49 protein-coding genes and 2 pseudogenes (1 of these 51 running past the window's edge) are annotated in these 57,671 nt (G+C 51.8%); 37 read left to right on the forward strand and 14 right to left on the reverse strand.

What is annotated here, in order from left to right; genetic code table 11:
• Nucleotides 1-655 precede the first annotated feature (655 nt).
• The 13 genes from DW661_RS02820 to DW661_RS02875 all read left to right on the forward strand — a co-directional run bounded on the left by DW661_RS02820 (nucleotide 656) and on the right by DW661_RS02875 (nucleotide 13,122).
• Nucleotides 656-1,246 (forward strand): hypothetical protein, encoded by a 591-nt coding sequence (locus DW661_RS02820; RefSeq protein ID WP_118934497.1) that lies wholly within the window; start codon nucleotides 656-658, stop codon nucleotides 1,244-1,246.
• Nucleotides 1,247-1,318: 72 nt separating this feature from the next.
• Nucleotides 1,319-2,032 carry a sugar transferase gene (locus tag DW661_RS02825; RefSeq protein ID WP_158568403.1) on the forward strand — a complete coding sequence of 238 codons (714 nt, stop codon included), beginning with the start codon at nucleotides 1,319-1,321 and terminating at the stop codon, nucleotides 2,030-2,032.
• Nucleotides 2,033-2,866 carry a glycosyltransferase gene (locus DW661_RS02830; protein ID WP_118934501.1) on the forward strand — a complete coding sequence of 278 codons (834 nt, stop codon included), beginning with the start codon at nucleotides 2,033-2,035 and terminating at the stop codon, nucleotides 2,864-2,866. It abuts the gene before it with no gap.
• An 8-nt stretch (nucleotides 2,867-2,874) separates the two neighbouring features.
• The gene (locus tag DW661_RS02835) at nucleotides 2,875-4,002 is read left to right on the forward strand and encodes a polysaccharide pyruvyl transferase family protein (RefSeq protein WP_118934503.1); all 1,128 of its coding nucleotides are present in this window, start codon (nucleotides 2,875-2,877) and stop codon (nucleotides 4,000-4,002) included.
• Nucleotides 4,003-4,010: 8 nt separating this feature from the next.
• Nucleotides 4,011-5,039 carry a nitroreductase family protein gene (locus DW661_RS02840; RefSeq protein WP_158568404.1) on the forward strand — a complete coding sequence of 343 codons (1,029 nt, stop codon included), beginning with the start codon at nucleotides 4,011-4,013 and terminating at the stop codon, nucleotides 5,037-5,039.
• A gap of 1 nt (nucleotide 5,040) precedes the next feature.
• The gene (locus DW661_RS02845; RefSeq protein ID WP_199584833.1) at nucleotides 5,041-6,180 is read left to right on the forward strand and encodes a glycosyltransferase; all 1,140 of its coding nucleotides are present in this window, start codon (nucleotides 5,041-5,043) and stop codon (nucleotides 6,178-6,180) included.
• A gap of 213 nt (nucleotides 6,181-6,393) precedes the next feature.
• Nucleotides 6,394-7,344 (forward strand): glycosyltransferase family 2 protein, encoded by a 951-nt coding sequence (locus tag DW661_RS02850; RefSeq protein WP_118934507.1) that lies wholly within the window; start codon nucleotides 6,394-6,396, stop codon nucleotides 7,342-7,344.
• Between the two features lie 209 nt (nucleotides 7,345-7,553).
• Complete coding sequence (locus DW661_RS10090) at nucleotides 7,554-8,576, forward strand: O-antigen ligase family protein (protein ID WP_370448138.1); 1,023 nt, start codon at nucleotides 7,554-7,556, stop codon at nucleotides 8,574-8,576.
• Nucleotides 8,566-10,029, forward strand: coding sequence for a lipopolysaccharide biosynthesis protein (locus DW661_RS02855; protein WP_158568405.1), 1,464 nt, complete (start codon nucleotides 8,566-8,568; stop codon nucleotides 10,027-10,029). Before DW661_RS10090 ends, DW661_RS02855 begins: the two co-directional genes overlap by 11 nt.
• On the forward strand, nucleotides 10,029-11,141 hold the full coding sequence (locus tag DW661_RS02860; RefSeq protein WP_118934511.1) for a polysaccharide pyruvyl transferase family protein: 1,113 nt from the start codon (nucleotides 10,029-10,031) through the stop codon (nucleotides 11,139-11,141). Before DW661_RS02855 ends, DW661_RS02860 begins: the two co-directional genes overlap by 1 nt.
• Nucleotides 11,138-12,133 (forward strand): Coenzyme F420 hydrogenase/dehydrogenase, beta subunit C-terminal domain, encoded by a 996-nt coding sequence (locus tag DW661_RS02865; RefSeq protein ID WP_118934513.1) that lies wholly within the window; start codon nucleotides 11,138-11,140, stop codon nucleotides 12,131-12,133. The genes DW661_RS02860 and DW661_RS02865 overlap by 4 nt, the downstream gene beginning before the upstream one ends.
• Nucleotides 12,133-12,351, forward strand: coding sequence for a 4Fe-4S binding protein (locus DW661_RS10485; RefSeq protein WP_370448139.1), 219 nt, complete (start codon nucleotides 12,133-12,135; stop codon nucleotides 12,349-12,351). Before DW661_RS02865 ends, DW661_RS10485 begins: the two co-directional genes overlap by 1 nt.
• A 36-nt stretch (nucleotides 12,352-12,387) precedes the next feature.
• Nucleotides 12,388-13,122 carry a DapH/DapD/GlmU-related protein gene (locus DW661_RS02875; protein WP_118934517.1) on the forward strand — a complete coding sequence of 245 codons (735 nt, stop codon included), beginning with the start codon at nucleotides 12,388-12,390 and terminating at the stop codon, nucleotides 13,120-13,122.
• 170 nt (nucleotides 13,123-13,292) lie between these two features.
• On the opposite strand, the pseudogene DW661_RS02880 reads toward DW661_RS02875, so the two are convergent.
• Nucleotides 13,293-13,505, reverse strand: a pseudogene (locus DW661_RS02880) (transposase); the annotation flags it as partial.
• A 402-nt stretch (nucleotides 13,506-13,907) separates the two neighbouring features.
• Here DW661_RS02880 and DW661_RS02885 point away from each other — a divergent pair.
• Complete coding sequence (locus tag DW661_RS02885) at nucleotides 13,908-16,247, forward strand: hypothetical protein (RefSeq protein WP_118934519.1); 2,340 nt, start codon at nucleotides 13,908-13,910, stop codon at nucleotides 16,245-16,247.
• A 182-nt stretch (nucleotides 16,248-16,429) separates the two neighbouring features.
• Nucleotides 16,430-19,093 carry a hypothetical protein gene (locus DW661_RS02890; protein ID WP_118934521.1) on the forward strand — a complete coding sequence of 888 codons (2,664 nt, stop codon included), beginning with the start codon at nucleotides 16,430-16,432 and terminating at the stop codon, nucleotides 19,091-19,093.
• A gap of 581 nt (nucleotides 19,094-19,674) precedes the next feature.
• Here the strand turns inward: DW661_RS02890 and DW661_RS02895 are convergent.
• Both DW661_RS02895 and DW661_RS02900 read right to left on the reverse strand, forming a co-directional pair.
• Complete coding sequence (locus tag DW661_RS02895) at nucleotides 19,675-21,507, reverse strand: DUF4435 domain-containing protein (RefSeq protein ID WP_118934523.1); 1,833 nt, start codon at nucleotides 21,505-21,507, stop codon at nucleotides 19,675-19,677.
• A 219-nt stretch (nucleotides 21,508-21,726) separates the two neighbouring features.
• On the reverse strand, nucleotides 21,727-21,906 hold the full coding sequence (locus DW661_RS02900; protein WP_118934525.1) for a hypothetical protein: 180 nt from the start codon (nucleotides 21,904-21,906) through the stop codon (nucleotides 21,727-21,729).
• Between the two features lie 316 nt (nucleotides 21,907-22,222).
• Here DW661_RS02900 and DW661_RS02905 point away from each other — a divergent pair, with 316 nt between their 5' ends.
• The 4 genes from DW661_RS02905 (at nucleotide 22,223) to DW661_RS02920 (ending at nucleotide 25,609) form a co-directional block, all read left to right on the forward strand.
• Entirely contained in the window at nucleotides 22,223-23,305 is a 1,083-nt protein-coding gene (locus DW661_RS02905) for a DUF262 domain-containing protein (protein WP_118934527.1), read from the forward strand.
• Nucleotides 23,286-23,981: a HEPN domain-containing protein gene (locus tag DW661_RS02910; RefSeq protein WP_118934529.1), complete on the forward strand. Its 696-nt coding sequence runs from the start codon at nucleotides 23,286-23,288 to the stop codon at nucleotides 23,979-23,981. Before DW661_RS02905 ends, DW661_RS02910 begins: the two co-directional genes overlap by 20 nt.
• 85 nt (nucleotides 23,982-24,066) lie before the next feature.
• Nucleotides 24,067-24,567 carry a hypothetical protein gene (locus DW661_RS02915; RefSeq protein WP_118934531.1) on the forward strand — a complete coding sequence of 167 codons (501 nt, stop codon included), beginning with the start codon at nucleotides 24,067-24,069 and terminating at the stop codon, nucleotides 24,565-24,567.
• A 121-nt stretch (nucleotides 24,568-24,688) separates the two neighbouring features.
• Entirely contained in the window at nucleotides 24,689-25,609 is a 921-nt protein-coding gene (locus DW661_RS02920) for an IS256 family transposase (RefSeq protein WP_233547441.1), read from the forward strand.
• On the opposite strand, the gene istB is transcribed toward DW661_RS02920, so the two are convergent.
• Both istB and istA read right to left on the reverse strand, forming a co-directional pair.
• Nucleotides 25,606-26,394 (reverse strand): IS21-like element helper ATPase IstB, encoded by a 789-nt coding sequence (gene istB, locus DW661_RS02925; RefSeq protein ID WP_118934533.1) that lies wholly within the window; start codon nucleotides 26,392-26,394, stop codon nucleotides 25,606-25,608. The two genes, DW661_RS02920 and istB, sit on opposite strands and share 4 nt — an antisense overlap.
• Nucleotides 26,391-27,629 (reverse strand): IS21 family transposase, encoded by a 1,239-nt coding sequence (istA, locus tag DW661_RS02930; RefSeq protein ID WP_118934534.1) that lies wholly within the window; start codon nucleotides 27,627-27,629, stop codon nucleotides 26,391-26,393. The genes istB and istA overlap by 4 nt, the downstream gene beginning before the upstream one ends.
• 134 nt (nucleotides 27,630-27,763) lie before the next feature.
• Between istA and DW661_RS02935 the strand changes: the two genes are divergently transcribed.
• The 3 genes from DW661_RS02935 (at nucleotide 27,764) to DW661_RS02955 (ending at nucleotide 30,944) form a co-directional block, all read left to right on the forward strand.
• Nucleotides 27,764-28,303, forward strand: a complete 540-nt coding sequence (locus DW661_RS02935; RefSeq protein WP_118934634.1) for a transposase — start codon at nucleotides 27,764-27,766, stop codon at nucleotides 28,301-28,303.
• Nucleotides 28,304-29,595: 1,292 nt separating this feature from the next.
• On the forward strand, nucleotides 29,596-29,868 hold the full coding sequence (locus DW661_RS02950; RefSeq protein WP_118934540.1) for a hypothetical protein: 273 nt from the start codon (nucleotides 29,596-29,598) through the stop codon (nucleotides 29,866-29,868).
• Nucleotides 29,869-30,002: 134 nt separating this feature from the next.
• A complete protein-coding gene (locus DW661_RS02955; protein ID WP_118256117.1) occupies nucleotides 30,003-30,944 on the forward strand; it encodes an Abi family protein in 942 nt (313 codons plus the stop codon).
• A 60-nt stretch (nucleotides 30,945-31,004) separates the two neighbouring features.
• On the opposite strand, the gene DW661_RS02960 is transcribed toward DW661_RS02955, so the two are convergent.
• Both DW661_RS02960 and DW661_RS10270 read right to left on the reverse strand, forming a co-directional pair.
• On the reverse strand, nucleotides 31,005-31,865 hold the full coding sequence (locus DW661_RS02960; protein ID WP_118934542.1) for a hypothetical protein: 861 nt from the start codon (nucleotides 31,863-31,865) through the stop codon (nucleotides 31,005-31,007).
• 207 nt (nucleotides 31,866-32,072) lie between these two features.
• Nucleotides 32,073-32,726, reverse strand: a complete 654-nt coding sequence (locus DW661_RS10270) for a UDP-galactopyranose mutase (protein ID WP_199584841.1) — start codon at nucleotides 32,724-32,726, stop codon at nucleotides 32,073-32,075.
• On the opposite strand from DW661_RS10270, the gene DW661_RS10095 reads away from it, so the two are divergent.
• A complete protein-coding gene (locus DW661_RS10095) occupies nucleotides 32,707-33,744 on the forward strand; it encodes a hypothetical protein (RefSeq protein WP_147356413.1) in 1,038 nt (345 codons plus the stop codon). The two genes, DW661_RS10270 and DW661_RS10095, sit on opposite strands and share 20 nt — an antisense overlap.
• A gap of 438 nt (nucleotides 33,745-34,182) precedes the next feature.
• Complete coding sequence (locus DW661_RS02970; protein WP_118934544.1) at nucleotides 34,183-35,121, forward strand: hypothetical protein; 939 nt, start codon at nucleotides 34,183-34,185, stop codon at nucleotides 35,119-35,121.
• A 12-nt stretch (nucleotides 35,122-35,133) separates the two neighbouring features.
• On the opposite strand, the gene DW661_RS02975 is transcribed toward DW661_RS02970, so the two are convergent.
• The 4 genes and pseudogenes from DW661_RS02975 to DW661_RS10495 all read right to left on the reverse strand — a co-directional run bounded on the left by DW661_RS02975 (nucleotide 35,134) and on the right by DW661_RS10495 (nucleotide 37,549).
• Nucleotides 35,134-35,823 (reverse strand): hypothetical protein, encoded by a 690-nt coding sequence (locus DW661_RS02975; RefSeq protein WP_118934545.1) that lies wholly within the window; start codon nucleotides 35,821-35,823, stop codon nucleotides 35,134-35,136.
• A gap of 158 nt (nucleotides 35,824-35,981) precedes the next feature.
• Entirely contained in the window at nucleotides 35,982-36,302 is a 321-nt protein-coding gene (locus DW661_RS10275) for a transposase (RefSeq protein WP_370448137.1), read from the reverse strand.
• A 241-nt stretch (nucleotides 36,303-36,543) separates the two neighbouring features.
• Nucleotides 36,544-36,699 (reverse strand): annotated as a pseudogene (locus DW661_RS10490) (IS256 family transposase); the annotation flags it as partial.
• A gap of 454 nt (nucleotides 36,700-37,153) precedes the next feature.
• Nucleotides 37,154-37,549 carry a transposase gene (locus tag DW661_RS10495; RefSeq protein ID WP_118934547.1) on the reverse strand — a complete coding sequence of 132 codons (396 nt, stop codon included), beginning with the start codon at nucleotides 37,547-37,549 and terminating at the stop codon, nucleotides 37,154-37,156.
• A gap of 223 nt (nucleotides 37,550-37,772) precedes the next feature.
• On the opposite strand from DW661_RS10495, the gene DW661_RS02990 reads away from it, so the two are divergent.
• The gene (locus tag DW661_RS02990; RefSeq protein WP_147356415.1) at nucleotides 37,773-39,047 is read left to right on the forward strand and encodes a hypothetical protein; all 1,275 of its coding nucleotides are present in this window, start codon (nucleotides 37,773-37,775) and stop codon (nucleotides 39,045-39,047) included.
• Here the strand turns inward: DW661_RS02990 and DW661_RS02995 are convergent.
• Nucleotides 39,044-39,343 carry a hypothetical protein gene (locus DW661_RS02995; protein WP_118934549.1) on the reverse strand — a complete coding sequence of 100 codons (300 nt, stop codon included), beginning with the start codon at nucleotides 39,341-39,343 and terminating at the stop codon, nucleotides 39,044-39,046. The genes DW661_RS02990 and DW661_RS02995 overlap by 4 nt on opposite strands.
• 160 nt (nucleotides 39,344-39,503) lie before the next feature.
• On the opposite strand from DW661_RS02995, the gene DW661_RS03000 reads away from it, so the two are divergent.
• Nucleotides 39,504-40,958 (forward strand): reverse transcriptase domain-containing protein, encoded by a 1,455-nt coding sequence (locus DW661_RS03000; protein ID WP_118934551.1) that lies wholly within the window; start codon nucleotides 39,504-39,506, stop codon nucleotides 40,956-40,958.
• A 224-nt stretch (nucleotides 40,959-41,182) separates the two neighbouring features.
• Here DW661_RS03000 and DW661_RS10430 read toward each other — a convergent pair whose 3' ends face one another.
• A complete protein-coding gene (locus DW661_RS10430; RefSeq protein ID WP_255413169.1) occupies nucleotides 41,183-41,314 on the reverse strand; it encodes a hypothetical protein in 132 nt (43 codons plus the stop codon).
• A gap of 208 nt (nucleotides 41,315-41,522) precedes the next feature.
• On the opposite strand from DW661_RS10430, the gene DW661_RS03005 reads away from it, so the two are divergent.
• The 6 genes from DW661_RS03005 (at nucleotide 41,523) to DW661_RS03035 (ending at nucleotide 49,830) form a co-directional block, all read left to right on the forward strand.
• Nucleotides 41,523-42,341: a hypothetical protein gene (locus DW661_RS03005; RefSeq protein ID WP_117635105.1), complete on the forward strand. Its 819-nt coding sequence runs from the start codon at nucleotides 41,523-41,525 to the stop codon at nucleotides 42,339-42,341.
• Nucleotides 42,342-42,824: 483 nt separating this feature from the next.
• Entirely contained in the window at nucleotides 42,825-44,234 is a 1,410-nt protein-coding gene (locus tag DW661_RS03015) for a hypothetical protein (RefSeq protein WP_117635106.1), read from the forward strand.
• Between the two features lie 507 nt (nucleotides 44,235-44,741).
• A complete protein-coding gene (locus tag DW661_RS03020) occupies nucleotides 44,742-46,337 on the forward strand; it encodes an SIR2 family protein (RefSeq protein WP_118259369.1) in 1,596 nt (531 codons plus the stop codon).
• Between the two features lie 1,126 nt (nucleotides 46,338-47,463).
• Nucleotides 47,464-47,850 (forward strand): helix-turn-helix transcriptional regulator, encoded by a 387-nt coding sequence (locus tag DW661_RS03025; protein WP_118934555.1) that lies wholly within the window; start codon nucleotides 47,464-47,466, stop codon nucleotides 47,848-47,850.
• A gap of 202 nt (nucleotides 47,851-48,052) precedes the next feature.
• Nucleotides 48,053-48,691, forward strand: a complete 639-nt coding sequence (locus DW661_RS03030; RefSeq protein ID WP_118934557.1) for a hypothetical protein — start codon at nucleotides 48,053-48,055, stop codon at nucleotides 48,689-48,691.
• A 146-nt stretch (nucleotides 48,692-48,837) separates the two neighbouring features.
• Nucleotides 48,838-49,830, forward strand: a complete 993-nt coding sequence (locus DW661_RS03035; protein WP_158568408.1) for a PLP-dependent transferase — start codon at nucleotides 48,838-48,840, stop codon at nucleotides 49,828-49,830.
• A 225-nt stretch (nucleotides 49,831-50,055) separates the two neighbouring features.
• Here the strand turns inward: DW661_RS03035 and DW661_RS03040 are convergent, their stop codons facing one another.
• A complete protein-coding gene (locus DW661_RS03040; protein ID WP_117635111.1) occupies nucleotides 50,056-50,403 on the reverse strand; it encodes a winged helix-turn-helix domain-containing protein in 348 nt (115 codons plus the stop codon).
• Nucleotides 50,404-50,596: 193 nt separating this feature from the next.
• Here DW661_RS03040 and DW661_RS03045 point away from each other — a divergent pair, with 193 nt between their 5' ends.
• From DW661_RS03045 to infB, 5 genes are all read left to right on the forward strand, one after another.
• The gene (locus DW661_RS03045) at nucleotides 50,597-52,108 is read left to right on the forward strand and encodes an IMP dehydrogenase (protein WP_118934561.1); all 1,512 of its coding nucleotides are present in this window, start codon (nucleotides 50,597-50,599) and stop codon (nucleotides 52,106-52,108) included.
• A 370-nt stretch (nucleotides 52,109-52,478) separates the two neighbouring features.
• On the forward strand, nucleotides 52,479-55,055 hold the full coding sequence (gene leuS, locus DW661_RS03050) for a leucine--tRNA ligase (RefSeq protein ID WP_118934563.1): 2,577 nt from the start codon (nucleotides 52,479-52,481) through the stop codon (nucleotides 55,053-55,055).
• A gap of 258 nt (nucleotides 55,056-55,313) precedes the next feature.
• Complete coding sequence (gene rimP / locus DW661_RS03055; protein ID WP_118934565.1) at nucleotides 55,314-55,808, forward strand: ribosome maturation factor RimP; 495 nt, start codon at nucleotides 55,314-55,316, stop codon at nucleotides 55,806-55,808.
• A gap of 1 nt (nucleotide 55,809) precedes the next feature.
• Nucleotides 55,810-57,057: a transcription termination factor NusA gene (gene nusA, locus DW661_RS03060; RefSeq protein ID WP_006234042.1), complete on the forward strand. Its 1,248-nt coding sequence runs from the start codon at nucleotides 55,810-55,812 to the stop codon at nucleotides 57,055-57,057.
• Between the two features lie 91 nt (nucleotides 57,058-57,148).
• Nucleotides 57,149-57,671, forward strand: the beginning of a protein-coding gene (gene infB / locus DW661_RS03065) for a translation initiation factor IF-2 (protein ID WP_117716036.1). It continues 2,192 nt past the right edge of the window; 523 of the gene's 2,715 nt are visible here — the first part of the coding sequence; its start codon is at nucleotides 57,149-57,151; the stop codon falls past the right edge of the window.

Genomic DNA, 57,671 nt, shown 5'->3' on the forward strand with positions numbered 1-57,671 from the left:
CGAGAGGCGGGAGGCGCTGCTCGCGCGCGGGGTCCACGGCAGCAAGGCGAACGTCGCCACGGCGCGCGAGCTCGCCTGCTGGGTGTGGGCGGTCGGCCTCATGGCCGAGGGGGCGTAGGGGGCGGTCCCCCGCACATAAGCCAGTCACCCCGGAAGCGGTTCGATCCGAAGCCGTTGAGGCGAACCTCAGGTCCCTTTTCTGCGAGCGCCCAGGGCGCCACACGCGTGCACAGACTGCCGGTTCGACGTAGAAGCCTCAGCCGTAGCAACGGATTGCCCAGCGAGAGATCGCCACGGGCGGATATTAAACTGCAAAGACGAGCGTCGGTAAGACACGCCGAGGTCGCCGCGGACGGGTTGATATAGGGAGAGGGCCTGACCCCATATCGTTGGGGCCAGGCCCGATTTTGCCTCTTGACAATGTCCTGCTCATATTAAAAAGGTACAGGTTTTTGTAGAGGGGTATGGAGATGTATCTACCGGCAGGACATTTTGCGTAATCTGGGCAATCGTTGATTAATTGCTCGTATAATTGCCTATGTCGAAAGATACAAAAACCTGTACTTTTGCGACTGCGCCTAGCTGCGAGCGAGAAGCCTGTTCTAAACGCCCCTGCATTTGCGTGCATCGCAAAGCCAAAAGAGGGGGCGAGAACATGGAACAGACGGCACGGCGCCAAGAGCAGCTGCCGGGCGCATTTAACGGCGCCACCACCAACAGCCAGCATGGCCGCGTCCGCTGGTATCTGGTTCACACCCCCAACGGCAAAGAGCGCGAGACCTGCGAAAAAGTCCGCCGCATTATCCCGCACGAGCTGATGCAGAACGCTTTTGTGATGCAAAAGGAGTTCTGGTTTAAGCGGGACGGCGCATGGTCGCTCCAAACCAAACCCATGTACAAGGAATATTTCTTCGTCGCCACGCACGATGCCGCTGCGCTCGATAGGGCTTTGGCCCAGCTGAGCTTTGGCTGCCGCATCGCCGGCAGTAGGGAGCGGGCGTACATGCCCATGCCGGACGATGCGCAGGATTGGTACCGCAGCGTGCTCGATGACGACGGCGTGGTGCGTAACAGCATTGCGCGTATAGAAGACGGCGTGCTGCATATAGAGCAGGGTCCCTTGGTGGGGCAAGAGGCCCGCGTTAAAAAGATCGACCGTCATAAACGCTGGTGCCTAGTGGACGTGGGCGAAGGCGACTCCGCATTTAGGGAGTTACTTCCGCTCGACGTGCCCAGCAAAACGTAAGGGAGACGTTGCACCGGCAAATCATTTGGTTTTTGGATTCATAGATGGGGGGGGGTTCCTGGGGACAGGAACGTGAGTTTTATTGTGGCTGCTAAAGAAGTAACAGAGAGCTGTGCATCTGTGGGGGACGCGCTGCTTTTCGATCAGATAAAGCCGAGCGGCACGCTTGGGTATCGCATTGTTAAGAGGCTGTTTGACCTTGTGTTCAGTCTTTTGATGAGTGTTCTGCTGCTAATTCCTGTTGCTGCGGTGTGTGCACTCATTAGGCTTGAATCGTCCGGTAGCCCTATGTATGCACAAGAGCGCATTGGCAAGGGCGGTAAGACTATCAAGATTCTTAAGCTTCGCAGCATGGTTGCGGATGCCGGCAACGTGCAGAAGTATTTGAGTCCTGAGCAGCTGCATCAGTGGGAAGTCGAGCGCAAGGTCGACGATGATCCCCGTATTACCAAAGTCGGTCAGTTCATCCGCAAGTGCTCCATTGATGAGATGCCGCAGTTCCTGAACGTGCTGAACGGCGACCTTTCCGTCATCGGTCCGCGTCCCATAACAAGAGACGAACTTGAACAGCACTTTTCCGATGAGGAAAAGGCTGAGCTGCTTTCTGTCCAGCCCGGCATTACGGGCCTGTGGCAGGCGACTGACCGCAACGCTGCGACTTTCGAGAGCGGCCTACGTCAGAAGATTGAACTTCATTACGTTCGCAATCGCAGCTTCCGCATGGATTGGAAATGCTTCACCGGAACTTTCGGTGCCATGTTCGGCAAGAAGAGGACGGGGCGATAGATGACCACTTCAGTCGCCACGACCGCTTATAGCGTATTAATGAGTATTTACAAAAAAGAAAACCCTACGTTTCTACGTCAGGCCCTCGACAGTATGCTCGCCCAGACCGTGTCTCCGACCGAGATTGTGATGGTTAAGGACGGTCCCTTGACCACTGAACTCGAGTCGGTACTTTTCGAATATAACTCGCAGTGGCCCAATCTGTTCAAATTTGTTTCCTACAGCGAGAACCATGGACTAGGATATGCTCTCCATAAGGGCGTGCTCTCCTGTTCTAATGAAATTGTTGCGCGTATGGACACCGATGACGTGGCGCGTCCTGACCGTATGGAGAAGCAGCTTGCCGCTATTGAAAGTGGGCTCGATATGGTTGGTAGCGATGTCGTCGAGTTTATTGACTCTCCTGAGACGCCAATCGCTTCAACGAATTTGCCCAAGGGACTAGACAATATTCTCGCTTGCTCCAAGCGTCGAAATCCTTTCCGCCACCCATCTATGACGTTTAAAAAAACTAAGGTGCTGGAGGCTGGGAATTACAGCTCTGAATATCTTTATTTCGAAGATTGGGATTTATTTAACAGGATGCTAGCCAGTGGCTGCCGTGCAGATAACCTACCTGAACCACTTGTGGCGATGCGCGTGAGCTCCGATTTCTATGCTCGCAGAGGCGGCCCTTCGTATCTACCGCATATTTGGAAATTCAAGTTTGCCCAATTGCGTACTGGCTGGTTTAGCCCTGTTGATTTTATTGCCTCATTTGTTCCGCATGCCGTTGTTTGCGCCATACCTAACGGACTTCGCTCATTTGTATATAAGAAATTACTCAGAAAGTAGGTTTGTGCATGTCTCGAAAAGTCGGAGTTATAACACTCCATAACTCGCCGAACTATGGTTCCTGCCTGCAGACCTATGCAACTCAGGTTGTTTTGGCTCGTGTGGGAGCAGATGCCGAAATAATTGATTACTACCGTAAGGATGCGATTCCCGAAAACGAAGTGGATCGTGCCCTTAACGGCCAGCTCGTAAAGAAGATGCCTATATTTAAGGTTCCTGGCGTCAAGCAGATTGCAAAAATACCGGTTTCTCGTATGGTTGCAAGGAGACGCGCCCCCCTTGATGAGTTTAGACATTCCAAGCTTGCGCTGACTGAGCGTTCGTACTATTCCGCAGATGAGTTGGACGCGAATCCTCCGGTAGCAGATATTTACTGCACTGGTAGCGATCAGGTTTGGAATAGCATTTGGAATAACGGTTTTGACCGTGCTTTCTATCTCTCCTTTGCTCCCGAGGGGAAAAAGAAGATTGCCTATGCTGCGAGTATCGGCAAGGCCACGCTCGAGGATTGGGAAGCTGAGCCGATGAGAAAGGCTCTCTCCTCTTACTCTTGTATCTCTGTACGCGAGCAAGAGGCGGCTGACCTTCTTGATTCTATCGGTGTCCATGGGGCTATGCCCGTTATCGATCCCACGCTCATGTTGAATCGTGATGATTGGGAAGCAATTGCAGATGGTTGGATTTCTCCGGAACCCTATGTTCTGGTCTATCAGCTCAACCGTAATGCCGAGTTCGATTCTTATGTACAAAGGGTCGCCAAGAAGACTGGTCTCAAGGTTATGCGAATTGCATACGGTGTGCATGAGAAGCGTTCTGGCGAGAATGCTGTTATCTGTCCTTCCGTGGGAAGGTTCCTTTCTCTGTTCCTTGGGGCCGAAATTGTCATTACGGACTCGTTCCATGGAACTGCCTATTCCGTAAATCTTGGAAAGAAGTTTGTCGCCATCAGCCCTGGTCGTTTTAACGGAAGAATTTCAAACCTATTAAATATGACTAATCTTGACAATCATTTGTTGGATGACTTTGGAAATCTGACTATTTCTGAACTTGATTACGACTCCAATTCGGTTCAGGCACAGCTTAATCTCAAACGAAATGAAGCCTTTTCTTTTATTGAAAAAGCCTTGGATATTTAGGAAATATGATGGGAAATATTTCGGTTTCTGCTTTAAAGGATCATTTGCCTGATCCTGTCATGGGGGTTGCGAGGGCCATTTTTAATGGCTATCCAAGTTTGCTCGCCGCTTCAATGCGGCAGGCGGCACGGTTCGGGAAGTCTTATTCTCGAAACAAGATCAAATATGCAGAGCAAGCAGAAGCTCATATAATTTATTGTACCCATCAGCTTGAAAAAGGGTTGAGCCACGAGGACTTTCGTGCTGGATTTGGAGTGAAGGTCCTCGCCGAACTCTCTCGCTACATGCATGTCTTTGAAGATATGGGTGGAAGTACGGATAGCCTGGTCTATCAATCCGCCTTGGGTGCACTAATCGAATATCGTGACAGACATAAGTATAGTTCTGAATACACGCATATGTTTATGCAAGCAATTGGCGACCAGCTGTTTTCTAAACTGGATTCAAAACCTTTATATCCCGGTGGAAGCTGCAAAATCGCTCATGATTTTGCTGGGGCAGGCATTATTCCAGGTTCTGTTGACGAGCTATTAAGTAACCGTCATTCTGTTAGGGAGTATTCTGATACACCTGTTTCGTTGACAAAGGTCATTAATGCTATCGAGACGGCCACCAAAGCTCCGTCTGCATGCAATCGACAACCAACAAGAGTTCGGATTATCAATAACCAGGAACTCATCAATAAGACATTAGGAATTACAAGTGGATTCAGAGGCTACGCGATGCCTCCAATGCTCGTCGTGTTGACGGTTGATAATCGGGTTTACTTTGGACCACAAGAACGCAACGAGGGTTTTGTTGATGGCGGCATTTTTGCAATGGCGTTATTGCTGGCTCTTGAAGAGCAAGGTTTGGCTTCTTGTCCGCTCAATACAATGCTAAGGCAAGGTCCTGAAAAAGCGATTCGAGGTCTATTGAAACTACCCTATTGGGAGGAATTGATCATGCTGATTTCCATAGGGAATTATTCAAAGAATGCCCAATCATGCGTTTCTACTCGTTTTCATGCCGACGCAATTGTTACGGTGGTTGACTAGCTTGATTACCTCATCTCCAATTCATGTTCTCCAAGTGGTTCCCTCATTAAGCCGTTCTGCCGGTGTTTCTCAATTTGTTCATAACATGTCTTTGGGCATTGATGAACATCGTGTTGTTTTTGATTATCTACACCATGCAACATTGAATGGTAAACCCTTGCGTGACTGCACTTATGATCAGGAACTTATTGCACACGGTTCTCGTGTCTATACGGTGTCTTATGCTTCTGCGGGGCTTGGCCGGTTCATTAAAGAAGTCGAAGAGTTTTTCGTTAAGCATGGACGCGAGTACGACATCGTGCATTGTCATATGCCCAACTCGGCTTTTTGCGTTCTCAGGGAGGCTAAGCGTGCCGGTATCGAACATCGTGTCCTACATAGTCATCTGAATAGTTCATCTGACAACGTTCTTCATCGTGTTCGAAATGCTCCGTTGATTGCGTGGGGCAAAAGGTATGCAACTGATGGGGTGGCGTGCTCTGATGAAGCTGGTAAATACCTGTTTGGAAACAAGCCGTTTACTGTAATGAAAAATGGAATCGTACTCAGCAATTTTGCATATGACGATAGATCCAATGCTTCATTGCGTGCTGAGTTCTGCATTGGCAATAGTGACCCCGTTATTGGAAGTGTCGGTCGTTTTGTTAAGCAAAAGAACTTTGAGTTCGGCGTCAGGGTTTTTGCCGAGCTGAAGCGTTGTTTGCCATCTGCAAAGTGGGTGATTTTGGGGACTGGTGACGGCACAGGTAGAGTCAGGGCCCTCGCGGATGAACTCGGCGTAGGGGATTCCATCATCATGCCGGGTGTACGCGTTGATGTCGCTCGTTTCTACTCGCTGTTCGATGCTTTCTTTATGCCTTCGCTGTACGAGGGGCTTCCTGTCTCTGCTGTTGAGGCGCAGGCTTCAGGGCTTCGGTGCGTATTTTCGACTGGCGTTCCTGAGGAAAGCGATATTACGGGCAGTGGCAGGTTCGTTGGACTTGATAGGCCTTCTGCTGAATGGGTATCCGCTCTTGTCGACACTCTTGCCCAGGGGCGTGATGACCGGGCGGCTAATAAATTGGCTTTGGCTGGGTACTCTGCAGAAACCAATGCAGAAAATTTAATGGATTTTTACGAGGGGCTTCTGTGCGGACTATGACCTAGCTTATCAAATCTTCTTTTGAAGTATCGCTAATAGTGCTCGACCCTGGGCGCTAATTGCGTTAACTATTCGAGCAGTTGATTTACGGTGATTTTTCGCTCCTATTTAACAATCGCTCAATCGCGCGACATCGTGATGTTTCTGCGTTTGTTGCCAGCTGTTTGCGTCTGCACATCATTTTCTCTGTTGGATAATTGAACGGAGCTCTATATGGATTCTAGGCCCTTAATTAGTGTTGTTGTCCCAGTTTATAACGTTGTTGAATATCTCGAAGAATGCGTTAGCAGCCTAACGAACCAATCATTTGGAGACATTGAAATCATTCTTGTCGATGATGGGTCAACCGATGGCTCTTCTACGATGTGTGATGACCTTGAAAAATCCGATGAGAGAATCCGAGTCATTCATAAGGAAAACGGCGGTCTTTCTGATGCCCGTAACACGGGCATTCGATTCGCGACAGGCGAGTACTTGTCGTTCATTGATAGCGATGATTGGCTGAGTTTGAATGCATTTGCATGTTGTGTTCCTTATTTGAATGATTCTGACATCGTCGTGTTTGGAATTGTGAAAGAGATCGGTGGCGTGGTCGTTAAAGAACTCAAGCCGAGAACTACCGCTTCTCTTTCAAATGTTCAAGCATTAGAGCAGTTGAATTGCTTTGGAGGTATAGATGTTAGTGCGTGCAATAAAATATATAGGAAAACCCTCTTTAACGATATTGTCTATCCAGTGGGCAAGTATTGTGAAGACTGCTATACAACCTTTCGCATTATTGATTTAGCTAGTTCCATAGTTACATTGCCACATTCCTTTTATCACTATCGCATGAGAAATGGAAGCATCACTCATGCTGTGCCTTTTCATGAGGAATTTATTGAGGCAGCTCTAATTCAACTTGATTACTTTAAACGTCATCATCCAGAGCTTGTTGATGTTGCTTTTGGCTACTGTGGTTTTGCATATCTTACTAAGTTGAATTGTCTAATTAAATATGATGCTGATTGCAATGAAATTAAAAAAGTGTGTTCAGAATTAAGAAAATTCAATTCATCCATTCAGCATTGCAAGTCCATTCCAACGATCAAAAGGCTGCAGTTCGCCATCGCTTCGATGTTTCCAAGTGCTTATTCGTTTGTATTTCGGAGGAAAGCGAAGTGAGTTTTCTAAATCGTAAATTAACGTTAGAGCCCGTGATTGCTGTCATTGTATTCCATGCGTGCATCCTCAGGGTTGTGTATATCGCTAACTATAATTCGTACGCGTTAGCAATGTGTCTTCCTGTTATCGCGTATCTATTGATTAACTATCGATCAATTCCCAATCGATTCTTTCGATTTAACTTGTTCGTAGTGGGTATGTGCTGCTTGATGCTGTTCTCTTCGTTGGTTAACTCTGGTTATAACTTTCGTGGTGCATTTTTGTTCGCATTAAAGGTGCTACTTCTGTTTTTATTTTTAGAATGTCAGTGCTCAAAGAACCGTCTCTTTGAGACGGCCCTGATTTTTTGCGCACTCTCTTATTTGTATTTGATTTTAGTGTACCTATCTGTCTGCCAAGACAGCCTGATTGCTTATAAAAACGGCCTAAATTATCTTGTTGGATCGAAGTTTTCTGTCAGCTATTTATCGATTTTTGCATGCGGAATGCTCATGTTTATTTGCCGACAAGAGTGTTTAAGCACGAGATTCCTTTCCAAGCTAATAATGCTTGCTGGATTCGCGTTCTCCCTTTTTATGACTAGCTTTGTTCACTGCAATACTGGTTCAATCGGATTGACGCTGTTTGGATTGTTTTGCTGTCTCAGGGCTTCAATTTCCAGGATTGTCTACAAGCCTTCGGTGGTTCTTACTGTCGCGTTGGTTTCAGCGCTTTCGCTTCTTCTATTTTCGGAAATTATTACTTCGAATGAAGCAGTTCGATCTTTTATTACCGACGCACTTAATAGGGACCCTTCTTTAAGCGGACGCACGTTGGTCTATAGTCGTGTTCTTCGATATGTTAGAGGGGGTTTCTTATTCGGCTACGGCTACAATTCCGTTTACGCTTTATTGGGCCAGTCTATTGCGATTAGTTCTGATTGGTTTGCCGCTGATGCGCAGGATGCATTACTCGAATATCTGCTGTATTTTGGCATTGTGGGCCTATTGTTTCTTCTGACATTGATTGCCTTAGTATTTTCGTCAGCCAAGCGATCGTCTGATTCGTGCCGCTATGGGAGCTTTCCTTTTGTAATAGCGATTTATGTATTTTTGATACTCGGATCTGCTGAAATAACAATTAATATGTATTTTTTTGCATTTCTTGCCTTCCTAAATTCGCTAACAGTCGATAACGAACGTGATGGAAATCCGGGTGAAGTAAATGGAGGTGGAATTCTTTATGGCATTTAATGGATGTATTGGTTTTAAGCAAATAGACCAATTCCGTAAGTCATATTCAACCCTTTCAAAGGCTAAACGCGCAACTTTTTGGATTACTTTCTGCAGCTTTCTGCAGAAAGGTATTTCCTTCATAACGTTACCTATCTTTACACGCCTTCTGTCTGTTGCTGACTATGGCACTGTCAGCATTTATTCGGGCTGGGAGTCCGTTGCGACGTATCTTGTAACGTTCGGCGTTACATACGGTGGTTTTAATAATGCAATGATCAAGTTTCGTGATGATAAGGAGGGCTATACCTCATCTCTGCTTGGTCTTATTTTGGTCATTGGTTTGATTTGGCTGCTTGTTTGTGTCACATTTTCAACATCAGTTGTAAACTTGGTTGGCTTGCCAGTCTATCTGATTGCTTTCCTTTTTATCGAAGTTATTTCGAGATCAGTTTATGACATCTGGGTATCTCGAATGAAATTTGATTACGAGTACAGGAAGATGGTCAAAGCTTCTCTTTTAATGGGGTTGTTATGTCCGATTGCTGCTGTCTCACTGCTTATTCTGGTGCCTAACAAAGTTGTGGGGCGTATCGGCGGCTTTATTCTTGTTGAGCTATTGTATGCAGTAATACTTGGAATTTCGCTTCTTAAAAAAGGCAAAGTCTTCTTTAACAAGGCTTATTGGAAATTCACGCTCATTTTCAATATTCCGCTACTCCCGCATTATTTATCACAAGTGGTATTAAGCGCTTCTGATCGGATGATGATTGGACAAATGTGCAGCGCGGGGGATGCGGGTATCTACAGCATTGCTTACTCAGCAGGAATGTTGATGACCATATTTACTAACTCTCTGATTGCAACCGTGGTTCCCTGGCTATATCGCAGATTGAATGAAAGCGATTTTAAACGGATCTCTTCGATGAGTTACAAGCTGCTGTTGATTATTGCTGCGGTTATCTTAGGAATCGATATTCTGGCTCCTGATATTGTCACCATTTTGGCCCCAAAAGAGTACTCTGATGCCATGGGTCTAGTCCCAGTTATTGCTGCAAGTGTCTTCTTTATGTTTATTTACAGTTATTGCTCAAATATTGAGTTCTTTTATGAACAAACCAGGCTTGCAACGATTGCCTCTGTCTCTGCGGCTGGTCTAAATCTACTTTTGAATTATCTATTGATACCGGTATTTGGATATCGTGCTGCCGGATACACAACGTTGATTTGCTACATTTCTTTGGCACTATTCCATTATTTCTTTGCGCAGAGAGTAGTGAAAAAGAATAACGACACATATGTTTTCAACGGAGTTCAGATTTGGTCGATCGCCGCTATCTTTTGCGTCTCATCACTTCTGATTTCTTATTTTTACCACTTGGCGTTTCTGAGATATGCAGTGGTTCTGGCGCTTCTGATAATCGCTGTTAAATATCGTGATCTCATCTTGGTAAGGTTGAAGGAGTTTTTCTGATGCGTCCTAAGATTATCGTTTCGACAATTATTGATTCTCACAATTATGGAACGGTTTTACAAGCGGTGGCAACAAATGATGCTTTGATGCCTTATGGTGACCCTTGCTTTGTAGATTACTGCCGTCCCCAGTGGACGAGAAAAGGATGGAGGAGGGGCCAGCTTCGAAATCCGAACTTTCTTAAAGGTCTTTGCATGCTGGTTGCTAAATATCCAGTATGGATTAAGTCTGAAGGGGTTTTTCGCTCCTTCGTGGAAAAGCACTTGAGATTGATTGATTCTGCACCGTTTATTAATGGTGGACACTTTGATATAAAGGCGGTGTATTGCGTCGGTAGTGATCAGACTTGGAATATTGAATGTAATAACGGCATTGATCCAGTATATTTCCTTCAGAACGTTCCGGATGATTGCAAAAAAATATCCTTTTCAGCAAGTTTTGGGCGCCCCGCTTTAGATGAAGCGGAGAGCGCTCTCACCAAGCCCCTACTTGAGCCATTTAGTGCAATTTCGGTTCGCGAAAGCTCAAGTGTTTCTATTCTTGAGAATATGGGACTTCGCGGTATTGCCCTAAAGGACCCTGTGTTGCTTTGTCGACCGGAACTGTGGCATGAGCTTGCTTCCCATGTCCCAGCCTCGACTGAGAGCTATGTGCTCGTCTATATGCTTAACCAGAATTCGGAGATGTGCTCTTTCGCCCGTAAGCTTGCTGAACGTGAGGGGATGCGGGCCCGTATTGTGACATTCAATCCTTTGAAGCGTGCTCCAGAGGGCTTGGAGGGTGTCTGTCTTCCTAAGCCGGAGGAATGGGTAGCTTTATTCCGCGATGCGTCGTATGTGGTGACAGACTCTTTCCATGGTACTTGTTTCTCACTCCTATTTGAGCATCCTATGATTGTGTTCGACCCGCCAAAATTCTCGGTCCGCCTTAAAGATGTGCTAGCTGACTTCGGCCTTGCCTACAGGCGCGTTTCCGAGGACTGCGATCCTATGCATATAGCCGCAGAGCCGATTAATTGGGATTCTGTCAGGACTAAAAAGGAAGAATTCTCCGGCGAGGCCAAGGCTTTCCTTGACGGTGTTTTCGGAGTTTCCGAGAGGGCTGATGTATGACTAATCTAGATAAGACCTGTCTTGCTGCGGTTGATGCGGACAAGGACGAACTCATGCTCTCTTCATCTGGTGGGGCTTTTTCCGTTCTGGCGAGAATGACGCTTTCCCACGGGGGCACCGTGTACGGACATGCTTTTGACGAGGGTATGCATGTTGGCTGCGTGCGCGTCGACAGCCTCGACGGTCTCGCAGTCCTTCGTGGATCAAAATACGTTCAGAGCGACATGGGCGATTCTATGTCGCTCGTTAGAGATGATCTGAAGGCTGGGCGCGAGGTTCTCTTTAGCGGAACGCCCTGCCAGGTGGATGGGCTGCTTGCGTTTTTAGGCGGGACACAGGATGGGCTACTTACGGTAGACATCGTCTGCCATGGAGTTCCGAGCCAATCGTTTTTTAGCGATTGTCTGAAGTGGGAGTTCGCTGGCAGTCGGTTGGATAGTGTCAGATTTCGCGACAAGCGAGAAGGTTGGGGTTGCGGAGGCGGTACTACTACTACTACCCCTGTTTTTCATAGGCTTGTTACGAGGGATAGGCCGTTTTCTCCCGAGATTTCGTTCTATTACAGACGTTTTCTTTCTGGCGACGTTTATCGCGAGAGCTGCTACCGGTGTCCTTATGCCGGTGGAGAACGTCCCGGAGACTTTACTATCGGTGACTTCTGGGGGATTGACGTTGACGCCTCGGGCCTTGATCCTAGGCACGGGATTTCCGTCATTATCGCCAATACTGAAAAGGCCGAAATGCTCATTCCTTATATAAAGGAAGAGACTGCTTGGGCGGAACGCCCACTCGAGGAGGCTATTCTAGGCAACGATCAGCTTATGCACCCTACGTCGCGACCGAAGGCGCGCGACATCATACTGGATCGTTGGCTAGAGGAGGGTGTCGACGTACTTGAGAGCGAGTATCAACGCTCAGTTAAATTTTCATCTAAAAAGTGGCTCGCAAAGAGATCTGTTAAGAAATTCTTGAAAGGAGTGCTCGGCAGATGATGGAAAAGAGTATTCCTGTTTTGTTCGCGGACGACTCCGAATGCTGTGGTTGTGGCGCTTGCGTTGCCGTGTGCCCAAAAGGGGCCATTAACATGGCTCCGAACCGTTACGGGTTTCTGTATCCCAAGATCGAAGAAGATGCTTGTGTGCGCTGTGGTAAATGCCTTAGTGTTTGCAGGTTCAAGAAGAGGTTGAGGAATACTTCGAATTGTAAGTAATCCATAGGGGCAATAGAGGTGGAAGGAGTTCCAACAATGGGGATTAAACAAGCGATAAAGAAAATTGTGATGGGACCAAAGGCTTCATCTCAGGATTATGTCAATTATCTCCGATCTAATGGTATGGTCATCGGCAACAACACCGTTATTTACTCACCGAATAATTGTGTTATTGATCAGACCCGACCTTGGATGATTGAGATTGGGGACAATGTTTCTATTACTACCGGAGTAACCATTCTGACGCATGGCTACGACTGGAGCGTTTTCAAAGGGATATATGGGGATGTTCTTGGTAGCGCTGGTCGCGTAAAGATTGGAAACAATGTTTTTATCGGCATGAACTCGACTATCCTAAAGGGTGTAACCATTGGCAATAACGTTGTGATCGGCGCGAACTCTCTTATTAATAAGAATGTTCCTGACAATTCTGTTGTCGTAGGCAATCCTCAACGTGTCGTTTGTGATATTGATTCTTACCTTGAAAAACGGCGTGCGGCACAGGTCGCTGAGGCGGCGGACCTTTATGGTTGTTGGAAAAGGAACTCATCAGATGGCAAACGGGGGGGGGTACCTCCGAAGGAGATTTTCTCCGAATTCTTTTGGCTTTTCGAGCCACGGACAGAGGGCAGTTTGAGCGACTCTTCGTTCGAGTCCGTAATGGAATTGCGTGGTACGCGCGAGCTTAGCTTTTCGAGGTTCATGCAACTTGAACCTGAATTCGATTCCTATGAAGACTTTATTGATTATCTCGAAGAGGCGCTTAGATGATTTACGCGTTCGCGTCGAAGACGTTGAGTAAGGACGGCCTCCTGGCGTCCGCTTATCGCGAAATAGCTTTCGTTCTAGGAGAAGTGCTGGTACCCAAGGTTCGGCGGCGAGGTCGGTACCGTCAAGATTCTTTCGCAAATTGATTTAGCCGTCCTCGGCCCCGTCCTCTTCTAGCCCTCCGTCTTTCCCCTCAGCTTGTCCATCTCCTCCAGTTTGAACATGTCCAGGTACCTCCTCTTGCCCCACTCGTGCTCCACTATGCACTTCGGTCTCGCCGTCACCAGCATGAGGGCCGAGTTGCCGTCCGGGAAGGTCCCGACGACCCTCGTCCTCCTCCTGATCTCGCGGTTGATCCGCTCGATCCTGTTGTTCGTCCTGATCCGGCCTAGCATACTCGCCCCCAGAGCTTGAGCACTACTTAGGTAGACCACAAGTTGTGCTCTGACTGCATGCTCACTAGGCTTCCGTTTGACGAAAAATCTTAGACTTCTGCGCTCCTCAAAAGTGTCGGGGAGTACTATTACCTCGGGCGTTCACTGCCTGGTGCATGACGTTAACATCCGCTTGTTGACCTTTCAATTTGGTCGATTGTTTATTGGGGGTTGCCATGCCGGTTAACCGATCTTTGGGTGCAAACGATAAATAACGTTCTTAAATTGTTGCTGAGTGAAGGACCAATGTCCCCAGTATTATTCACCTGTAGGGGCCGAGCATTTGGGCTCTTTTTGCTTTAGCACACCGTATTAGTACGAATGGGTTGTTCTTCTCTTATAAGGATGTTAATAATGAGTGATTCCATAGAAGACAGCAATCAGGAAGAGCTCGAATGGCTTCTATTTGAGCTTGATGAAGCCCGCGAAGACCAAAGAGTATCTTTGGATCATATTGTTCAGGTCCTTGTTGCCTGTATTGCTGCACTTGCCATTTTGTATTCTGTTGCGGCCGGATTTGGCGGTAATGAAAATACGATTCCCTGGAAGAATGAGGGAATCGCTACGATTGCAGCCTGTGTGATTCTTGTAGCGGGATTTTACGGCTCTAGCATTGGCCAGGAACGCATGTTTCGCTATCACTATATGGAAATGATTGAAGAGAGGATTTCTGAGATAGTGCCAACAGGCAATAGGACTATTGCGCTGGGCTGGAACCGGTTTTCCTCTCGCTTAATCACTGCCAACATTCATCACCTAACTAATAGGGGTGCGCGTAGGCACTATGTGCATTTTGCACTTGCGCTTGTATCGCTTGTCATCGGGTGCGTTTTGCTTTCTTTGCTATTGCTGCTTACCGTGCATAATAAATGGGTCAGGCTTCTACTGCCGCTGGTTGTTATGTCCGCTCTTATATATCTTTTGTACTGCTATTTCATAGCTACTGACTTTAGTCGGCTGACGTTTAATGAGATATTAAGCCTTAATGTAAATGGTGTCCCTAAGGAATATCGAGCGAGTAGTGGTGGGGTGTCTGAGGATAATAGGCCGGGTCACTATTTCTCGCAATTTAGAGGTAAATTCCTTCGTCTGTTGTACACGCGTCCTCGCGATTCAATGAAAGGCTTCTTTTATTTAGGTGGGGCTTTGTTGGGTACTTCCCTGGGAGGAGGCTATTCTCTTGGAGAGTGGTTCTTCCGGTTCTTCTTGCTTGTGTTTGTCGTTGACATCTGTGGCTACCAAGCGCGTTATCTCATCAATGATATTAGGGGCATTGCGGAGGATAAGACAAACCCGCAGAGTGCAGGCAGAAATAGGCTTCCATTGCTTGGCGGCGGTAATGAGCGACATACAATAATTGTTGCAATGCTTGTTGTCGTTGCCAAGGCAATTGCCGCTTTCTTGGTTTGTGCGACTATATGGGCAGACGGTGCCACGTTAAATGGCGAGCCGGTTCTCGGTGACCATTACCTTGCCTTTATTCTGGGCTTTGCATACGTTTTGGTCTTCATTATTGCCTGCTTTTATGAGAGCGCTAGGGCTAAAGCTGAGCGACATTGGAGTGAGTATGTCCGGCGCCATGATGGGTCGCCGGTTTTGCGTGGGATGAACCTATTCAAATCTGCGAAATACTTCGGATACATTGATTCTAGAGAGGAGTCGCGCTCGCATGACGTCTTTAAGATGTGTTTTGAGACTCTTAGGATTGTTCTTTATGGATATTCGCTACGTTTTTGTGTCGGTCTTCTTGCTTTTGATCCGTATTTATTCGGACTCGTGTCCGGTGGAATTTCGGAGTTTCCTTATAGGGTAGGCATGCTGCTTCTCTTGATTGTTGCCTGCGCCTTGTATGGTTGTGCCTTTGTTTATATTACCTGGAGCTATGAGGCGTCTGCGGCCAAGAGGGCTTCTGCTATGAGCTGGCTGCAATTAAAGAAAGATGCTAAGGGGGTTATTTCGCCATCTATCAAGCAACCTCATGTAGTTGAATTCAAAAAGCCCCATATCGCGTATCTGGGCTATCGGCTAGGTTTGAGAGCGTGTGACCTTTACCCGCTGCGGGTGCGGTGGAGCTTGATTGAGCCTTGGAACTGGACAGCATTGCTTGCGGTCCTTCTTTTGCACTGGTTCTCCATTTGGCTTCTTCCCTGCTATTATTCATTTTTCTCCTTGGGATTAAGTGTTGTATTGTTTGCTTTGGCTGATTGTGTGCCCAACAAGGGTGTTCTTAGCATGGTTTTCACTGTTTCAATTGTTTTGATTATTCTTGAGTGCGTTGCATTGGTCGCCTCGCTTGTCTGTTCTGATTTTTACCTATCTGTTATCGAATTCCTCATGCGCAACTATTTGCCCTATGGGTTTATCGAGACTGCCCAAGATGGATCGCTGTTCGTCGGAGAATGGTTTGCTCAACTATGCTTAAGGCCCTTGATCTGGATTTCCCAGTCTCCGTATAACGCTCTTGCAATGACTGTCGTAGCGGTCATTGCCCAAACGTTCCTCGCGATTTATGCACTGTTTAGGAACATGAACTACTACGACATGAACGCACCGTTTCTTGAGAACTTCTTCAACACCGTTAAGGCTGCGGCGCTGAAGCTGTGCACAGCAATCTTGGGCGAACACGCGATGCAGGTGCTGCGCAAGAAGAAGGGGAGTGGCGATGAGGTGCAACCCTCCGCGAGTAGCGACTGAGAATAGGTCGAGAATGGGCGACTTGCTGTTTCGCGCGCATCGAACGGTCCAGGCCAGTTCAGTTGTAAGACGTTGGCGATATAAACTATTGAATCGAGCGCTGTAGCGACCGATTTCTCGTCCGCACAATTGGTCCGCGCCGCTTGTTATTCTATGGATCTACTCAATCATTAGGAGGTTCTATGGATGCAAATGAGATGGACGCCGAGGTCATTGATCGTGACCGTATTGAGGTGTTTGTTAGCTCTTCGATGAGCGATGAAGGCGATTTTAGCTGGCAGCAGCTGAGGGATGAGCTTAATCGCGCTTTGTTGAAATCGGATATCTTTAAACCCTTCGCAATCGAGTCCCATGCGAGCATTGAGCCATCATCGTCTTATTATCTTAATCGCTTAGTACAGAGCGATATAGTGATTGGAATCATACGGTCAGAATTGAGGCCAGGAACTAGTAAAGAGCTATATCGGGCTATCCAGCTCAGAAAGCCACTCATTCTCGTTAAGCTTGAAGGCGAGACATCGTCGGATATCGAGTCTCTGTTTCGTTATGTTAGGGAAATGGATGCGTGCACATATGTCGAATTGCCGAGTGATTCAGGTCTCGTTTCTTATCTGATGGATCAGCTTAATAATGTGATGGTAGATTTGTTTCACAATCGACGATTTGAAATTGAAGATGGTAAGCCGGCAGTTTTTGCAGACATTGCTCCGATCTCTATTCCCGAAGATGTTCTTGATGCTTTTGGCGCTTCTGTCGCCTTGATTTCAAAAAAATTTAACTACCATGCTGAATGGCTTGAGAGAAAGTCTGACAATCCTCACCTGTTCTTTCTTGGTGAGAAGGCGGTTGAGTGGCTACTTTATGGCACCCCCTTTTCGGTCGGTGCATTCAAGGCTGGCATTCTAGAGATTATGAAAGACAGCGGCATTCCCAGAGACACTCTTTCACTAAGGCTTGACGCCCTCGATGCTTCTATTGAAGGTCGCTATTCCAGGTGCTATGAATTACTTCAACTTGCTTGTGATTCAATAGAATCGAAAGATTGTTGGGCTTATGGTAATTGTTTAATTGACAAGCGGACTGTCGCTGGCATGCTTTCCGAATATGGATTCGGCACCCAGTGGTCAATTCAGAAACAAATTGATTCGCTCTCCGCTCCAGCCTATATTCCCCTTGCGCTTAAGTTCGAAGAGGAGGTGGGGACTGCTGTCTTAAACGCTTCGAGAGAGGCGAGGGCGGTTAATCCTTACACAACGATTCGACATGACGCTAGCCTTGCTTCCGTCATGTCGAATATATCGTGTTTGTTATTTAGTTCAATATTGTGCGGGAGCATATCGAGCGCCTTATATTCTCGCAGCCTGCTTGCTAATTCGCTTATCGACTACTCCTCTATTTACAATCGGCCCGAACTTGAGCTCGAGGGAATTAAGCTGCTTGTTCTTCAGGGGGATGCTAAGGGCTTCGAGAATAGGTTTGCTTATAAGAGCGATGGTTTAAGGTCATATCTCCCCTCGTGTGCCGAGGAACTGTGGCATCTGACTACTTTAACGGCCCAGGCATATCGTCCGAGTATGATTTCCGTCGTCATTAAGGAGTGTGCGCCTTATTTTTCGGATGATACTATTTGCGATGCTTGGAACACGTTAAACGTTGCAGATGATTTTCGGCAATGTGAATCAAAATGGATTAAGGCGATCGGCATGATCAAGATGCGGGTTGATGAGAAGTCGCTTGTAAGCCTACTTTGTCAGGTTGTCGATCAACATTTATATACAGTCGCTTCTGATGTTTCGAACGTTATTGGCGGAATGGATTTAGACAAAATCGACAAAGAGCTCGTTGATCAACTGGGCAGTAGCCTTAAATCGAATTCTGATGAACTGCTTAAATACAATTTCTCTGCTGGCGTTTTCGGATGCGTTGAGAAGCGTTGTGGCTTTTCTATTTTGAGCGAAGAACAAGTGGGGCATCTTTCCACTGTTGAGCGGGGTTGTTATTTAGACAACAAATCTCCAGCATGCAATGCGGAAACGGCTTGTATCGATGAATTGCGCAGGCAATTCGACTCGAATAATCGTTCTGATTTTCACGCAGGGTTTTCCATTCGTCCCTCTTCTTTGCTATGTCGCTCACTCGATGATGTCCCTTCTGAGTCATTTAACGCATCCTTGGCTGGCGTGCTGGAGCATTGTCTTAAAGGGCTTCCGACATATCAAGGATCACCCTGCTCTGCAGAAGAGGCTATGTCCGTATTAAATAAGTTTGTATGTTGTTGCGTGCGCGATGGAAAGGCACTTCCCGTCGGTTGGACGGATTTAATTTCTGAACTTCCGGATGAGTGGCCCGAAGACCCGGTATTTAGAGAGCCTATATCAATGGACTCATGTGCATGGTCTGTAAGATGCTTAGCTCTAAAAGTTGCTACCGGCTTTGCAACAGACATAGAGTTCCTGACATTTGGTATTAAATTTGATGCCCTTACAGCCGCCGGTCAGCGTGCGTTTTTAGAAGTACTTGAGCAGCTGATTGTTTGTAATGCTATCTGCGATCAATACCGTGGCGTCGTTTCTGCAATCTGTTCGAGCGTTATGCTTAGTGAGGACTCTGCTGTGCGTGAACTATTGCTTGATAGCGTTGCTGCAGGCTATCGTAGATGGGAAGCGAGCTCTTTTAGCGATTTGGCGTTTCAATCGTTACACGATGTTTCCCCTAATGTTGCATTTAAGCTTGTGCGCTTATGCAAGGAGGGGAAATTCGATGATGCTACTCTCGAGCAGAAGTTACTTGGTGAGCTCTCGAGTGATTCCAACTGGTTTATTCGCTGGCATGTTGCGAATGACTAGGCGTAGGTTTGGCGTCGGGACAACGTGGGCTTCGGCGCCTTTTTGCCAACATCAGATTAACCCGGACCGATCTTGGTGCCAATTCCTTGCCAGCGGCTGACCTCAGGGTGCTGCCGCATATCGGTTTCGCTCATGTAGCTCAGAGCGTGTTGTTCAATACCGTTCGTCTAATAATCGCTGTGACTTGCGGAGTTAGTAAGAAAGTTGTCCGCGATCCTGGAGTGATTCGTTCTCGGTGCGAAAGTGCTGGTATATGCTCGCGTTCTGCGTATGGATGCCGGTTCGTGGATGCGAAGAAAATGCCAGACGGGCTTATTGAGGAAATGGGACTGCTGTACGTCGGTGTTACTCGCGCCCGCAAAGCGGTATACGCCTCCTCTTCTATGCGGCGCAGGACAAATTACGGGAACTATCAGGTTGCCTGCCCCTCTTGTCTAACGTCTCTTCCGGGCATTGAGCCCGTGAGCTGGAGGGTCATGGACGGGGAGGGGTGACTTCCCTGTATCATGAAATGGGCACGCTATCGGCGCGGGAGCCGTTCAACGGCTCTGGCAGGACCTCACTGTGCGTGAGGAGGCTGTTCAGCGCGAAATATAGCGCATTAGGGCTTCGGAAAGTTCATCTCTCAGGTCGCCTTCCAATAGGGAAATTGCTCTATCGACATAGATTTTGTTATCAATACCAAAGTAACGTCCAACGCTTACCACGAGGGACTTGTCGTTAAATAGCCCGAGAATCTCATTGTAATCATGGTTTTCAATGGCCCGTTGATATCTGTCATTAACGTTTTTTTCTATACTCGCAATATCAATTAAGGATGCGATGCCATCGGCAGTCAGCTGCTCATTATCCGAAATAGTTATTCCGGAAAGTGCTCCCTTTACGCCTGCTACGAGCGCTTCCGATGTCTGTTTGTTTGCTTGCTTGCTGAATCTGTCAATTACATATGACTTAATACCGGAAAAGGTCTTGTCCCCATCGGCACCGAAACGCTGAGATAGAACCCGCACCGCTTCTTCGGTGAGAAAGAGATTTTCAATTTCTGCGACCTTGAGGTGGAAAATGCCCTTTTCTTTAAGGATGTTGAGCTGTTCCTCGGTTTTAAAGTCTCTGTCTATGATGCCCCAGGCCTTTATGGCATGAAGGCTTTGGGTGCGATTGTATGCTTTCACATTATTGATGACCTGCTCGCACCCGCCGGAAGGGACTACATAGCAATTGGGAAAGAGTGCGGAGTAGATCCGCTTGTCGTAACTTCCTTCGGTTCCTTCAACGAATAGGACCTCTTTCCTGTTGCCAAGGAGCTCTATTAAGAGCTCCTTTGGAAGGTCGCTATCGGGAAGCGTTTCTAATTCCCATTTGGTGCCATCGAAATTCTTAACCCAGATGATATCCGAGCTTCGGTGTGTTGAGGCGAAATTAACATCGTGGGTTATGTAGATAAAGAGGCAGTCTGGGCGTGACTGCTCTAGGGAAGTCCAGAGTCGCGCCATAAGCGATGGATGCAAATGAACTTCAGGCTCATCCATGATGATTATTTTGTCGTTTGGGACACAAAGAACTTGTGCGGCAAGATATAGCACTGAACGCTCGCCGTCACTCATTTGCGTTGCGCTGTAGCGATTCGTTTTACTTTGGGAGTACGCGTAGAAGGCCGCGTCTTCCTGCTCGATCTTTCTTTGAGGAAAGACTTCATTCCATATAATTTTAAGTTTGTCCAGCGTGGTTACTGGAATAGCTGGCCTTTCAGCCGAAATGGACTCTGCATGCCTGCATTTATCAATAAACCGCTGGTTTTCAAGATTAACCTGGGCGATAAGGGCTGCTAAAACATCATCAAAGTCGTCAAGGAGCTTTGTCGTATAGCTCTTGCCCCATTTCCATCGTCCATTTTTGTTTTCCTTATATTGAGAGCCACCGTATATGACATTATCTTCTGCTTCCGCATAGCTTTTTAAAGGGATTCTCTCGGAAAAATTGATATCGCGTTGTGCTGAGATTCTATGGACCTTTTCGAAATCTTGTTGCTCTATCCATGCGCCGAGTTTTGATTTGCCAGATCCATTTGGTCCGATGACAACGACGGAGTTGACCTCAGCTTCACAATAGGTCTTTATGTTGTCGGCATTGGGAAGCCAGTATTTAAATTTCGATTCGTCTTCTGACAATTGTCTCACCTGGTTAATAACGGTTATGGACTGATTTAATAATAGTATTAATAAGCCTGATGGCCTGACTAGGGCCGGCTCTACATGGCCATGCTCTTCGATTTTGCGGCCAAGTCTGTTTTCGTCGGGTTTTAGGCACCACTCGACCGGTCGCGACCCGATGATTCGATATTCGCGCTGGTACGCATATTTGGTCGTTCCGATAACGAGGTTGAGCGGTATGCCTTGGAATGCCTCGTCAGCCACGCTTGGAGCAGGAGTGCCGTAAAAGACTGGGCTGTGCAGGGAGATGCCATTACCGGAATCAATCTTTCGATTTAGAAGTCGCTCAAAGCAGCCGTACCGTACGATGCCGATCTAGCCGTCGGTGCACCTGAATATATCGATCATTCGCCTGGTAATCACGACAGTGTCCTCAACAATGTCGCTCTCCCGCACCATGAACATGCAGTAGATCGGCAAGAGTCAGTTGGCGTAGATGCCCATCCCGTACGCCAGAGACGCTTCTAGCGGATCGCCCTGCTCTCCGGGCAGACCGTGGTAGTACCCGGCACCGTTCATATAGAGGCACCCGTCTATCAGGTCGTTGATGTATTCCTCTTTGGACGCGAACTTCAGTAGGTAGACGATGTCGTCGTTCGGCATAGTGTTATCCTCTCATTGGTTGACGTGCACCGGGCCGCGTCGTGTGCTCCGGGGTGTTGGCTATCAAGATAAGGGCGGCTTCTCAAACTCGTGTGCCGGATTGGGTGATGTCGCGATAGTTGCCGTAATATCCAATCCGAAGCGGATCGTCTTGACGTTGAAGTACCTGGACTGCGGCTGATTCGACCATCCTCTCGCTTGTGGGCGAGGATGTGTGTGACCACCCTGTCACAGGCGAGTCGATATTTCGTGAACGCGGTTCGTAAAGTAAAATAACTTTGCAAGTGGTCTAGTGGTCGATGACGTTTGGGGCATTATGAAACCCACGTTTCAAGAGATGCGTTCTGCTTTACAAGCGCAGCGCATGAAAGTTAGTTTTGATACTTACGATCTTACATGCGATGAGCTTACGAGAAGGATTTTAAAAAAGAGAATCGATATTGCTCCTGAGTACCAGAGGCAGTTTCGGTGGGACGATGAGAGACAGTCTGGCCTTATCGAGTCAGTTCTGTTGGGCATTCCGGTTCCTAATTTATTTATGGCAACTTCTTCTACTCCAGATGAGGCTGTTGTTTGGGAAGTTGTGGACGGACTTCAGCGTAGCCTCTCGATTGTCAATTTTATTCTTGAAGGGGAACAGCGCGAGGAGTTGGGCTTGAAGGCTCCTCTATGTCTTAAGGGATTAAGCAAGCTGCCCGAGCTTAATGGATGCTGCTTTTCGGATTTGCCAGAAGATATGCGCTCGATTTTTCTCGATCGCCCAATAAAGGTAACGGTTCTGAATGACAAAAGCGATCGCCAGGTCCGTTTCGACCTCTTTGAGCGCTTGAATACAGGAGGCATATCATTGACATCTCAAGAGGTGCGATCCTGTATCTATCGCGGAGTTTTCCTCGATTTAATTAATGAGCTGTCCTCCAATGTTGATTTTCGAACCGTTGTTGTTGTCCCCAAAAACCGCCAGTCAGATGGTAGTCTTCAGGAATATGTCCTCAGGTTTTTTGCTTATTTAAACGGTGTAGAGGGTTTTAAACACTCGGTTAAAGAGTTCCTTAACTCCTTTATCGAGAAGGGCAATCAATACGATGAGAAGCTGCTTGATGAATATAGAGATGAATTCAATCGGGTTATGAATTATCTTGCTCGGTGTTTTCCGAATGGGTTGAAGCGGGGCGGAAAGGGACTAACTCCCGCTAACGTGTTTGAGGGAGTTTCTGTTGGGGCTGCACAGGCTCTCAGAGTATGTCCACAGCTTGAGGTGTGCAGTAAAAACAACTGGATCGATTCTAAGGCTTTTCGTGGGTATACGACGTCTGCAACTAATTCGCTTCCTAAGGTAAAGGGGCGGATTGCTTATGCAAAAGAGGCTTTTTTGAATCATGGATACATTGAGCCTTAAACCTCAGATCGATCTTTTTGAACAGTCCATGTCAGAACTTGAGCTGCTTTTGAAGTCCGCTAATATTTTCGAACAGATCGGCGATAGAGAATTGAATCCCTCTCCTGATGACATTCTGTCAAAGACGGCTAAAGGCATTTCCTTTGTATTCCTTTTTTCGGCTTATGAGCAGCTGCTCAAAGGGACTGTTCGAGCTGTTCTTGAGACAGCCAATTCTTATAGGGGAAAACTGAAAAACATGCAGGATGGGTTTATAGCAGCGGCCTTAAACTCATCCTTTCGCTCATATGCTGATGCGGCTAACGTAAAAACCAAAATCTGTAACGTTAAGGGCGTTCGGTCTTTACTCGACTCTTATGTTCGCGACTTGAAGTTCACGGATTATTTTCCAGATGACGGGAGCTATATGAAGTCAACTCAGGTTAGGACTATCTGCAATTTATTTGATTTGGGTGACCCCGCTCCAATTTTGGGAAGAGCCTGGAGTCATATCGATGACTTCCAAGATAAAAGAAACGCAATCGCTCATGGTTCGGTCTTGCCTTCGACAATTGGAGAAAACTACTCTGCTTTAGATATTGAGACGTTTTACACGGGATGGAGGGACGGCTGGGTTGCCTTTGCCGAGCATACTGAGAAGGAGAGTTTAAATCCTAGATTCTGGACCAGGCGATAGCCGGTACCGTATAGGTTAGCGGGTTTGGCGGAGTCTGCGACGGGTGTTTCGGGTTTAGACATAGGAAACGGGGTATGCATAAACAATGCCAGATATCCACCTTGACTCCAGAGATCTGTTTAGCTGGCAGCTCATCATCGACGAGGGCCTATTCATTGGTCGTATAGTGAGACATGCAGAAAAATTTCCCAATGAGGCAATCGCTCTTGATATCACGGCGCTTCCGTTCATAGCTGTTGCTGTACACGATGCGATTCCTTTCATTAATAAGAAACTCGGCCTTCATATACCTCAAGAAGATTTACGTGTAACTCGCATTCGGCATATGACAAAGTCTCTCAGCTCGAACAAAATTAGCTTTTATGATTATCTTTTAGAAGCCCGAGCCGTAATAGATCAACTCAATAAACAATTCTATAGCGGCCCCTTTCCAGCGCTTCTCAATAGGTTTCGAAACAATATCGGAATCACCTATTACGGCGAACTTCCCTGTTATGCAACCTTTTCTTCCATTCACCTCCTTACCAAGGACTCATCGGAGCTTCTCGGTTCAAGCGCCACTAGCTTTCCGTATGAAATCGGGTAGCGCGCAGAGATGTGGTGTAAGAGGCGGGGAATGCCCCGCCTCCGCCCTTTCTTGAAAGGGAGGGGACACCGCCTAGAATTCGTCGTTGGAGTAATGAAGGTGACGAATGGAAGGAAAGGCGATGCCCCAAGAAGAGAGTGTACTGCGCCTCGGCCGCGACGAGGCCCTCGAGGCGGCGAGGCTTTGGCAGGAGTGCGGCGACGCGCGCGAGTTCGCGTGCAGGGTGCTGGGCAGCGTGATGAACGCGCTGATGGACTCCGAGGCCCAGCAGATGTGCGGCGCGAGCCGCAACGAGCGCAGCGACGGCAGGGAGAACAGCCGCAACGGCTACCGCCCCAGGTCGCTCAAGACCGCCGTGGGCGACGTGGAGCTCGAGATACCCAAGCTCAGGCACGGCACCTACTACCCCGAGGGCATGCTCGCGCGATGGTCGCGCGTCGACACCTCGGTGGCCGCCATCGTGCAGGAGATGTACGTATGCGGCGTGTCCACCCGCAAGGTCGAGCGCGTGGCGTCCAAGCTGGGCATATCCTCGCTGTCGAGCTCGGAGGTCTCGAGCCTCTGCTCCGACCTCGACGCCGAGGTGGCGGAGTTCCGCCGCCGCGACCTGTCGGGCACGCCGTGCTGCTACCTGTGGCTCGACGCTACCTACATGAGCTGCAGGGTCGGCTCGTCGGTCGTCTCGCAGGGCGTCGTGACCGCGATCGGGCTGGGCGCCGACGGGCGCAAGCACTTCCTGGGCTGCGACGTGGTCGACACCGAGAGCGAGGACTCCTGGGCGGCATTCCTCGGCGGGCTGCGCGAGCGCGGGCTGGCCGGCGTTCGCCTCGTGGTCTCCGACAGCCACGCCGGGCTCGTGGCCGCCGTCTCGCGCCTGTTCCAGGGCTGCGCCTGGCAGCGCTGCGTGACGCACCTGCAGCGCAACCTCCAGAGTGTTAGCGTCAATATATTTTTCACCATTTTCACCAACGTATTTTCGCCAATCGCGCCAACGCGGATGCGCCGGATTCGCTTACGCGGATGCGCCGCTTTCGGCGTCTAGGCTCCCTCCTCCTTCCCGTCCTCACCGCCGATGGATACGTCCTTCAGGCGGTACGACCGTCCCGTTATCTTGATCATCGCGCAATGGTGGCAAAGCCTGTCGGCCACCGCCGAGGCCGTGACGTTGCTGCCGAACACGTCGCCCCACCTACCCACCGGCACGTTGGTCGTGACGATGGTCGACCGCTTTAGCGCGTAGCGCCTGTTGACCAGCTGGAACAGCAGGTCGGCACCCTCCTTGCCGATATCGAGGTAGCCGAGCTCGTCTATTATCAGCAGGCTGCAGTGCTCGTAGAACCGCATCCTGCGCGCCAGCGCCTCCTTCGCCGAGGCGTGCTTGAGGTCCTCGACCAGCCTCGAGCAGTCGGCGAAGTACACCTGCTTGCGGGCCATCACCGCCTCGTGGCCTATGGCTATCGACAGGTGGGTCTTGCCGACGCCCGGGCTGCCGACGAGCACGACGTTGTCGCCGCGGTCGATGAACTCGAGCGTGGCCAGCTGCTCGACCAGCCCGCGCGGCACGCTCGGCTGGAAGCCCCAGTCGAAGTCGGCCAGCGTCTTTATGTAGGGGAAGTTGGCCATCCTCGTGCGGCGCTCGTCGTCGGCGCGCCGCTTGAGGGCTATCTGGGCGTCGGTGAGCTCGAGCATGGCGTCGACCAGGCCCTTCCTCCCGTCGGCGACGAGCCTGACGTACTCGGGCACCGACGACGCCATGCCCTCGAGCCCCAGCTCCTCGAGGTTGGCCGCCAGGCGGCTGAGGGGGCTGGCCTGCACGGCGGCGCTCACAGCGAGCCCCCTATCGAGTCGAGCAGGCCGAGGTTGGCCGCGGCGGCCGCCTCGATGTCGCCGGCGGCGTCGCCGAACCACCGCTTGCCGGCCATGGCCTCGGCGTAGTGCGCCGGGTCGTAGGCCGGCCCGCCCGCCACGTGCGTGGCCACCAGCTCGCCGCCGACGTAGCAGTCCATCGCGCCGCCGGGCATGCAGACGATGCGGGCGGGCCTGCCGATGCAGCGCCTGGGCACCGACATGGGCTCGCCGTGCGCGCTCACCAGCATCGTGGCCGGCACCCTGGCCACGCGCACCACGTCGCCCATCGCCTCCTCGAGGGCGCGCAGGTTGCCGACGGGCAGCAGCGCGTCCTTCTCCTCCATGAACAGCGCGGAGGGAGGCAGCCCCGTGGTCTCGTTGGGCTCGGAGTTGCTGGCGTCCTCGATCCGCGCGACGATCTCGTCGATGTCGTCCAAGCCGTCGAAGTCGCCCTGGTAGGCCATGAGCCGCGACAGGAAGCGGTTCGACGACTCGACCTTGCCCTTCGTCTGGGGGCTGCGCGGGCGGCACAGCTTCAGCTCGAAGCCGGCGGCCTTGGCGAACTCGTACGCGCGCTGGACCTTGAGGCGCCGGCCGCCCTTGACCGTCACCAGGGCGGACATGTTGTCCGTGACCCACTCGCGCGGCACGCCGCCGAGCCTCGCGATCGTGGCGTACATGCACCTGACCAGGTCGTCGGTCGTCCTGGTCCTCGACCGGATGAATATGTGCCTGCGGGAATGGCCCAGCGTCGCCGCGAACACGTTGAACTCGAACAGCTCGCCGTCGCGGTTCGCCATCTTGACGGACTCCTTCCAGTCGAACTGCAGCTGCAGTCCGGGCGGCGTCTCGAAGCGCGGGTGCGGCTCCGGGCCGCCGGAGGCCCCGACGGCGATGCCGTTCTTGCGCATGAACTGGGTGAAGGCGTTGTAGCCGGCCAGGTCCTCGCCGGGATACCTGTGCAGCAGCCACTCGTGGATGCCCTTCTTGGTGACTCCCGGCAGCTGCGCCTTGGCGGCCACCTCCTCGATGTGCGCGTCGAACGAGCCCGCCCTGTCGCCGCGCCCGTCGTGGGGCCGCCCGCCCTCGGCCCTCCAGTACGACGCCACGGTGTGCCTGTCCTTGCCGTAGCGCTTCGCTATGTCGCTGAAGTTGGGCTTTATGCCCGCTTCCCTGTACATGTCCAACTCTCCGATCAGGTTCTTCTCCGCCACGGCCCGCTCCTCCCGAAAGCATCGTTCGCTCGTCGATCGAAGCGTAAGCCCCGGCGTTGGTGGAAATGGTGAAAATGCGTTGGCGCAAATGGCGGGATTGCGTTGGCATGATTGGTTGTTGAGCGTTGGTCAAAATGGTTGTTTTTACAGTAGCGCTAACACAGAGCGCCTGCTCGGGCAGGCCCGAGGACTCCAAGGCGGCCGTCAGGGACCTCGTGCACGCCTCGGTCTACCAGGACGACCCCGACCTCGCGCGCTGCGTGTGGGCCGAGGCGGCGCCCTGGGTGGCGTCGGTGTCCGCCAGGGCCGGCGAGGTCTTCGAGCAGGCCGAGGACTCCGCGCTGGCGTTCACGGCCTTCCCCAGGGCGCACTGGGCCAAGCTCCGCACCAACAACGTCCAGGAGCGCGCCAACCGCGAGATCAAGCGCCGCTACAGGGTCGTGCAGTCCTTCCCCTCGAGGGAGTCGATGCTGCGCCTGACGTGCGCGAGCCTCATGGAGACCGAGGGACAGTGGTCCCAGCAGCGCGTGTTCTCCGAGGCCTCGGCCGCCGAGGGCTTCGCCGAGCCCGCGGACAGGCCGGCCCCGACAGAGGGGAGGCGCCGCGCGCTCGGGCGGCGCGCCAGGGAGACAGTGGACGAGATAGTCGAGAGGCGCGGTCTCAAGAAGGAGTAACATCGGGACTTGCAGCGACGGACCTCGGGACGCTCTTACACCACGTCTGCGCGCGCCACCTGAAATCGGATACCATTCGGCGTTTTCTGGTGGCTATTTATATCGTTTTTCTCAATCGTATTATGCAGACCGGTCTGTTTTTGATGTTTCAGCCTTTGAAACTCGTTCGAATGATCGCCGATTCGAAGATTTGGCCAAAAAGGCAAAATTCATTGGATGCAAGGACGACGCGATTTCCTTTTTTCTCTCTGAGCTCCTTATGCTGCTTGTATCAGTTGATGTTTTGTTTGAAGCAGGATTCTTTACTGACGCGGTTTTTATTAAGTATTCCTGTTTGAGTTTGGACCATGTCGCAAGGGCTCTTCAGATATTTACTACCTTTGCAAGGACCCATGCGGAGCTTGATCTTTGTACGAACAGGTTTCTGTCTGAAGTCGAGAGGCTTATTCCGAGAGAAGATAAGAGATGGATTAAGCGCGCTCACCCGTTGCGAAACGCATTCATGCACTACGACTTTTCGGAGAAGCTTGTGTCTGATCCTTCCGGTTGCTCCTCCTCGTGGTCAATACTCGATATAGCCTGTAATAACCAGATGGGATTGGATTTGCAAGGGTTTAAAACTGAACTTATGGCTGTTCGCTCCAAGCTGGAACGCTCGCTTTGTGAGTTAATCGCCTTTCCAAGATTTGATCCGTTAAAGGTTCCTTGGGGTATGTAAGGCGCGGATGCCATTGCTGACAGCGTTGTCTGTATCGATGGTTTTCCTGTCGACGCCGTGCGCGCCGTCTCGCAATAAACAGCGGTGTTCAAGCGGACAAATATTCTTTTAGTGTTGTTGCTATCTCGCCTTGAGCAATTCTACTCGTGTGATGGCGTTAAAGAAGGGCTTGAAATATGTACGATCTCGATAACCGTATCGATTTAATGCGATTGCATTCTGACTATCGAAAGCTGTGCGGTTCTGATGAAAGGGGTCGAGCCGCACTCATGGAGCTTTTCAATAGGGAAAAAATTACGGGGTGGCACGCGACTAGGGTGCTCTCGGAAGAAGAAATAAGGCACGGGGGACTCAAAGCATATTCAAAAACTGAGAGATTGATCGGTTTCACAGTTTATACGATATCGTTGGGCTAGATTCAAACAGGATTGATGCGGTTCTTCGGATAGCGAAGCATTATTTAGACGAACATCCTCGTCGGAGCAACCATGTATGTTTCTATCTGCTTGAGTCTATGAGCAACCGTTATTCGAAATATTCAGCGACTTTGGGTGGGGAAACGTTTAGGTGGTCGGTGGAGGGCGGTTTAGGGCCTGGTGCGGGTGAGAGGCTGACGGAAATGGGAATACCGATCAGGGTGAAATTTGCCTTTAATTTTAATCGTATCCAGCCTTATGCTCAGGATCCAATTATGTCAAAGTTTGTAAAGGCGCTTGACGGTTTTTCCGATGCGGATCAGCTCTCGCTTGAGGTTGATGGGGCTATTGAAGGTTCGATTGCTCCGCAGGACATCTTAGTGATCGAGCCGCAGTCGGAACAGGTTCATGAAGGATTTCTGCTCTCCTAATTTGAATTGACCCCTTGGAGTCCAGGGGATAAAGTAAATATAGCGGTATTGACGTAGTCAACCTACGGGCCTACGTCCTGCGGAGAGACGGCTGTTCTTATGGATGGCCGTCTCTCTTCATTTAAGGAGTTGGTATGTCTGATAAGCCCTTTTTGACTATCGATGAGCAAGTTCGACTTCTTGAATCTCGCGGTTTGGATGTCGATGAGGATACTGGTCCCACTCTGATGCGTGAGGGCTACTACTCAATTGTCAATGGTTATAAGGATCCATTTCTCGATACTGGCAAGAGTAGAGAGTCTGGCGAAGATCGGTATCTTGAGGGCATATCGTTTTCGGATTTATATACTCTGTTCACTTTTGATAGAGAGCTAAGGTCTCTTACGTTTCGATATTTGATTTTGGCTGAGGCTAAAATCAAGACTGCGGTCGCCTACGCTTTTTCGAATGCCCACCGAGCTCCCGAAGCGTATCTTCTCCAGTCAAATTATTGCGATGAAAATGAATTTGCTAGCGCCGGGAAAAATGGGGCCAATTTCGCGCAAGAGATTGCTGGCCTTACGTCGGTTTTGGGTCGTAGGGTATCTAATAGCAAATCAGATTTCATCGCTCATTACCGAAATTCATATGGTGCGGTGCCCATTTGGGTGCTGGTGAACGACCTGACTTTTGGGAATATCGAACATTTCTATAACTTAATGAAGCCCAAGGATAAGTCTGCGGTTTGCAAAATGATTGTGGACTCGACGGGTAGGACCGGATCACACAAGCTCGGGTTTTTCAGTGTGGATGACGCGAGGGTTTCGATTGAGGTCCTCGTTAAATTCCGTAATGTTTGCGCCCATGATGAGAGGCTTTATTGCGCCAAGGTCGGTGGGCGCAAAAACGTCAACTACATTCGAATGGTTTGGATGCTTGAGCGCTATCTGACCGAGAATGAGTTCAAACGGTTCATTAAGGAACTCACTGAGCTTCTTATGAGATATGTTGAGACGTATGCGATTAAGCACGTGTTAAACCAGATCGGTTTTGTCGAACTGCTGCAAAAGACGTCAGGCGGAAGCTTATTTGAATAGCTGGTTCGCTGCTGATGCCTGGTGCTGGTCCAGGCCTCCGTGCCAGTTGAGGCCTTGGTCTTACACTGGCTGGTCGAGCGTCCAGTCGTGGAGCCGCAGCGCCATGTCGTATTCCGAGCCGTCTGTCTCTTGCCTGCACAGGTCCACGGCACCGTTGACGATCTGCGTGACGCTTGGGCGGGCGGCATCGTTTACGGTCACCTCCGCCGTGGTGCGCAGGTAGTAGATCCCCTTGTCGTTTTGGGGGTCGTTTCTGTCGTTGTCCATAAAGTAGAAGTAGATGCGGTACGTGCCCGACGCCGTGAAGTCAAAGGTAAAGTCGTGGCCCGCGGCGCCCAAGCTGTAGTAGCTGGCCCAAGCCGGGCGCGACGGGTCGCAGACGCTTTCCTGGCTGCCACCGTCCCAATAGGTGGGCACGTCCATGCGCGCCTTGGCCTGGGACGAGCCGTTGACCTGGGTTACGTGGAAGGTCGTCGCGGTGCCCGCGGGGGCGTCGTTCCACGAGACGGTGAAGGTGACGCCGTTTTGGGTTGCCGTGGCGGAGTGTGCGTAGCCGGTTTGTGACGTGGTGGAGATCGCCTCGGGCGTGGGGGTGGCTTGGACGCGGAGGGATGGGGTGGGGGTGGTGCCGGGGGTGGCGGCGGTGCCGGGGGTGGCGGCGGTGCCGTCGGCGCTTTCCGTGTTGACGGCGCTGGTGCCGGTGGACGTTGCGGTGCCGTTCTCTACGGTATCTGCTGCCGCATTTGTGTTGCTGTCGTCTTCAGCTTTGGCTGTGTCGCTGCTCGTGGCGTCGGCTTGTGCCTGCTGCTCGGCGGCTGCTTGAGGCTGGATGGCTTCCGCGATGGCTGCCATGGGCATCGTCGAGCTGACCATGGACGTGCACGCGATCACGCAGAACAGGTAGTAAAGGGGTCGTTTCATAGCGGAGCCTCTCGGTGAGCAGCCAATAGGGTCCGAAGGCAGCTCCAGGCCAGCACTCCGCACATATTTTATTGGGTTTATTTTACGGTAATAGACTGTGGATAGAGGGTCCTGTTAATAAAATTGGGGCACGGTTTTTTGTTCCGCACCCCTCAAATCAAATGCTGTGCCGTATTGTTGGCAATCAGCAGTTATTCAGGATGGTTCCTACGCCTCCGCGGGCTCCACGCCCAGCTCGTTGCGGACGAGCTGGAAGGCGGCGGCGATGGCCTTGTCCATGTCGTAGTACTTGTAGCCGCCCAGGCGACCGGCGAAAATCACGTCGCCCTCCTGCGCCGCCAGCTCCTCGTACTGCCTGTAGAGGGCCTCGTTCCTGGCGTCGTTGATGGGGTAGTAGGGCTCGTCGCCGGGCCTCCAATCCGCCGGGTACTCGCGCGTGATGACGGTCTTCTCCTGCGTGCCGAACTCGAAGTGCTTGTGTTCGATGACGCGCGTGTAGGGGACCTCGCGCTCGGTGTAGTTGACCACGGCCACGCCCTGGTGGTCGGCCTCGTCGAGCGTCTCGGTCTCGGAGCGCAGGCTGCGGTACTCGAGCGTGCCCAGCTTGAAGTCGTAGAACGCGTCGATGGGGCCGCAGTAGATAGTCTTGGCGGCGATATCGGGCTCGGCGGCGGCCAGCTCCTTGGACAGATGGGGGCTGGAGGTGGGCTTTGGGTTGGATGGTGGTGTTGGCCACAGGTTATTCTCGGTTATTCTGCAGGGTAATATTATTTTGTAATGACCGAGTAAATTTGACCTTGGCGCGCGTGATTGTCTGGTTTTGTTTGGAGGACGTTTTATCTTGCATCGTTCTATGTTTATTTCTGCTGGAGAGCTTGGTCAGCCCCTTGATAGCTCAGTTATTGCGAGGATGTTTAATTGTATTCAAGGTGACTTGGATGGTTTTATTGCTGCATTGGAAAAGGCGGAATTTGAATGTAGGCTGCCAGCTCTAAGTTCTCTCTGGGCTGATGTCCGCCATGAAAATGCTCAAGAAATATTGCATAATCAGCTTCGTGTTGATGGCATGTACTTACAGTTTCCTGAATACATTAGTTTACCTAAGGGGGCGACTGTTTTTCGTGCGCGAAGTGTCTCTTCTTCTCTCGATTATGGAGCTCAGTTTATTGACCAGGGTCAACTGTGGGAGCCACCGAATAACTGCGTGACCAATTTTGGGCGATTGAACAAACCCGGTGAGAGCTATTTATATGTCAATTGCGGTGACCCAGTCACGACGCTTGACGAAGCCAGGGTGAACGTTGATGACCAATTTGCTTTGATAGCGTATGAGGTCGCTAGACCTATTAAAGCTATTGGTATTGGTGTTTATATTCCTTCCGAAGTGCGTAGGCTGTTTGGGCAAAGCCCGACTGCATTCGGACAATACTGCCTGCTGCATGATTATTCGCATCAAGAGTTTTCTCGCCCCTTTGAAGTTCTCGGTGAGACTACCTATCAATTGAGCAATGCAATTGTTGATGAGTTTTATTCATACGAACCCTGTGTTGCTTATAGTCCTGTGGGCGGTGGCAGAGGGCTTAATTTAAGAATGACTCCGGATGTCGCACATGGAAATTTGTCAATTCGAGGGATATATTTTGGAAGGCGCTCCGCCAACGCACTTAAATCAATGATTGTCGACTTTGGGCGCTGGCATTATTCCAGTAAAGCTGGACGTTACCTGTGTCTTGAACATTCCAAGAACCCTGTTTGTCTTAATCATCTGTTTTTTGAAGATGAGCTTGTCTGTCCAGGAACTGAGTGCGAATCGGAGCTGTACTCGTTTTGCGGCTATCGTCCTAACAGACACGGCCATGAACTATTAGCTTTGCGATAGGGGGCACAGCGCGATTTAAATAGGCCAGGTTGAAATTATAACTGGCTGTTGTCGCTAGTGATGTCATTGCTGCATCTGCTCCAGGGTGATCTCACAAAGCTAACTGTTGCTTTAGCGTGAGGGGTTTCTTCTTGAACATAAAACTCGGCCGAGGTTTTGTGTGCAGTTAGTTGAGGGCTAGTGTATCAGGGGATCCTGATGGGGCGCACCCTGGGAGCCATGGACGCCTAGAACGGATTACCCTGTTCGCCAGGCAGGCCATGTTAGTTGTCGGCAGCATTGATGTAGAAATGCCCGTTTATTAGGTCGTCGATGTATGCCTCTCTGGGTTCGAACTTGAGTGGACATGCGATGTTGCCGTTTTGATGCTAGGCGTCCTTTCATGGGCGGTGTTGCTTCGGGCCGATACATATATCTGGGATTCAAGGGGGAATTACTTTGGCAGATTTAGTTCATGTTTTGCCGCTTCAATCGGTGAGCGACGAAGCCCAGGAAGCGCTTTCAAAGATTGAATATCTCGAGGGCGATTCTGCAACCAAAGTGAAAGAGTATGACGGTGTTGTGCGGTCATTTTGGGAGGTTAACCAATTGTATGAACAGTTTCGATGGAACTACGGTGAACTGCGGCGCCTGGTTCCGTGCGATCGGTCTGACTTCTTGCCCGACGGCTTTACCAGCGGTGGTTTTGGCGAAAGGACTGTTGTTAACGCCGCCTTTGGTAATTATGTATCCGCAGCCCGTGGTCTTGTCGATAGAATGCAAGCGGTCATGCGGGTTTATGATCGAGGTTCTGAAAAAGAACTATATAAAAAATATTGGAAGTTGCCTTCTGCTTGGTATGACCGAGGTGGCCTCTATGTTTTTATGTATGAGATTCGAAATCCCGTTCAGCATGGTCAAACCGTTGTTTCGCTTGTTAGGGAAAACGGTTTGATTAGGGTCCGATTTGATCTTGACCAAATTGCCGATTTGCGCGACTACAATACCTCGCCAAAGCTGCGCGCTTTTTTAAGCAAGTCAATTTCGATAATGAAAGAACGTGATTCGTCCGGCTGCTCGTACCTTTGCTTCAGGTATACAAACATGAAGTACCAGGAGCTTGTGCTTAAATTATTCTGCCATTTTCTGGATTGTGCTGAGCCTAGAATACGTGCCGTTCGCAGAGATATGAAGAAATTGCTATCGCAGCACGGTAAAGCTGTCGGCAAGTTAGGCGGCATTTCCTTTGTTGCATATCGTGACGGTGATATAACCCATGTTTTTAATGAGGTTGACGTTGATCCAGTTAAGGATTTAAAAGATATACGCCGAAAGGCGCAGAAGCATCTAAAGGATGTTCAAAATGCAGTTACGGCTGAGCGTAGATCAATTCGCTAGAGAAGATCACACTCATGTTTCGAAGTCTTTCTTTCTTAGTCGGCCGAGATATCGATCGAGTTCGTACAAGGCGTCAATGTAGACTTGAGCTGAGTTGCGGATATCGCGCATATCTAGGCAACACCGTTCAAAATGTAGCTTGCCTTTTTCTGTTTGAGTGCGGCGGCAGGTCATTAGCGCGATTTCGTTATCCTCGACACTGTCGGTTTCTTCGAATCCTTTTGGTGTGATGCGATAGATTACTGCGCCCGGATATGAGTCGAGAAGACTTTTCCTTCGCACATCAATACAAATTCGCCCTTCTGGACCAAAGCCGTACCCCTCATGCCTTGTCGAATTTAAGGGGTGTGCAATTACGATTGAGCGAACCGCCTCAAGATAATTACGCGCCTCTGTGAGTTCATTCTGTCTTGAGAACTCGAATTTGGTTCTAATTTCTTCTTTCAAGCAAGTGTAATTAATCTGCCAGTATGCATCTTTAATCCAGGTGGCAAGTGCTACCAGAAATACAGTGTCCTTAATGTTGGGAGTAAATCCGTCTTTGATGGCAGCATTGAAGTCCTGAATGCTGTAGTTGGCCTTAAGAATAAGATCAGACATTAATTCATGGTGATCTGGGTCTTTCCAGGGCCACTTCTTGCGAATGCCGCCTTTGCCTTCGCCCAGATCGTCCGTGTTTTTTAGAGGTTCGATCGATTGCACGTTGTTCCCGTCTACTTGAGTTCCGCTGGGCTCCTCGTCGTTGCACGTTGTTAATTATCATAATGACTCGATGGCAAAGCGAGGGGTTGGGTCACATTTTCTGGTACCGTCAAGTTTCTTTCGCAAATTGATTTAGCCGTCCTCGGCTCCGTCTCCTTCTAGCCCTCCGCTTTTCCCTTCAGCTCGTCCATCTCTTCCGGTTTGGACATGTCCAGGTACCTCCTCTTGCCCCATTCGTGCTCCGCCATGCACTTCAGCCTCGCTGACACCAGCATGAGGGCCGAGTTGCCGTCCGGGAAGGTTCCGACGGCCCTCGTCCTCCTCCTGATCTCGCGGTTGATGCGCTCGATCCCGTTGTTCGTCCTGATTCGGTGCCAGTGCTCCGGCGGGAATTCCGTGTAAGCAAGTGTCTCGGCGAGCCCGCCGCGCACCGTCCTCGCGGCCGCTCCGAGCCGTACCGACTCCAACTCGTCCGCCACCTCCTCGGCCTTCCTGCCGCATGCCTCGCGCGTGGATCGCCTTCAACATGCGCGCCACGGCCTTTCGCCTGGTCACGGAACCCCTCCCGGCACGTTGCGGTAGAGATGCACCGTGCAGCGCTGGCAGCGGGTCCCCCGGGGAACATTTCCTCGAGCGCGCCGAGCATCCCCGTGCACTAGACTCGACCTCCCCGGCCCCGGTGACGAGCTTTCTGGCGTAGTGGCCGCCGCGGTGGGCCTCCCGGCCCGCCGCCCTCTCGTAGCGCCCGGTCCCGACGAGCCCGGACGCCTCCTCGTCGAGCAGCGCGTTGAGCGTCTCCTCGACGGTCTTCCTCACCAGATTCTTTGTGTCCTTGCGCAGCGACTCCTCGTCGACTGATACGATGTTCGCAGACACGGCCCCCTTGGCCAATGATTTGTTGTTTTGCCGCAAGCAATCATATGACGGGACACGGGCCGTGTTTCGCTATACGATTGTCAATTTGCGAAAAAAATCATGCGTCACCATTGCGCTCCTTATGGTTGTCAATCCGTGCTATCAACTTTCTCGGCTTCGCAATGGCAGGCTTCATGGGTGTTCCTTGTCGTGTGTGCTTCGCTTATTTAGTTTCTATGTCCCTGATGACAGATGTCGCTGAAAACTTCAATCAAGTTGGCACTGCGCAGCATCGCGTACGACATCTCGGATTGTTTGTGCGCGGCGTTGTCGCCCGCCTCGATTCCATACGCTACGGCGCCTGGGGCGTGCGTCCGTCGATTTCGAGCACGTGGTAGTGTCGAGAAAGTTGGTGTAGCGTCCGATCCGAAGCGAGTCGGCCCGGCGTCCTGGAGCCTGGAACACGGTTGATATCCTATGCCGCCTCGATCCTGTCCGTAAGCTCGAGGCCCGATTCGATTATCTTCCCGGCTCCGCTTCCAGCCGCGCCCAGTCGACCGTCCCTTCGATCTCGCACGTGAGACCCTCGTCGTAGAGCTCGCTCATCTTTGCCTCCGAAAAGGCACCTCGACTCCTGCCATGCCTCGTCCTGCTCGCTCATGACCGAGCCGGCCAGACGCATCAGCGATGCCGTCGAGGGGAACGCCTGCACCACCCTCGACCTGCACTTTATCTCGCGGTTTGTCTGCTCCTGGACGTTGGTGATGCGCAAGCGCTTCCTGTGCGACAGCGGGAAATCGTGGTATGCCAGGGCGTCCGGCTCGGCCTCCTCGAGGATTGCCACCGCCCTCGGGCAGCACCCTTTCAGCATGTCGCACGCCCGCACGGTACATGGCGGTCACGGTGGCGGCGTCGCGCCTGCGGAACACCTGTGAGACGATCCTGCCCACGCGGCTCCTGAGCTGCCAGGAGCCGGCCTCGCGCATGCAGCCGCGGCAATGGGTGCGGAATCGCGTACTCGTTGTCGCTAGATGGCTTCTACATTAAAGTGATATGTAAACAGGGTTAATCTGTTCTGGATGTAAGGGGATTGCGTGATGAAAACTCAGTTATTGGTTTACAGGCAGCAGAATTGCGGATTCACGGAAACAAATGACCTTACGATTAGGGAATTTAGCAAGGCGGACGCATTCGATGCCTTTGATCTAACAATCATTGACCTGCAAGATAATCATTTATGGAAAAGCGATTTCTCTAACGATAAGCTAATGTACGATCATGCGGACATATCCTCTATCCGGCAAATGATGCTGCAGTCAAATAGTGCTAAATGTATCGTCACGCTCCCACAAAACTACAGGTATTCATATTGCTATGGATATAACCTGGGGACTCATGCGGAGGAATACAAGCACAATAAACCGCTAAAGGATTTTATTAAAGATTTTGCTGACTCTCCGATAGGCGAACTGTTCCCCTTGCCGCTTCGAATTTGTTTTGGAAAATCGAAAACTATCCTATCAAATAAAGAGTTTCATTCAGATTTTTCTTTCAGCACGCCGTTTACTGCTTCTTCTAAGCCACTATTAGTTTCGAACGCTTCTACAGTTACAGCTGTACTGATATCCGAGACCTTCGCAGCTACTACTCTTCAGATTAATAATAATGACGAACTATCGACGGTTGTTGATGGTATTTTTCCAGCTAAAGTGCAGCCTGCTCGTACTCCTGATTGGCTGGACGAAGTTGAATATCATGATGAAGAAGCGCAAAGAGTACGAATTAAAGAGATTAACGAGAAAATGGCTCTCCTCAACGAGGAGAGGAAAGGAATTGAGGAAGTTCTTTCTGATTATCAGAACATTAAGTCGGTCCTTTGCACCAAAGACTTCGACCTCGAAAACAAAGCTCGTCATCTCTTGGCAAAGATTGCCGAGGTTGATGAGGACTTTCAAGACAATAAGGAAGAGGATTTTAGGTTCTCATACGATGACACTCTCTTTTTAATAGAAATAAAAGGTAGCAATGGTGGGTTAAAACGACAGCATGTGTCTAAGACATATGATCATGTCCAAATTAAAGCCGATGCTATGGAAGACGAAGGATGCTCCGGTAAGTTAAAAGGTGTCCTTATATTTGCATCGCAAATTGAAATTAGACCCGGAGAGCGCGATCCGTTCCCTGCTACTCAGATTGCAATTGCTCGTAAAAATGACATTGCAGTTCTTTCGACTGAGACGTTGCTTCGTTGCTATGAAGCCTATATAGAGAAACGTCTGACTTCGGCTTCTTTTAAGGAGACCTTGCGTCAAACGTGTGGGCTTATAGGCATAGATGCGTTTGGGTTAGACGCATCCGATCACTGCTAGCGAATAGTGAGGGTGGCGACTGTGGTGAATTTGGTGTACCGGTCAATCTCAGTGGTCAAAGGCCAAAAGTTAAAAAATCGTACATAATTTATGCACCAAGGCGCCATTAATTGCATGATTCGATTTCTCATAAGCTGTTTAATCAAAGCAAGAATGGGAATAAAGCTTACTGCCCATCGCGAATTGGCGATGGGGTACGCTACTGCCGTCAATATCGCAAACGACGCAATTCCGACGTTCGCAACATTGACACCAGCGTTGCCTGCGGCTAGCTGGATAAGGGCTTCGATGGTCATAAGTACCAATTCCTCGCTTTCGTCTAGTATGCCATAGGCAAGCATTGCTTTAGGTGGCCGCGAAAGCGTTGGCTGCACTTGCTGCGCCTTTAATTAGCCTGTCCGGGGAGGGTTAGCCGCCGCTTGTTGATCCGGACAGGTTGATTTATTTGGGGGTATTTTGGCCGAGTTCGATATCACTCGTATTCCTCGATATAGTTCCAAAAGTTCATATGCCCATTTTGATCATAGGGTTTCTTTTGCCGAAGCTCAGACCAAGATCTTAGATTCAGAGTACGTTTCCCACCACGCGTTCTACCCTTTAATTTCCAACGAGATCATTGCTGTTCGGTATCGTGGAGGTAAGCGAAGCTGCAAGGTTCGCAATATCGCTTATGCCTCTCATTTTGATCACCGCGTCCTCCAGTACTACTCTTATCTGTGGTCGGACTTATATAACAAGAAGGCTATTACCGAAGAGTTTAATGAGGTTGCCGTAGCATACCGCTCTTCCCTTTCATCAGACTGCGCCGTAACTGCTGCCAGCAATATTTCCTCAGCTAAAAAGGCTTTCGATTATATACGCGAGCAAGATTCGGCTTTTGTGCTTACGGGTGATTTCGAGAGCTTCTTCGACAACTTAAATCATGCTCATCTAATGACGTCGTTGCGTTCGTTGTTTCCCAGTGGACGCTTACCGGACGATCACTATCAAGTCATTAAAAATATCCTTCGCTATTCGTGCTGGCCTATTGCTGATTTGGCTGCTCGACATGAATTGCCATGGCCAGCAATCGATCCTACTCGGGAGAAAATGATCAATGAAGCGGCTATCGAACTTCGGTTCAAGTCTATTCGTGAACTTAATACGCTAGATGTTATCTTGCCAAAGTCTGAATTTCTTGCAAACAAGAGCAATATTATTACCAGACCTTGGGTACGGGATGGCTCTGCGCTGGGCATTCCTCAGGGTCTTGCCGCAAGCGGAGTGCTCGCTAACATTTATATGGCCGATATCGATATGAAAGTCAGACTTGCCGTTGAACGAGTTGGCGGCTTGTATCTTCGTTATTGCGATGACTTTATTGTTGCCGTTCCAAAGTCTGGCTTTGATGCACTTGTAGAAGCCATCAATTTAATGGCCGATGTCGATTCCGTTAAACTGCAACCTGAGAAAACCAAGGTGTTCCGGGTTGATGGCAACGGAGTTGCTCAGCTTGATTTTGAAAGCGTTTGCGCGGGTGAGGTTCTTTCGTATTCCGGTGCACATCCGGCGCAGAAAGTCAGTTTCCTGGGGTTTGACTTTGACGGGCGCATTGTAAGACTTCGACAGTCTACGGTTGGAAAGTACCACAAACGTCTCCGTGAGGCGGCCACTGCGATTGCGCGTTCTAATGAGGGAGAGGGGAGACACGCATCAAAAAAGCGCGTCTCCGCTCTATATCAACATTATTCACCACTCGGTATTAAGGGAAGAAGGCTATGCCCCTCGGGTGATGCTGACCCTTCTGCATTTTCTCGCTATGGGAACTTTCTTTCCTACGTAGCGAGAGCCCAAAAGGCGTTTCCAAATGATCCGATTGCCCCCGACGAGGCTAAGATTTATAGGAAGATTAAACGCTTGAGTGCTCGGTAAACGATGGCTTTAGCGCTGGATTATTCATAGCCATAAATACTTAATCGATATCGGCCAATTCCGATCACCGGGTAATAATTGATGTGCCTTCACACCGTCGCGGAACTATGCTTCTGAAACTCGTGCCGAACATCAGAATGATATGACAAGAACGGTAGTGTCGCGAAAGTTGGTGTAATGGACTCCTTGGCCCCTGTGTCCAGGATCCGGAATCTATCGATATCCTAGGCCGACTCCACTCTGTCGGCAAGCTCAAGGCTGGATTCGACCATCTTCCCGGCAGTCTTTTCCAGCTCGGCCCAGTCATGACAGCACGATGCTCCCCTTCGCAGCGCCGCGTCGTGCAACTCGGCCATCTTCCTCTCCGAGAAGTAGCGCGAGGTTGCCATGGAAACGGCCAGGATAACCCCGAAAGCGGCCTGAACGCGCCATGGTGCGCGTATTCTAGGCGAAGGCACGGACCCTTCCGAGCCAGGACGGGCCGCTCGCTCGGCCAACTTTGGCGTACCCTGCTGGAACGGCTTCCGTCAACATCCGTAAAACTACCGCAAAGAGGAGGCCACAGTGATAGATAAGAGGCTTATTGAAGCCGTTCCCGGAGCCGAGAGACTTAAATCCGCAATGATTACCCCAGAATTGTTTGTTAAGGACCTCATGCAAGACTATTCTGGGCGTCCGTTATATACATACGAGGAATGGACGCGCGAGCTCATCAACCACTCTAACGCTTTCAAGGAACTGACCAGAGGTGCGGAGTTTCATGCGCCCGTATCCGAGGCAAATGGGGAGTGTGATGCGGTATCAGACGCGTATCAGTTAGATTTCAAGCTCATCTTCGGAAAATCCATGATGCGCGCCGTAAGTCTCACTTCGTCAAGGCGAGTTTCAGACCGCGGAATAACTTTAGAACAACTTTGCAGAAGTCATGTAAAAGAACAGAGAGGCTTACGCCTGCATGCAATTCTCAGGGATTACAGTCTCGCCAAGCTTGACGAGCTTCTAAAAACTGAGAGTAATAAACAATTGAGCGAAGAAGACCGTGAGGCCCGAGGACTTCTTCGCTCAATCAGTCATTCGAAAAACTTGCTGCTAATTTATCCTTGCCGCTTTGAAGGCATCGACAGACTGCCTGAACTTGAGGAAACCGCCAACGCCGCACTTTACTATGACTTCCGGAACGTGCTCGACGTCCGACGGATACACCATCCCGGCAAGGACACCTTCCTTTCATATTTTTGCGACGACCGCATGGTTGTCACAAGAGCGAGCGGGCACGGCCTATCCAAGTTCGACGATATCATGGTCGCAAAAAGCAGAACATACATGGATATTATGCGTATGCGTGATCCCGGAGAGTATCAAAGGCTGCTCAAACTTGTTTAACCGACCGCAAGGGCTAGTTTTGTGGACATCAACCCAAGATGGGACCTGCCAAGAGGACCGGACGCCGCTGCGCTCGGACTCGTTTTTCTGCATTCAAAAGCAACGCTGAGCTCGACCTCACGGCTTGCGCCTGCTGCTCGGCGGCCTTCTGAGGCTGAACCCCCTCTGCAATGGCTGCCATAGGCATCGTCGCGTTGACCATGGACGTGCACGCGGTCGCACAGAGCGGGTGGTAAAGGGGGCGTTTCATAGCGGAGCCTCTCGGTGTGCAGCCAATAGGGTCCGAAGGCAGTTTCAGGCCGGCACTCCGCACATTTTTTGTTGGGGTTTTACGGGAACCCCAGTCAACATCAGCGACCTTTCTGGGGTATGTTGGTTGATCCGGGGTGCGCAAAACAACAGTTTCAAATATTGTTGCTTCCTGTTCAATTCTGTCTATCTACAATTAATCGCAAGCGTATGACCTGAGGAGATTGTTTACAGGTGGAATCGGTCACTATTCATTGGATTGTCTTTTATGTCTTTATCGGTTTGTCGAGCGTTCAGCTTGTCCGCTTTGCTGGGCCCTTGGCGATCGGAGGGCAATACACCGTCGAAGAACTGTATCCCTCCGATGAGTCGGGCAGGCTGAACGTTGCCTACCGAATTCTCGCTCCAACAATTTGTTGCCAGCTCCCGGTGTTTATTATGGCTGCGATTTGCGATGCGTTTTCAGTTCCAGGTCCTTCGCTGCGATACATGCCTACCCTTTTCTATTGGTTGTTTCTTGGGGTAATCAAGCATGCAAGGGGTAAATTGCGGTACCGGACTCTTCCTTTCTCATTCGAGGCGTTCATGTCTCTTTTGCTGTCCGTCGCATTCGATCACTTTGTTATCGATGGCTATCTCGGAGGCCAGGGGCTAGATGTGCTTGATACTTCGAGTATTGCCTTTGAGTTTGAGCTGGCATTATTTGGTGTTGTGACCTTTTGGATTTCAACCTTTTTTAAGCGTTATCAAATTAAGTTTAGCCGTGTGTACTCAAATGCCGCTCCATCATATGTCGTTCCTTCGGACTCCGTATTTGGTTACTCTTCAATCGATACGGGTGAGGCCAGGCTCTTCTCATACGAGCGCGAATATGGCGATCTCTTACCTCAGCGATTTTCAAGTGATCTTCTGTTGAGAAGTGTTTTCTTTGCAATTATGGCGATTGAGGACGGGAATCGGCCCGAGTTTATCCGAACGATCGAGCGCATGGCAGCTCATTTCCATTTGGCAAAAACCACTGGAATAATGCAGCAGACGAGCGATGCTCCTTTGTCTGATATGGATAGCGTTAAACTCGCAATTCCCTATATTGAGCGCATGTGGGACCAGTTTCTTGTTGAATTCGCCCGTTCTGCCGAAGGGGCAGGGGGAGACGCCCTACGAATCTTCAAGTGTTACTACACCTACGATTACTGTATGTTGTCGCGGACTATCCGCAATCATTTTGCGCCGTTTTACGGGGACTATTGTGGAACGAGATTACTTAATGCTAATCGCGTATTTTGCGATGTTCTTGAATTTGAGGAAAGGCAGCGCTACGGATTGCTTCCAAAGACGGTTTCTGCGACTGGATCGATATGCGCCACTGAGCTTGGATGGCTTTCTGGGGAGTACTGTTATTGGGCCGATTACAATACGGTTGTATCCTGCCTGAATGAAAATGATGGCAATGGCGTTAAACTGGTCAGCAAAAATGATGTGAATAAAACCCAGATAACCGAGACGACCTTAAGGCTTAAGGAGCAAGGTGTTTCCGTTCTTGAGGCCAAGTATGTGCCCGGCGCTTCGGCGACCATCGTGTGCATCGGCGATTCCTCGAAGATTTCGAGTACTGTCGGTAGTGACTGGATGGTTGTTAGCTAGGTGAATCATCTTTGCCTTTCCGCATATTGATTGCGCATTCTCGTGCACGGACGCGAAAATGCTTCGCATTAGTTTCAACGCGAAGAGTATTTGCTACATGATTAACTTTTTTGGATGCGCAATTACTGCGCATCTAGGTTAACATCCAGTTAGTGATGCAGTTGTCGTGGGCTCTACGTGAGGCGATGACAAAGGAGGGTCGTTGTTTGGTTGTTATCGGCAACGGCCCTTTGATTTTAGGAGTTACTTTGGCGATGGAATTTTAGACTTTCGCTCAACTTATCGAACTCCTAGAGAGTCATGGCGTTCTAACTGATGCCGCTGCGCTAGATTGCCTGAGGCGCGAAATGAATATTTGCTCGTCGGAACACTGCTGAATATTGGGTCACCTGTGCGGTTCGAATTTTCAATTGTCGAGCAGCTTTGTCTCCGATGAAGTCTTGCAATTCTAGTAAAATCCAAACATATGTTCTATACTTATGGAAGTAGCTTGTTTGGAGGCGCTAGATGGAAGTCGGAAGAGATGACATTGTAGAAAGCGTTGTACGTTTGATAAATGGGGTGGGGCGTAGCCCATATTTATTCGTCGGCTCGGGCTTTTCCCGTAGATACATGGGTACCGACGATTGGGTTGGTTTGTTAAGGCACCTCTGTTCCCGTCTTTCCGATGATCCCTTTCGGCTTGACTCGTACCTGGCACGTTGTCCAGATGAGTCTGACAATAGCGCATTGCCCTCTGCCGCGACGATGCTTGATAAGGATATGCGCATAGCTGTTCTTGAGGACCCTCGCTTCGCTTCTTTTAGAAACGATCATGTAGAGGACATTCGTCAGCGTAAATCTATTTTAAAGATCATGGCGGCCGAGAGGTTATCCTCGTTCAAACCTGAATATATGACGCATGAGCTTGATATCTTGAGAGAGGTTGGCAGGCGGCGTATCTCTGGAGTTATAACAACCAACTATGACTGTCTCCTGGAGTCGCTATTTCCCGAGTTTAAAGTTTTTGTTGGCCAAGACGATCTCGTCTTTCACAGAACTTTTGAAATGGGTGAAATCTATAAGATCCACGGTTCTATGGATAATCCTGAATCTATGGTTCTTGAGGAGGCAGATTACGCAAAACTCGCCGAAACACAGGATTACTTGGCTGCCAAGTTGTTAACTATTTTTATGGAATACCCAATTATTTTTATCGGTTATTCCCTTAACGACCCTGATATCCAAGCTATCCTCATGTCGATTTCGCGCTGCCTCGGTTCTAACAATCTTGCGTTGCTTAGAAAGCGCTTTATCTTCCTTACTAGGGGAGAAAACGCAACCTCAACTCATTCGTTTACCTTTCCAGGTATTGGCGAGATAAGCATGACCGAGATTAGGACGAACGATTTTGGTGCAGTGTATGAAGCAATTGGACAATCCAAATGCTCCTTCTCGCCCAGGATCATTCGTGAGCTTCGCAGGAGCATCTACGCCTTGGCTGATGAGGGCGATCCGAATGACTCTCTGGTAGTTGAAGCGAGTTTTAGCGACCTCGAGAGACTTCCGGAGGGACAGCATCTTGTGCTGGGTATCGGTGTTGCGAATGCTTCTTTAGGGCACGGGCATATGGTCAAAGCCGAACTTCTATATCGTGATGTTGTGTTTGATGACGAACATGTTGCTCCTAAGCTTGCCGTCGAGGAATACCTTCCTTCGCTGCTTGCTTCTAACTCGGGTGGTTTGCCCATGTATAAGTATTTAAGCGCGTATTCAGGGGAAGTTCTTAATCCAAGGATGCTAAAGGAAATAGATGAGAAGAAGGATTTAGATGCTTTTCTAAACAACAGCCTACGAAAGGCAAAAGGTAGCTATCATCATTCGGGAATTAGACACTCGGTTCAGTCTGTTATAGCTAACGAAGGCTTTGAGGAAGCATTTAAAAAGCTTGTGCTACTTGAAGAAGATGAGATCGATCTAAATAAGTTGCTTGAATATCTGAGGGCGCTCATCACGGACGATCGCAAGATAATCCACGGTAATAGCGAGCTGAAACGGCTTATTAGAATGTATGATTTCCTTAAGTACAAGAAGGCCTTCGACATATCGGCTACTAGTGAGTAATCCCACCTAGCGTCTATGAAGAAGGCCATCTTTGTAAACTATGGCATCTGAGCGTATAGTGCGAACACCACGTGCAAATGCATACTTAATATAACGCTTTCTGCTTGAAATCACAATGGTGTCTGTTTCGACCCGCCAATCAAGGGAAGATAGTGTAGAGTATCTTCCTGCAATACAAAAGCTCTTTGGGAGCTTTAAGGGTGACGCTTTCAAATTGAGAGTGTTGCCCTTTTTTCATGTATGCAATGTGTGACGTACTAGCCAAGCACCATCCCGGCAATGGAATGATCGAGCATGGGCGGCTTCTACTGGTTGACGTGATCGTGGTCAAACAAGTGATATCGATTAGAATTAAATCAATTGCGCTGGAAGCCTTCGGGCGACACCTGAAGAGGGTTGATGCGTCGGTCCTCTTTTTTTGTTTGGATGTAAGATTCGGCCAGGCAAAACAAGGATCTCATTTGGGGAGAACAAATATCCGGCGGTTTTCCGCTTCGGGACGCGCGGTTTAAGGGTGCTTTTCGGAAGTGCGGGGAAAAATCGGAAACCTCCGAGCATAAACCGAATTTCGGCAACAAAACCGCAGGTCGCGGAAGGCTAAAACAGGGGTCTGGTCTGTCGATCTCGGTTTTTCACCGCACTTCCGGAAACGCCCGATGGAAGCATGCGGCAAATTTTGGAACCCTCGAGCACATCGTCCTTTTCATGAAAAGAACCCGCAGGTAGAAGCGTTGCCACTATCCAGTGTGGTTGACGTGTCTAGAATATGCCGCACACTTCCGGATTTTGCATAAGCTCGACTGGTTTGTTTATCGATTGGGGCAGAGGAATCTTGTCTGGACCTCGTTATATGTATTTAAATGGATGAACTTAACCTATAAGTTAAGTTCATCTAGAAATGGGAGGTGCCCTTTGGCAGAAGGATATGATCTTGTCGAATATAGAGACCTCAAGGGTCGACCGTTTTGGGAATTGATGGCTTCTCCCGACAACTCTCAATTCCAGAAAATGTTGTCAGACCCTAAGCGGAAATTAACCGCTCGAACAATGATCGGCCAGAATAGCACGTCAACTTCTGGAATCTGAGCCTTGACTTTTATACTTGGCTTTCGAAACGGAGAACACAATGAATAAAGTAGATTTATCTGATTTTTACGCCGATACAGAAACCAGCGAAACACGCGCTTATGAACACGCGCTAGATATCGAGTTTATTGTTCATCGCGAGATGAAGCGTCTGGGTTTAAGCAAAAGCGATTTGGCAAAGCGTATGGGCGTGAGCCTTCAGTCGCTTTCGAAGCTGTTGAATTCTCAGCCCAATATGACGCTGAAGACGATCGCTAGGTTCGAGCTTGCTTTGGGTATCAATATCGTTCCGCAGGTTATCGCCAGCCATTCCAAAGAGTTGCCGTTTCTTTCATCTGATGATTCTGTGCGAGAGCAATGTGCATCGCCTGCCATTCTTCCTGCAGAGCTGTCAGTAGATTGCGATGTGCCTTTTCAGGGTGAATAGCATTTCCTCGATGAATCTAAGTCGAATGAGTTGCCACTCTCACATCCTCTAAAAAGTTCTTAAAACAGCCTTAAAGGCGCCTTGGCTCGCTTTTACAGCGTACAATACGCATGTTTGACTATGGCAAAAGTAGATTTTTGGGGAGGGGGAACGCCGTGGAAGTGCTGGTTGTTGGCAACACCACATATGTTGACGATGACTTTTGCGCCAAGGCGTCCCCGGGGACCACGTTAAGGTCGTAGCCGCGCAGGACGCGCGCCGCGATGAGTCGTCGCCCAATGCCTCGTGGAAAGAGCTGCTGCAGCACCTGGACCAGGCCTATGAGTTCGAACGCGTGGTCTACCTTTCTACCTACCTTACCCCGTATACCGAGACTTTTGGCGACATCGAACTGCTGCGCTCGGTGTTTCGTGCCTGTATGGGACGCAATGTGCAGCTGCTGTTTATTGCGGGGCCCGCGGGCGCAGAGGGTGCCACTGGCGGTTGTGACGACGACGCCACGGCCGCCAGTGGCGCCCAGACGGGCAAGGGCATTATCGCCCGCGCGGCCAACGACCTGTGCCGTCACTATGCATCGCGCGACGGCATCCAAGCCAAAGTCCTGCGCGTGCCGTATCTGTATACCGCATCGCCGGCATTAACCGACCCATTTTTGGTGCCGCTATTCGAGGCATGCTCGGGCGGGTCGGTCGCGCTTCAGGGTGCGGCAGATGCGCCGTTTCCCCTGCTGTGTGCCGAGGAACTCGCGGTGTTGGTGCATCGTATCTTTGACTGCTGGGATGCCAACTTTGAGATGCTCGACGTTGCAGACGCTTTTGGCCACCCGAGGCCTATGGCGTGATCGTTGACGCTCCGGGTGCGAGCGTGACCTATCACACGCTCAGCATCTAGGCGTTTCGTCGCCCATCGGCGCTATACTGCAGCCGTTGCCCACGATGCGGGGAACACCCGCATCGTGGGTTTTTGCTTATGAAGGGACGGTGCCGTGTGGATGTACAGCAGCTAGAAGAAGCCTGGGCTGCAAGGGCCGGCGCGCGTGAGGCGCGTCTTGCTGCAGCGCCGCATGTGCCGGCGGCGCTGTCTCTGTTGGGGATTGTACGTCCCGGCGATCGCCTGGTTGCGTTTGCCAATGACTTTGCCGATGCGTTTGCGCGCGGCTTTGAGTGCTGCGACGTGGCTATGGTGGGGGAGCCCGCGGCTGCGGCGTTTGCTGCTACGTCCGAGGGCTTTGATGCTTCGTTTGATGCCGAGGGGCCGCACCTGTGGTGGTTCGTCAACTCCATCGGCGGGTTTGGTCTGCGTGTGCCCGATCTGCGTACGCTAGGACGCGCCGCGCGTGAGGCTCATGCGCTGCTCGTGGTGGATAACACCGTGGCTGGTGTCTTTGGGTGCGATCCGTTGCGCTTGGGTGCCGTGCTGTCGCTCGAGGCACTTGATCGCGTATGCGCGGGCGATGCTCCGCACAAGTTGGTTGCCGTATCGGTCGCGCGCTCGCAGCTCAAGCGCCATCGCGTGGATGCCGCTGCCGAGTGCGCGCATGCTCTGCTTAAGGGCTGTGGCTTGGTCAAACTTGATTTGCCTGCTGATGAGGCCGGTGTGCTGGAGTGCGGGCTGGACTCGCTCGATGCCCGCATGCAGGCACATTTCGACCGCGCACGTGCGCTGGCCGAGTACTTGGCTGCCAATGAGATGGTGCACGCCGTGCGCTATCCCGGACTGAGCTCGCATCCCGACCATGCGGTTGCAACTGGAATCCTCGAGCACGGCTTTGGTCCGGCAGTTGAGTTTGACCTTATTGAGCGCAGTGCGGGCGATTTGTTCGATGCTTTGCCGGGGGAGTTTCGTACATCGCCGGCCGGCGGCGCAACGACGCGCCTTTCGGCTCCACGCGGCAAGCAGGGGTGCACCATTCGCCTCTTCGCCGGCACCGACAACCCTCTGCAGGTGGCTGCCACCCTAGACAACGCCCTCCGCAAGTAGCTAATCGGGGTCTGTGCCACGAAAACGGCCTATTTACTACGTTTAAGCCGTAGGGGTCGACCATACCCGCTTATTTTGAAAATCGCCAAGCTGTCTACCAGCGGTTTTATTTTCATAATGCCCGGTATGGTCTAGGGTATTCAACTAAACGTAGTATATGGGCCCATTTTGTGGCGCGAGCCTCAATCCGAGGGCGCGCTGGACAACAATTCAGTCCCAAAAGGACTATCCTGCGTTGATGCTGGCGATGAGGTCGTTGGCTTTGGTGGCGATGACGTTGTTGATGTCGGCCTGCAGCTCCTCGTACGCCGCTATGGCTCGCTCGCCGGCGGGGGTGAGCGATGATCCGCGGGCGCCGTCGCGCTCGATGAGCTTGCAGCCCAGCTGTCCTTCCGCCTCGTTCACAATGCGCCAGGCTTTGGAATACGCCATGCCCATGCTCTTGGCGGCGCGGTTGAGCGAGTGCTCGCGGGCGATGCCCTGCAGCAGCAAGACACAGCCGTGGCCGAACACGCCCGGCAGGTCTTTGTCGCACGCTTGAATGACCAACTTTGCCGTCGTCTTGTACTCCATGTGCTCCACGTCTTCCCGCTAAAGTGTTTGCTGGGCAAACGCAAAGCCTGCGTCAAACCCTCGTGTGCTCTTTCTAAACCATGCATTGTAGCAGTCAAAGTGCGTTAAGATACTTCCCCAGTATTGGGCGCCCAAGGTTGGGCTGGGTCCTACGAGGCCTGCAGCCGACCGGTCGCATGGAAAAAGGAGAAACATGGCTACGTTCTTTCCCGGTGAGTCCCACACGTTTTCGGAGTATCTGCTGGTCCCTGGTTACTCGTCCTCGCAGTGCATCCCCAACAACGTCTCTCTTAAGACGCCGCTAACCCGCTTCAAGCGCGGTGAGAAGCCGGCAATCACCCTGAACATCCCCATGGTTTCCGCCATCATGCAGTCCGTCTCGGGCGTCGACATGGGTGTCGCGCTCGCTACCGAGGGTGGCCTGTCCTTCATTTACGGTTCTCAGACCCCCGAGTCCGAGGCTGCTATGGTCAAGGCCGTTAAGGATCACAAGGCTGGTTTCGTTCAGTCCGATTCCACGCTGACACCCGACATGACCATGGAGCAGGTCATCGAGCTCAAGGAGAAGACCGGCCACTCCACCATGCCGGTCACCGACGACGGCACTCCCAAGGGCAAGCTCCTGGGCATTGTCACCAGCCGTGACTATCGTCCCAGCCGCGATGACCACCAGAAGAAGGTCTCCGAGTTCATGACCCCGCGCGAGCAGCTCATCGTGGGCGACAAGAACATCAGCCTCAAGGTTGCCAACGACGTCATCTGGGACAACAAGCTCAACGCCCTGCCTATCGTCGACGACAACGATCACCTTATGGGCATCGTCTTCCGCAAGGACTACGACAGCCACAAGACCAACCCCAACGAGCTGCTCGATAACGACAAGCGCTATATGGTCGGCGCCGGTATCAACACCCGCGACTATGCCGAGCGCGTGCCGCTGCTCATCGAGGCCGGTGCCGATGTCCTGTGCATCGACTCTTCCGAGGGCTTCAGCGAATGGCAGAAGCGCACCATCGAGTGGATCCGCGCCAATTACGGCGAGGACGTCAAGGTCGGTGCCGGCAACGTCGTCGACGCTGAGGGCTTCCGCTTCCTGGCCGACTGCGGTGCCGACTTCATCAAGGTCGGTATCGGCGGCGGTTCCATCTGCATTACCCGCGAGACCAAGGGCATCGGCCGTGGCCAGGCCACCGCGCTGATTGACGTCTGCCGCGCTCGCGACGAGTACTACGAGGAGACCGGCATCTACGTGCCCGTGTGCTCCGACGGCGGCATCGTCTACGACTACCACATGACGCTCGCCCTTGCCATGGGTGCCGACTTTATGATGCTGGGCCGCTACTTTGCTCGCTTCGATGAGAGCCCGACCGAGCGCGTCAACGTCAACGGCCAGTACATGAAGGAGTACTGGGGCGAGGGTTCTGCGCGTGCCCGCAACTGGCAGCGCTACGACCTGGGCGGCGCCGCGAAGCTCAGCTTCGTCGAGGGCGTCGACTCCTACGTTCCCTACGCCGGCTCCCTCAAGGACGGCGTGGGCGGCACGCTCTACAAGGTCAAGTCCACGATGTGCAACTGCGGTGCCCTCTCGATCCCCGAGCTCCAGGAAAAGGCACGCCTGACCCTGGTCAGCTCCACCTCCATCGTCGAAGGCGGAGCCCACGACGTAGTCGTCAAGGACTCCCAGCAAAGCGTCAGCTACCGCTAAGCGGCTTTCCCAAGCACCGCACCTTGCCGTTCAAACCGTCGCTCGCGTACCAAAGTACGCGTCGCTCCTCTTTCACGGCAATCTGCGGCACTTGGAAAACCCGACCATGCTTGGGCGGGTAACAAATAGCGGTTGATTCACAACCACGTTATTTAGATAAAGCGAGATGCCTGCAAGTCGCAGGCATCTCGCTTGTCGTATTTGCTATTATCAACCAAGTTAACCTTAGGGTCGGGCGGCTTAGCTTTGTTCGCTACAAGTTCCGCACGCAAAGAAGAGCACTTGATGTGCTCTTCGTTTTGCGCAGGACTGTCCGCAGTAGCGAATAAAGCTAAGCCGACCGACCCCATTAAAGATTAAAGGAGCTGATATGTGCGATTGCACAGATCATAAGGATGAGATCCCTGCCTACGACGCGCAGGCCATTGAGTCCCGGTGGATGAAGGCGTGGGACGACGAGAACCTCTTTGCCGTCGACACCGACGCCACCAAGCCCAAGAAGTATGTGCTCGAGATGTTCCCGTATCCGTCGGGCGACCTGCACATGGGCCACGCGCGCAACTACACCATCGGCGACGCCATGGCCCGTCAGGCCCGCATGCGCGGCTACGACGTGCTGCACCCCATCGGCTTTGATGCCTTTGGCCTGCCTGCCGAGAACGCCGCCATTAAGCACAACACGCAGGCTGCCGCCTGGACGTATAAGAACATGGACCAGGCGCTCGCCACGATGAGGCGCATGGGCTTCTCCTACGACCTGGATCGCACCGTTAAGACCTGCAGCCCCGACTACTATCGCTGGGGTCAGTGGATCTTTGAGAAGATGTGGGAAAAGGGCCTGGTCTATCGTAAGAAGAATCCGGTTAACTGGTGCCCCACCTGCAAGACCGTTTTGGCTAACGAGCAGGTGACCGAGGGCAAGTGCTGGCGTTGCGGCACCGAGCCCGAGAAGCGCGATCTTGAGCAGTGGTACTACAAGATTACCGAGTACTCCCAGGAGCTGCTCGATGACCTTGAGAAGCTCCCTGGCTGGCCCGAGCGCGTCAAGCAGATGCAGGCCAATTGGATCGGCCGCTCCGAGGGTGCCGAGGTCGACTTTACCCTGTGCGACGCCGATGGCGAGCCCATCGAGGGCGACGAGGGCAAGATCACCGTCTTCACCACGCGCGCCGACACACTCTTTGGCGTCTCCTTCTTTGTCCTGGCTCCCGAGTACGCCCGTCTGCACGAGCTCGTCGAGGGCACGGAGTACGAGGCGGCCGTCACCAAGATTGTTGAGGACTCCAAGCACATTTCTGACGTCGAGCGTGCCCAGGGCACTCTCGAGAAGCACGGTGCCTTTACTGGCCGCTACGTGGTGAACCCCGTTAACGGCGAAAAGGTCCCCGTGTGGGTTGCCGACTACGTCGTGGCCGACTACGGCACCGGCGCCGTCATGGCCGTTCCCTGCGGCGACCAGCGCGACTTTGAGTTTGCCCGCAAGTATGATCTGCCGATCGTGCCGATCATCCTGGACGACGATGATCGCGCTGCCGTCGAGGCCAGCGGCGAGACCATCGATACCTTCCATGCCGAGACTGTCGACTGGGAATGCGCCCACGCTGCCGAGGGCACGCTGGTCCAGTCGGGCAAGTACACCGGCATGCGCGGCGGTAAGCACTCCGAGGGCGAGTCTGCCATCGTGGCCGACCTCGAGGCCATGGGCTGCGGTCGTCGCAAGGTCGAGTTCCGCCTGCGCGACTGGCTTATCAGCCGCCAGCGCTATTGGGGCAACCCCATCCCGGCCATCCACTGCGAGCACTGCGGCATCGTGCCCGTGCCCGAGGATCAGCTGCCGGTGACGCTGCCCGAGAACCTGGACCTGGGTGCCGGCGAGACACTTGCCGAGTGCAAGGACTTCTACGAGACCACCTGCCCGGTCTGCGGCCGCCCGGCCAAGCGCGAGACCGATACCATGGACACCTTTACCTGCTCCAGCTGGTATTACCTGCGCTATACCGACCCGCACAACACCGAGCTGCCCTTCTCCCGCGAAGCCGCCGACCGTTGGATGCCCGTCGATAACTACATCGGCGGCATCGAGCACGCCATCCTGCACCTGCTCTACAGCCGCTTCTTTACCAAGGCGCTGCGCGACCTGGGCCTGTTGAGCGTGGACGAGCCCTTCACCAACCTGCTGTGCCAGGGCATGGTCAAGGACGAGAACGGCGACACCATGTCCAAGTCCAAGGGCAATGTCGTGCCCCCGAGCTCGGTTATCGAGCCCTACGGTGCCGACACCATGCGTCTGGCGATCCTGTTTATCGCCCCGCCCGAGAAGGACTTCGACTGGGATCCCAAGGCCGTTGAGGGCGCCAACCGCTTCATCAAGCGCGCCTGGCGTATCGTTTGGCAGCTCGTCCAGTCCGGCGACGCCAACGTGGCCTTCGACAAGTCCGCGCTCGACGAGGCGGCGCTCAAGCTCTATCGCGAGCGTCACCGCACCATCGCCAAGTGCACCGAGGACTATGACCGCGGCCAGTTCAACACCGCGATCTCGGCCGTCATGGAGCTCGTCAACGCGGCGAGCGCCTACCTCAACGCAACTGAGGGCGCTTCCCGTGACAAGGCGCTGTGCTACGGCTTGGCTAAGGATATCGTGAGCGTCCTTGCCCCCATCTGCCCGTTCTGGGCCGACGAGCTGTGGCACGAGGCGCTCGGCTGCGAGGGCAATGCCTACACCGCCGCCTGGCCCGAGTTCGACTTGGCCGAGTCCATCGAGGATACGGTGCAGATCGTCGTCCAGGTGCTCGGCAAGGTCCGCGGCCGCATCGACGTGGCCCGCGATGCCTCCAACGAGGAGATGCAGGCTGCCGCCGAGGTCGCCGTCGCCAAGTGGCTTGAGGGCAAGACGGTCGTCAAGGCCATCTGCGTGCCCGGCAAGCTGGTCAACCTGGTGGTCAAGTAAGCGCTGCGCGCTTAGCTGACACATAAAAGACGAGGGGCGATCCGGTTGGGTCGTCCCTCGTCTTGCGTGTGCCCGACCAAGTGCTTGCGGTCAATTGTCCTATTCTTGTGGAGAAGCTGTGCGCACGCTGACCTGCAGATTCGTACTGTGCTTGCACGTTTTCGCAGGTATTGGTATAGTTTGCTTGCAAATGAAGTTGTAATTGAAAGAAGTGGGGTTTCGGCCCCGCTTCTTTTTTGTATGGATGGAGGTGCCGCAATGGTCAAAACTAAGACCGAGCAGGCGATCATCGACGCGCTCGAGGCCGTTGCTCCCCAGCACGATGTCGACATCGTTGACGTCGAGCTCGTGGGTGCCACCAAGGCCCCCTGCGTGCGTGTGCGTATCGAGGGTGCCGAGGGCCAGAGCCTGTCGCTCAATGACGTCACGGCCAACACCAAGTGGGTCGGCGATGTGATTGAGGAGCTCGATCCCATCTCTTCGAGCTATACGCTCGAGGTGTCGAGCCCGGGTATGGCGCGCCCGCTGCGCCGCCCGTGCGACTTTGCCCGCTTTGTGGGCGAGAACTGTGAGCTCACCTCCACCGCCACCGAGGGCCGTCGCAAGTACGCCGGCAAGATTGCCGCTGCGACCGAGACCGACGTGACCCTCGAGCTCGAGAACGGCGAGTCCGTCACCCTCGATTTTTCTGATGTTAAAAAGTGCAAGTTGAAGCCCACCTACGACTTCAAGCCCGCGAAGGAAGGAAAGTAAGATGGCAGCATCCGACATGATGTCCGCCCTGATGGAGCTTTGCCAGGAGAAGCACATCGACCAGCTCTACCTGATCGACCGCCTGGAGCAGTCGCTCGCCAAGAGCTATGCTGAGATCCTGCATCTTGAGTGGGGCGCCAAGGTGACCATCGACCGCACCACCGGCAAGATCTACGTCTACCGCCTGGAGCCGATCGACGATTCCATGGACGAGGAGGGCAACTTCACCGAGTTCGAGGAGATCGACGTCACCCCCAAGAACACGAGCCGCATCGCTGCCCAGCACGCCAAGGCCGAGATCAACGCCATCGTGCGCAACTCCGCCCGAGAGCAGATCTACGAGGAGTTCTCCGGCCGCATCGGTGATCTCATCAGCGGTACCGTGCTGCAGTCCACGCCCGACTTCACGATCGTCAAGATCCGCGAGGGCGTCGAGGCCGAGCTTCCGCACTTCGACCAGCGCCGTTACGAGAACGAGCGCAACGAGCGTCCGATGGGCGAGCGCTACCTGCACAACCAGCACATCAAGGCCGTGATCATCGACGTTCGCGACCCCAACTCCAACCTGCAGCCGGTTCGTGGCGAGCACAGCCGTCCGCCGATTGTCATCTCCCGTACCCACCCCGAGCTCATGCGTCGTCTGTTTGAGCAGGAGGTGCCCGAGATCTATGAGGGCACCGTCCAGATCAAGTCGATCGCCCGCGAGCCCGGCCAGCGCTCCAAGGTCGCCGTCCACTCGCTTGACGACCGTCTGGATCCCGTGGGTGCCTGCGTCGGCCCCAAGGGCAGCCGTGTTCGCGCTGTCGTGGGCGAGCTCCGTGGCGAGCGCGTCGACGTCATCCTGTGGGATGCCGATCCTGCCGTCTACGTCGCCAACGCCCTGTCGCCCGCTAAGGTCACCCGCGTCCTCATCGACGAGGAGAAGGCCTACGCCGGCGTCATCGTCCCCGACGACCAGCTGTCCCTCGCCATCGGCAAGGAGGGCCAGAACGCCCGCCTCGCCGCGCGCCTGACCGGCTGGCACATCGACATCAAGTCCGAGACGCTTGCCGCCGACATCCTCAAGAACGTTCCCGTTCACGAGGAGCCCGCCGCCGACCTGATCGGTGACGAGGAGGACGAGGACGTTCGCCGCTGCGAGTACGTGTCCGAGGACGGCATCCAGTGCCGCAACCAAGCCCGTCCCGGCTCCCGTTTCTGCGGTGTCCACGACACCGACGCCTTCGATGATGCGGAGGACCTGATCTAGCGCGCGGTCGCGCCGGGCGGGTCCCGGCGCGTCTCCCACGCTCGTTCAGTCTCTAGGCACCCAAGGTGCCAGAAAGGGTAGGTGAAGTCATATGGCAAAAGTCCGTGTGTCCACCCTGGCCAAAGAGTTCGGCATGACCTCCAAGGAACTGATGGGTCATCTCGCCGATATGAAGATTCCCGCTAAGTCCGCTTCCTCCACCTTGGAGGACGCCTATGTCGCCATGGTCCGCAAGCAGCTCGCCTCGGTGATCGAGGCCCGCGCTCAGGAAGTCGAGGCCGCCAAGCAGGCCGAGGAGCAGGCAGCTGCCGCCGAGGAGGCCGCACGCGCCGCCGAGGCCGAGCGTGAGCGCATCGCCGCCGAGAAGGCACGCGAGGAGGAGCGCCGCCAGTTTGCCGCAGCCCAGGCTGCCGAGGAGGCCGCCCGCGCCGAGGCCGAGGCCAAGAAGAAGGCCGAGCAGGAGCGCCTTGCTCGCGAGAAGGAGGAGGCTGCCCGCGAGGCCCAGCGCCGCGCCGTTCCCGCTTCCGACTCCGGTTCGCGCTTCCGTTCGCTGCTCGACCAGATTGCCGCACAGGAGACCGTGCTCAAGGAGAAGAAGGACGCCGAGGACAAGG

Source organism: Collinsella sp. AM24-1 (assembly GCF_003470325.1).
Taxonomy (GTDB): domain Bacteria; phylum Actinomycetota; class Coriobacteriia; order Coriobacteriales; family Coriobacteriaceae; genus Collinsella.

Coding starts and splice junctions, on each gene's coding strand:
- DW661_RS02835 (WP_118934503.1), top strand. CDS start 2,875: ATGTCTCGAAAAGTCGGAGTTATAACACTCCATAACTCGCCGAACTAT.
- DW661_RS02840 (WP_158568404.1), top strand. CDS start 4,011: ATGGGAAATATTTCGGTTTCTGCTTTAAAGGATCATTTGCCTGATCCT.
- DW661_RS02860 (WP_118934511.1), top strand. CDS start 10,029: ATGCGTCCTAAGATTATCGTTTCGACAATTATTGATTCTCACAATTAT.
- DW661_RS10430 (WP_255413169.1), bottom strand. CDS start 41,314: ATGGCCGAGTTGCACGACGCGGCGCTGCGAAGGGGAGCATCGTGCTGT.
- DW661_RS03045 (WP_118934561.1), top strand. CDS start 50,597: ATGGCTACGTTCTTTCCCGGTGAGTCCCACACGTTTTCGGAGTATCTG.
- rimP (WP_118934565.1), top strand. CDS start 55,314: ATGGTCAAAACTAAGACCGAGCAGGCGATCATCGACGCGCTCGAGGCC.
- DW661_RS02900 (WP_118934525.1), bottom strand. CDS start 21,906: ATGCCGAACGACGACATCGTCTACCTACTGAAGTTCGCGTCCAAAGAG.
- DW661_RS02875 (WP_118934517.1), top strand. CDS start 12,388: ATGGGGATTAAACAAGCGATAAAGAAAATTGTGATGGGACCAAAGGCT.
- DW661_RS02915 (WP_118934531.1), top strand. CDS start 24,067: ATGCCAGATATCCACCTTGACTCCAGAGATCTGTTTAGCTGGCAGCTC.
- DW661_RS02955 (WP_118256117.1), top strand. CDS start 30,003: ATGTCTGATAAGCCCTTTTTGACTATCGATGAGCAAGTTCGACTTCTT.
- DW661_RS02935 (WP_118934634.1), top strand. CDS start 27,764: ATGGTTGTTTTTACAGTAGCGCTAACACAGAGCGCCTGCTCGGGCAGG.
- DW661_RS02865 (WP_118934513.1), top strand. CDS start 11,138: ATGACTAATCTAGATAAGACCTGTCTTGCTGCGGTTGATGCGGACAAG.
- DW661_RS02920 (WP_233547441.1), top strand. CDS start 24,689: ATGCCCCAAGAAGAGAGTGTACTGCGCCTCGGCCGCGACGAGGCCCTC.
- DW661_RS02995 (WP_118934549.1), bottom strand. CDS start 39,343: ATGACCATCGAAGCCCTTATCCAGCTAGCCGCAGGCAACGCTGGTGTC.
- DW661_RS10485 (WP_370448139.1), top strand. CDS start 12,133: ATGGAAAAGAGTATTCCTGTTTTGTTCGCGGACGACTCCGAATGCTGT.
- DW661_RS02820 (WP_118934497.1), top strand. CDS start 656: ATGGAACAGACGGCACGGCGCCAAGAGCAGCTGCCGGGCGCATTTAAC.
- leuS (WP_118934563.1), top strand. CDS start 52,479: ATGTGCGATTGCACAGATCATAAGGATGAGATCCCTGCCTACGACGCG.
- DW661_RS02885 (WP_118934519.1), top strand. CDS start 13,908: ATGAGTGATTCCATAGAAGACAGCAATCAGGAAGAGCTCGAATGGCTT.
- DW661_RS03025 (WP_118934555.1), top strand. CDS start 47,464: ATGAATAAAGTAGATTTATCTGATTTTTACGCCGATACAGAAACCAGC.
- DW661_RS02960 (WP_118934542.1), bottom strand. CDS start 31,865: ATGAAACGACCCCTTTACTACCTGTTCTGCGTGATCGCGTGCACGTCC.
- DW661_RS02890 (WP_118934521.1), top strand. CDS start 16,430: ATGGATGCAAATGAGATGGACGCCGAGGTCATTGATCGTGACCGTATT.
- DW661_RS02905 (WP_118934527.1), top strand. CDS start 22,223: ATGAAACCCACGTTTCAAGAGATGCGTTCTGCTTTACAAGCGCAGCGC.
- DW661_RS10090 (WP_370448138.1), top strand. CDS start 7,554: ATGCTGTTCTCTTCGTTGGTTAACTCTGGTTATAACTTTCGTGGTGCA.
- DW661_RS02855 (WP_158568405.1), top strand. CDS start 8,566: ATGGCATTTAATGGATGTATTGGTTTTAAGCAAATAGACCAATTCCGT.
- DW661_RS02910 (WP_118934529.1), top strand. CDS start 23,286: ATGGATACATTGAGCCTTAAACCTCAGATCGATCTTTTTGAACAGTCC.
- DW661_RS02850 (WP_118934507.1), top strand. CDS start 6,394: ATGGATTCTAGGCCCTTAATTAGTGTTGTTGTCCCAGTTTATAACGTT.
- DW661_RS03040 (WP_117635111.1), bottom strand. CDS start 50,403: ATGGAGTACAAGACGACGGCAAAGTTGGTCATTCAAGCGTGCGACAAA.
- nusA (WP_006234042.1), top strand. CDS start 55,810: ATGGCAGCATCCGACATGATGTCCGCCCTGATGGAGCTTTGCCAGGAG.
- DW661_RS03020 (WP_118259369.1), top strand. CDS start 44,742: ATGGAAGTCGGAAGAGATGACATTGTAGAAAGCGTTGTACGTTTGATA.
- DW661_RS02830 (WP_118934501.1), top strand. CDS start 2,033: ATGACCACTTCAGTCGCCACGACCGCTTATAGCGTATTAATGAGTATT.
- DW661_RS10495 (WP_118934547.1), bottom strand. CDS start 37,549: ATGCTGAAAGGGTGCTGCCCGAGGGCGGTGGCAATCCTCGAGGAGGCC.